Annotated in this window: 56 protein-coding genes (2 of these 56 only partly in view); 33 read left to right on the top strand and 23 right to left on the bottom strand. The window is 69.9% G+C overall.

The window, feature by feature from the left end; all coding sequences use genetic code 11:
• The 4 genes from dop to prcA all read left to right on the top strand — a co-directional run.
• Positions 1–1,415, top strand: the 3' portion of a protein-coding gene (gene dop / locus RM1_RS02700; RefSeq protein ID WP_072749924.1) for a depupylase/deamidase Dop. It extends 85 nt beyond the left edge of the window; only the last 1,415 of its 1,500 coding nucleotides appear in the window; the start codon falls outside the window, past its left edge; the stop codon is at positions 1,413–1,415.
• 128 nt (positions 1,416–1,543) lie between these two features.
• Positions 1,544–1,738, top strand: a complete 195-nt coding sequence (locus RM1_RS02695; protein WP_072749874.1) for a ubiquitin-like protein Pup — start codon at positions 1,544–1,546, stop codon at positions 1,736–1,738.
• Positions 1,735–2,613 carry a proteasome subunit beta gene (prcB, locus tag RM1_RS02690; RefSeq protein WP_072749873.1) on the top strand — a complete coding sequence of 293 codons (879 nt, stop codon included), beginning with the start codon at positions 1,735–1,737 and terminating at the stop codon, positions 2,611–2,613. The genes RM1_RS02695 and prcB overlap by 4 nt, the downstream gene beginning before the upstream one ends.
• Positions 2,610–3,422, top strand: coding sequence for a proteasome subunit alpha (gene prcA, locus RM1_RS02685; RefSeq protein WP_072749872.1), 813 nt, complete (start codon positions 2,610–2,612; stop codon positions 3,420–3,422). Before prcB ends, prcA begins: the two co-directional genes overlap by 4 nt.
• Positions 3,423–3,439: 17 nt before the next feature.
• Here the strand turns inward: prcA and RM1_RS02680 are convergent, their stop codons facing one another.
• A complete protein-coding gene (locus tag RM1_RS02680) occupies positions 3,440–4,861 on the bottom strand; it encodes a bifunctional phosphatase PAP2/diacylglycerol kinase family protein (RefSeq protein WP_072749871.1) in 1,422 nt (473 codons plus the stop codon).
• 87 nt (positions 4,862–4,948) lie between these two features.
• Between RM1_RS02680 and pafA the strand changes: the two genes are divergently transcribed.
• From pafA to RM1_RS02615, 13 genes are all read left to right on the top strand, one after another.
• The gene (pafA, locus tag RM1_RS02675; protein ID WP_027501390.1) at positions 4,949–6,307 is read left to right on the top strand and encodes a Pup--protein ligase; all 1,359 of its coding nucleotides are present in this window, start codon (positions 4,949–4,951) and stop codon (positions 6,305–6,307) included.
• Between the two features lie 40 nt (positions 6,308–6,347).
• Positions 6,348–7,349 carry a helix-turn-helix transcriptional regulator gene (locus RM1_RS02670; protein ID WP_174562896.1) on the top strand — a complete coding sequence of 334 codons (1,002 nt, stop codon included), beginning with the start codon at positions 6,348–6,350 and terminating at the stop codon, positions 7,347–7,349.
• Complete coding sequence (locus tag RM1_RS02665) at positions 7,346–8,320, top strand: helix-turn-helix transcriptional regulator (RefSeq protein ID WP_072749870.1); 975 nt, start codon at positions 7,346–7,348, stop codon at positions 8,318–8,320. Before RM1_RS02670 ends, RM1_RS02665 begins: the two co-directional genes overlap by 4 nt.
• A 72-nt stretch (positions 8,321–8,392) precedes the next feature.
• Positions 8,393–8,656 (top strand): Sec-independent protein translocase subunit TatA, encoded by a 264-nt coding sequence (tatA, locus tag RM1_RS02660; protein WP_072749869.1) that lies wholly within the window; start codon positions 8,393–8,395, stop codon positions 8,654–8,656.
• Positions 8,657–8,727: 71 nt separating this feature from the next.
• The gene (tatC, locus tag RM1_RS02655; protein WP_072749868.1) at positions 8,728–9,669 is read left to right on the top strand and encodes a twin-arginine translocase subunit TatC; all 942 of its coding nucleotides are present in this window, start codon (positions 8,728–8,730) and stop codon (positions 9,667–9,669) included.
• 112 nt (positions 9,670–9,781) lie between these two features.
• On the top strand, positions 9,782–12,481 hold the full coding sequence (locus RM1_RS02650; protein ID WP_072749867.1) for a DEAD/DEAH box helicase: 2,700 nt from the start codon (positions 9,782–9,784) through the stop codon (positions 12,479–12,481).
• 117 nt (positions 12,482–12,598) lie between these two features.
• Positions 12,599–13,618 carry a DUF4333 domain-containing protein gene (locus RM1_RS02645; RefSeq protein ID WP_083576476.1) on the top strand — a complete coding sequence of 340 codons (1,020 nt, stop codon included), beginning with the start codon at positions 12,599–12,601 and terminating at the stop codon, positions 13,616–13,618.
• A gap of 64 nt (positions 13,619–13,682) precedes the next feature.
• A complete protein-coding gene (locus RM1_RS02640; RefSeq protein WP_072749922.1) occupies positions 13,683–14,069 on the top strand; it encodes a hypothetical protein in 387 nt (128 codons plus the stop codon).
• A 2-nt stretch (positions 14,070–14,071) separates the two neighbouring features.
• Positions 14,072–15,187, top strand: a complete 1,116-nt coding sequence (locus RM1_RS02635) for a PEP/pyruvate-binding domain-containing protein (RefSeq protein WP_072749866.1) — start codon at positions 14,072–14,074, stop codon at positions 15,185–15,187.
• Positions 15,184–15,783, top strand: coding sequence for a hypothetical protein (locus RM1_RS02630; RefSeq protein WP_072749865.1), 600 nt, complete (start codon positions 15,184–15,186; stop codon positions 15,781–15,783). Before RM1_RS02635 ends, RM1_RS02630 begins: the two co-directional genes overlap by 4 nt.
• Positions 15,784–15,864: 81 nt before the next feature.
• Positions 15,865–16,680 carry an alpha/beta fold hydrolase gene (locus RM1_RS02625; RefSeq protein WP_072749864.1) on the top strand — a complete coding sequence of 272 codons (816 nt, stop codon included), beginning with the start codon at positions 15,865–15,867 and terminating at the stop codon, positions 16,678–16,680.
• Positions 16,681–16,684: 4 nt separating this feature from the next.
• Positions 16,685–17,470, top strand: coding sequence for a MerR family transcriptional regulator (locus RM1_RS02620; RefSeq protein WP_072749863.1), 786 nt, complete (start codon positions 16,685–16,687; stop codon positions 17,468–17,470).
• Positions 17,471–17,576: 106 nt separating this feature from the next.
• Positions 17,577–18,218, top strand: a complete 642-nt coding sequence (locus tag RM1_RS02615) for a DUF4097 family beta strand repeat-containing protein (RefSeq protein ID WP_072749862.1) — start codon at positions 17,577–17,579, stop codon at positions 18,216–18,218.
• 2 nt (positions 18,219–18,220) lie between these two features.
• Here RM1_RS02615 and RM1_RS02610 read toward each other — a convergent pair whose 3' ends face one another.
• Positions 18,221–19,183, bottom strand: a complete 963-nt coding sequence (locus RM1_RS02610) for a 5'-3' exonuclease (RefSeq protein ID WP_072749861.1) — start codon at positions 19,181–19,183, stop codon at positions 18,221–18,223.
• Positions 19,184–19,220: 37 nt separating this feature from the next.
• On the opposite strand from RM1_RS02610, the gene RM1_RS02605 reads away from it, so the two are divergent.
• Positions 19,221–20,396 (top strand): M24 family metallopeptidase, encoded by a 1,176-nt coding sequence (locus tag RM1_RS02605; RefSeq protein WP_072749860.1) that lies wholly within the window; start codon positions 19,221–19,223, stop codon positions 20,394–20,396.
• Between the two features lie 99 nt (positions 20,397–20,495).
• Here the strand turns inward: RM1_RS02605 and RM1_RS02600 are convergent, their stop codons facing one another.
• The 5 genes from RM1_RS02600 to RM1_RS02580 form a co-directional block, all read right to left on the bottom strand.
• Positions 20,496–21,863, bottom strand: coding sequence for a sensor histidine kinase (locus tag RM1_RS02600; RefSeq protein WP_072749859.1), 1,368 nt, complete (start codon positions 21,861–21,863; stop codon positions 20,496–20,498).
• Positions 21,860–22,555, bottom strand: coding sequence for a response regulator transcription factor (locus tag RM1_RS02595; protein WP_083576475.1), 696 nt, complete (start codon positions 22,553–22,555; stop codon positions 21,860–21,862). The genes RM1_RS02600 and RM1_RS02595 overlap by 4 nt, the downstream gene beginning before the upstream one ends.
• Before the next feature lie 45 nt (positions 22,556–22,600).
• Positions 22,601–22,828 (bottom strand): hypothetical protein, encoded by a 228-nt coding sequence (locus RM1_RS02590; RefSeq protein ID WP_027501375.1) that lies wholly within the window; start codon positions 22,826–22,828, stop codon positions 22,601–22,603.
• 275 nt (positions 22,829–23,103) lie between these two features.
• On the bottom strand, positions 23,104–24,249 hold the full coding sequence (locus tag RM1_RS02585; protein ID WP_245815956.1) for a site-specific integrase: 1,146 nt from the start codon (positions 24,247–24,249) through the stop codon (positions 23,104–23,106).
• 75 nt (positions 24,250–24,324) lie between these two features.
• Positions 24,325–24,726 (bottom strand): nitroreductase/quinone reductase family protein, encoded by a 402-nt coding sequence (locus tag RM1_RS02580; protein WP_369693528.1) that lies wholly within the window; start codon positions 24,724–24,726, stop codon positions 24,325–24,327.
• 513 nt (positions 24,727–25,239) lie between these two features.
• On the opposite strand from RM1_RS02580, the gene RM1_RS02575 reads away from it, so the two are divergent.
• Positions 25,240–26,295, top strand: a complete 1,056-nt coding sequence (locus RM1_RS02575) for a coiled-coil domain-containing protein (RefSeq protein WP_072749856.1) — start codon at positions 25,240–25,242, stop codon at positions 26,293–26,295.
• A gap of 144 nt (positions 26,296–26,439) precedes the next feature.
• Complete coding sequence (locus tag RM1_RS02570) at positions 26,440–27,396, top strand: R2-like ligand-binding oxidase (RefSeq protein ID WP_072749920.1); 957 nt, start codon at positions 26,440–26,442, stop codon at positions 27,394–27,396.
• 9 nt (positions 27,397–27,405) lie between these two features.
• Here the strand turns inward: RM1_RS02570 and RM1_RS02565 are convergent, their stop codons facing one another.
• Entirely contained in the window at positions 27,406–27,858 is a 453-nt protein-coding gene (locus RM1_RS02565; protein ID WP_072749855.1) for a hypothetical protein, read from the bottom strand.
• Positions 27,859–27,986: 128 nt separating this feature from the next.
• The gene (locus RM1_RS02560) at positions 27,987–28,400 is read right to left on the bottom strand and encodes a PPOX class F420-dependent oxidoreductase (RefSeq protein WP_072749919.1); all 414 of its coding nucleotides are present in this window, start codon (positions 28,398–28,400) and stop codon (positions 27,987–27,989) included.
• Positions 28,401–28,431: 31 nt separating this feature from the next.
• Between RM1_RS02560 and dprE2 the strand changes: the two genes are divergently transcribed.
• From dprE2 to RM1_RS02540, 4 genes are read left to right on the top strand one after another with little or no spacing between them, the layout of a single operon-like run.
• On the top strand, positions 28,432–29,169 hold the full coding sequence (dprE2, locus tag RM1_RS02555) for a decaprenylphospho-beta-D-erythro-pentofuranosid-2-ulose 2-reductase (RefSeq protein ID WP_072749854.1): 738 nt from the start codon (positions 28,432–28,434) through the stop codon (positions 29,167–29,169).
• Positions 29,166–30,386 (top strand): precorrin-6y C5,15-methyltransferase (decarboxylating) subunit CbiE, encoded by a 1,221-nt coding sequence (gene cbiE, locus RM1_RS02550; RefSeq protein ID WP_072749853.1) that lies wholly within the window; start codon positions 29,166–29,168, stop codon positions 30,384–30,386. Before dprE2 ends, cbiE begins: the two co-directional genes overlap by 4 nt.
• Positions 30,383–31,132, top strand: coding sequence for a precorrin-4 C(11)-methyltransferase (gene cobM / locus RM1_RS02545; RefSeq protein WP_072749852.1), 750 nt, complete (start codon positions 30,383–30,385; stop codon positions 31,130–31,132). The genes cbiE and cobM overlap by 4 nt, the downstream gene beginning before the upstream one ends.
• An 11-nt stretch (positions 31,133–31,143) precedes the next feature.
• A complete protein-coding gene (locus tag RM1_RS02540; protein WP_072749918.1) occupies positions 31,144–31,881 on the top strand; it encodes a cobalt-precorrin-6A reductase in 738 nt (245 codons plus the stop codon).
• On the opposite strand, the gene RM1_RS02535 is transcribed toward RM1_RS02540, so the two are convergent.
• From RM1_RS02535 to cobG, 4 genes are all read right to left on the bottom strand, one after another.
• Positions 31,861–32,535, bottom strand: a complete 675-nt coding sequence (locus RM1_RS02535; protein ID WP_072749851.1) for a TetR/AcrR family transcriptional regulator — start codon at positions 32,533–32,535, stop codon at positions 31,861–31,863. The two genes, RM1_RS02540 and RM1_RS02535, sit on opposite strands and share 21 nt — an antisense overlap.
• Before the next feature lie 113 nt (positions 32,536–32,648).
• Entirely contained in the window at positions 32,649–34,166 is a 1,518-nt protein-coding gene (gene cobJ / locus RM1_RS02530) for a precorrin-3B C(17)-methyltransferase (protein WP_072749850.1), read from the bottom strand.
• Complete coding sequence (locus RM1_RS02525; RefSeq protein ID WP_027501361.1) at positions 34,166–34,789, bottom strand: precorrin-8X methylmutase; 624 nt, start codon at positions 34,787–34,789, stop codon at positions 34,166–34,168. Before RM1_RS02525 ends, cobJ begins: the two co-directional genes overlap by 1 nt.
• An 18-nt stretch (positions 34,790–34,807) precedes the next feature.
• The gene (gene cobG, locus RM1_RS02520) at positions 34,808–35,962 is read right to left on the bottom strand and encodes a precorrin-3B synthase (protein ID WP_072749849.1); all 1,155 of its coding nucleotides are present in this window, start codon (positions 35,960–35,962) and stop codon (positions 34,808–34,810) included.
• 192 nt (positions 35,963–36,154) lie between these two features.
• Between cobG and cobN the strand changes: the two genes are divergently transcribed.
• On the top strand, positions 36,155–39,760 hold the full coding sequence (cobN, locus tag RM1_RS02515) for a cobaltochelatase subunit CobN (RefSeq protein ID WP_072749848.1): 3,606 nt from the start codon (positions 36,155–36,157) through the stop codon (positions 39,758–39,760).
• A gap of 28 nt (positions 39,761–39,788) precedes the next feature.
• Entirely contained in the window at positions 39,789–40,169 is a 381-nt protein-coding gene (locus RM1_RS02510; protein WP_072749847.1) for a PPOX class F420-dependent oxidoreductase, read from the top strand.
• 75 nt (positions 40,170–40,244) lie between these two features.
• Here RM1_RS02510 and RM1_RS02505 read toward each other — a convergent pair whose 3' ends face one another.
• From RM1_RS02505 to RM1_RS02470, 8 genes are all read right to left on the bottom strand, one after another.
• Positions 40,245–41,087 (bottom strand): hypothetical protein, encoded by an 843-nt coding sequence (locus RM1_RS02505; protein ID WP_143069406.1) that lies wholly within the window; start codon positions 41,085–41,087, stop codon positions 40,245–40,247.
• 121 nt (positions 41,088–41,208) lie between these two features.
• Positions 41,209–42,126, bottom strand: coding sequence for a hypothetical protein (locus RM1_RS26050; RefSeq protein WP_143069407.1), 918 nt, complete (start codon positions 42,124–42,126; stop codon positions 41,209–41,211).
• Positions 42,127–42,253: 127 nt separating this feature from the next.
• A complete protein-coding gene (locus RM1_RS02495) occupies positions 42,254–42,640 on the bottom strand; it encodes an RNA-binding S4 domain-containing protein (RefSeq protein WP_072749844.1) in 387 nt (128 codons plus the stop codon).
• A 27-nt stretch (positions 42,641–42,667) separates the two neighbouring features.
• Complete coding sequence (locus tag RM1_RS02490) at positions 42,668–44,125, bottom strand: lipase maturation factor family protein (protein WP_072749843.1); 1,458 nt, start codon at positions 44,123–44,125, stop codon at positions 42,668–42,670.
• Positions 44,126–44,222: 97 nt separating this feature from the next.
• Entirely contained in the window at positions 44,223–44,597 is a 375-nt protein-coding gene (locus RM1_RS02485; protein WP_072749842.1) for a YchJ family protein, read from the bottom strand.
• Positions 44,597–45,961, bottom strand: a complete 1,365-nt coding sequence (locus tag RM1_RS02480) for a metallopeptidase TldD-related protein (RefSeq protein WP_072749841.1) — start codon at positions 45,959–45,961, stop codon at positions 44,597–44,599. Before RM1_RS02480 ends, RM1_RS02485 begins: the two co-directional genes overlap by 1 nt.
• Positions 45,958–47,487: a TldD/PmbA family protein gene (locus tag RM1_RS02475; protein ID WP_072749840.1), complete on the bottom strand. Its 1,530-nt coding sequence runs from the start codon at positions 47,485–47,487 to the stop codon at positions 45,958–45,960. Before RM1_RS02475 ends, RM1_RS02480 begins: the two co-directional genes overlap by 4 nt.
• Positions 47,488–47,517: 30 nt before the next feature.
• Positions 47,518–48,285, bottom strand: a complete 768-nt coding sequence (locus RM1_RS02470) for a TSUP family transporter (protein WP_072749839.1) — start codon at positions 48,283–48,285, stop codon at positions 47,518–47,520.
• Between the two features lie 54 nt (positions 48,286–48,339).
• Between RM1_RS02470 and RM1_RS02465 the strand changes: the two genes are divergently transcribed.
• Together RM1_RS02465 and RM1_RS02460 are read left to right on the top strand one after the other, a co-directional pair.
• A complete protein-coding gene (locus tag RM1_RS02465) occupies positions 48,340–49,497 on the top strand; it encodes a sensor histidine kinase (RefSeq protein WP_072749838.1) in 1,158 nt (385 codons plus the stop codon).
• Positions 49,498–49,670: 173 nt separating this feature from the next.
• Positions 49,671–50,504, top strand: a complete 834-nt coding sequence (locus RM1_RS02460) for an SGNH/GDSL hydrolase family protein (protein ID WP_245815947.1) — start codon at positions 49,671–49,673, stop codon at positions 50,502–50,504.
• 13 nt (positions 50,505–50,517) lie between these two features.
• Here RM1_RS02460 and RM1_RS02455 read toward each other — a convergent pair whose 3' ends face one another.
• On the bottom strand, positions 50,518–51,225 hold the full coding sequence (locus RM1_RS02455; RefSeq protein ID WP_072749837.1) for a cutinase family protein: 708 nt from the start codon (positions 51,223–51,225) through the stop codon (positions 50,518–50,520).
• 105 nt (positions 51,226–51,330) lie between these two features.
• Here RM1_RS02455 and RM1_RS02450 point away from each other — a divergent pair, with 105 nt between their 5' ends.
• Together RM1_RS02450 and RM1_RS02445 are read left to right on the top strand one after the other, a co-directional pair.
• Positions 51,331–52,860 (top strand): HNH endonuclease signature motif containing protein, encoded by a 1,530-nt coding sequence (locus tag RM1_RS02450; RefSeq protein ID WP_072749836.1) that lies wholly within the window; start codon positions 51,331–51,333, stop codon positions 52,858–52,860.
• 114 nt (positions 52,861–52,974) lie between these two features.
• On the top strand, positions 52,975–53,634 hold the full coding sequence (locus RM1_RS02445; protein ID WP_072749835.1) for a response regulator: 660 nt from the start codon (positions 52,975–52,977) through the stop codon (positions 53,632–53,634).
• 9 nt (positions 53,635–53,643) lie between these two features.
• On the opposite strand, the gene RM1_RS02440 is transcribed toward RM1_RS02445, so the two are convergent.
• Complete coding sequence (locus RM1_RS02440) at positions 53,644–54,330, bottom strand: hypothetical protein (RefSeq protein ID WP_245815945.1); 687 nt, start codon at positions 54,328–54,330, stop codon at positions 53,644–53,646.
• A 169-nt stretch (positions 54,331–54,499) separates the two neighbouring features.
• Here RM1_RS02440 and RM1_RS02435 point away from each other — a divergent pair, with 169 nt between their 5' ends.
• The 3 genes in view from RM1_RS02435 to lnt are tightly spaced (at most 6 nt apart) and all read left to right on the top strand, a layout consistent with a single transcriptional unit that may run on beyond the window.
• Positions 54,500–55,078 (top strand): FxsA family protein, encoded by a 579-nt coding sequence (locus RM1_RS02435; RefSeq protein WP_072749834.1) that lies wholly within the window; start codon positions 54,500–54,502, stop codon positions 55,076–55,078.
• A 6-nt stretch (positions 55,079–55,084) separates the two neighbouring features.
• Complete coding sequence (locus tag RM1_RS02430) at positions 55,085–56,665, top strand: amidohydrolase (protein ID WP_072749833.1); 1,581 nt, start codon at positions 55,085–55,087, stop codon at positions 56,663–56,665.
• Positions 56,655–56,976, top strand: partial view of an apolipoprotein N-acyltransferase gene (lnt, locus tag RM1_RS02425; RefSeq protein ID WP_083576471.1) — the start only. It continues 1,304 nt past the right edge of the window; only the first 322 of its 1,626 coding nucleotides appear in the window; the start codon lies at positions 56,655–56,657; the stop codon falls past the right edge of the window. Before RM1_RS02430 ends, lnt begins: the two co-directional genes overlap by 11 nt.

Here is a 56,976-nt window from a genome sequence, read left to right as displayed (position 1 = left end):
AGGCGGTACTGGCCTACGCGGCGGCCGCCGGTGTGCCGCGCGCCAAGCGCACCCGCTGGGACTACGAGGTGGAATCGCCGCTGCGCGACGCAAGGGGATTCGATCTCGGCCGCTTCAGCGGCCCGGCTCCGGTGATCGATGCCGACGAGGTCGGCGCGGCGAACATGATCCTCACCAACGGCGCCCGGCTGTACGTCGATCACGCGCACCCCGAGTACTCCGCACCCGAATGCACCGACCCGCTGGACGCCGTCATCTGGGACAAGGCGGGGGAGCGTGTCATGGAGGCGGCCGCGCGGCACGCGTCAAGCGTTCCCGGCGCCCCGCGGCTCCAGCTGTACAAGAACAATGTCGACGGCAAGGGCGCCTCCTACGGGACCCACGAGAACTACCTCTGTTCCCGGGAGACCCCGTTCTCGGCGATCATCGCCGGACTGACGCCGTTCTTCGCCTCCCGGCAGGTGATCTGCGGTTCCGGGCGCGTCGGCCTCGGCCAGTCCGGTGACGAGTCCGGGTTCCAGCTCTCCCAGCGTGCTGACTACATCGAGGTCGAGGTCGGTCTCGAGACCACCCTCAAGCGCGGCATCATCAACACCCGCGACGAGCCACACGCCGACGCCGACAAGTACCGGCGCCTGCACGTGATCATCGGCGACGCGAACCTCGCGGAGTGGTCCACCTACCTCAAGGTCGGCACCACCGCGCTGGTCCTCGACCTGATCGAGGCGGGCGTTGACCTGTCCGACCTGCAGCTCGCCCGCCCGGTCACCGCCGTGCACCTGATCAGTCACGATCCGACCCTGCGACAGACCGTCGCGCTCGCCGACGGTCGTGAGCTGACCGGTCTTGCGCTGCAGCGGATCTACCACGAGCGGTGCGCGGCGTTCGCCGAGCGCCAGGGCAACGACGATCCGCGGGTGGCGGACCTGCTCGACAAGTGGGCCACCGTCCTCGACATGCTCGAGCGGGACCCGATGGAGTGCGCGCACCTGCTGGACTGGGTGGCGAAGCTCCGGCTGTTCGAGGGCTTCCGCCAGCGGGAGGGCCTGTCCTGGTCGGCACCCAAGCTGCACATGCTGGACCTGCAGTACTCGGACGTCCGTCTCGACAAGGGGCTGTACAACCGCCTGGTCGCCCGCGGTTCGATGGAACGGCTCGTCTCCGAGCAGCAGGTGCTGGACGCTATCCGGAACCCGCCAACGGACACCAGGGCGTACTTCCGGGGCGAGTGCCTGCGCAGGTTCGGGGCCGACATCGCCGCGGCCAGTTGGGACTCCGTCATCTTCGACCTGGGCGGCGACTCCCTCGTCCGGATTCCCACACTCGAGCCGTTGCGCGGCAGCAAGGCGCACGTCGGCAAACTGCTCGAGTCTGTGGATTCCGCCGCTGACCTGGTCGATCAGCTCACCAGCTGAGACGGCCACACGCGACACGCTCGTCCACCACCTCAGGGTGCGTCGCACTCGGTAGGGTAGGGGTCCGTGCACGAGCGCACACTGGTTGTGCCGGTAATTGTGCAAGAGCTAAGAGGAGGTCGGCGGCTATGGCGCAGGAGCAGACCAAGCGCAGTGGCGGTGGCGACGACGACGACGCCCAGATCGGCGACGGTGCCGCGGGGCAGGAACGTCGGGAGAAGCTCGCCGAGGACACCGACGACCTCCTCGACGAGATCGACGACGTTCTCGAGGAGAACGCCGAGGACTTCGTGCGCGCGTACGTGCAAAAGGGCGGCCAGTGACGGCGGATCATCAGCGGTCCGTGACCGGGGGCGAGCGGCTGCATTTCGGTTCGCAGCTGTCCTCGTTCTCCGACCACCTCCGCAAGCATGCGCCGGAACTGTTGCCGGAGAACCGGATCGACCTCGGTCGTCAGCGCGCCGGAAGGGGTGACTCGATGGATGCGGCGGACATCGCTCCGCACGGCACCACGATCGTCGCGCTGACCTTTGCCGGTGGCGTGCTGATCGCCGGTGATCGCCGGGCGACCATGGGGAACCTGATCGCCAGCCGGGACGTGGAGAAGGTGTACGTCACCGACGACTACTCGGCGGCCGGGATCGCGGGCACCGCGGGCGTGGCGATCGAGTTGGTGCGGTTGTTCGCCGTCGAACTCGAGCACTACGAGAAGATCGAGGGCGTTCCCCTGACCTTCGACGGCAAGGCCAACCGGCTCTCGTCGATGGTCCGTGGCAACCTCCCGGCGGCGATGCAGGGACTCGCCGTCGTGCCGCTGCTCGTCGGCTTCGACCTGGACTCGGCCACGCCCGAGAAGGCCGGCCGGATCGTGTCCTACGACGTGGTCGGCGGACGTTACGAGGAGCGGGCCGGATACCACGCGGTCGGTTCCGGATCGCTGTTCGCGAAGTCCGCCCTCAAGAAGCTGTTCGATCCGAAGGCGGACGAGGAGCACGCGCTGAGGGCCGCCATCGAATCGCTCTACGACGCCGCGGACGACGACTCGGCCACCGGCGGGCCCGACGTGAGCCGGGGCATCTACCCGACCGCCGTGGTGATCACCGCGGCAGGCGCCGTCACCGTTCCCCAGGAACGGACGTCCGCGCTCGCCAAAGCGGTCATCGCCGAGCGCACCGAGGAAGCGGGTGAGAACGCATGACGTTGCCGTATTACGCCTCCGCCGAGCAGATCATGCGGGATCGCTCGGAGTTGGCGCGCAAGGGAATCGCCAGGGGCCGCAGCGTCATCGTGCTGACCTACGCGCACGGTGTGCTGTTCGTGGCGGAGAACCCGTCGACCGCGCTGCACAAGGTGAGCGAGCTGTACGACCGGCTCGGGTTCGCCGCCGTCGGCAAGTACAACGAGTTCGAGAACCTGCGCCGGGCCGGCATCGTGCACGCCGACATGCGCGGCTACTCGTACGACCGCCGCGACGTGACGGGCCGCTCGCTGGCCAACGCGTACGCGCAGACCCTCGGCACCATCTTCACCGAGCAGCCCAAGCCGTACGAGGTGGAGATCTGCGTCGCCGAGGTCGGCCGCGTCGAGCAGCCGAAACACGCGCAGCTCTACCGCATCACCTACGACGGATCGATCGTCGACGAGCAGCAGTTCGTTGTGATGGGCGGCGCGACCGAACCGATCAGCACCGCCCTCAAGGCGTCGTACCAGCCGGACCTCGAGCTGGGGCCCGCGGTCGAGGTCGCGGTGAACGCGCTGCGGGTCGGCACGGCACTGCCAGGGAACGGTGAGGCCGAACCCCGCGCCATCGGCGTCGAGGCACTGGAGGTCGCGGTCCTCGACCAGACCCGCCCGCGCCGGGCGTTCAAGCGCATCACGGGAGCGGCGCTGGCCGGGTTCCTGCCTGCCAACATGGTCGGTGGGTCGGAGCAGGCTAAGGAGCCCGAGGCCACTCCCGACAGCGGCGAGGACACCGGTTCCGACGAGAACGGGTCCGACAAGGCCTGACCGGCTCTACCGGTACGTCACCGGTAGAGCCGCAACGCCAGCGGCCTACTGGTGAACCGGAATCGGTTGCCCCGCCCGACCACCTCGCCGTCGGTGGCGAGCGAGACGGCCTCACCGTGTACCCGGACCTCCAGGTCGGTGACCATGCTGCGTTCGTAGCCGGCCGAGCCGCCGAGGGTGCCGGTGGCGGCGGCCCACAGCAGCCGGGTCCGGGACCAGCGCCGGTCGGCCCGCAGCAGGCGGACGTCGAGAAGTCCGTTGTGCAGCTCCGGTCGCGACATCGGGACCTGATCGGCAGGCGAGTAGCGGCCGTTGCCGACAAAGAGCATCCACACCGCGATCCGGCGGTCGTCTACGGTCACCTCGAGGGGCTGTGCCCGCGCGAGGACCCGGACCATCGCGGCGGCGGCCGCAGGCCACTTGCCCATCCGGTGCTCCCAGCGCTCACGCAGCCGGACCGCGTCCGGATAGCCGCCGAGGCTCGAGGTGTTGACGAACAACCTCGGGCTCTGACCGTCAGCACTGACCTCCGCGACGTCCAGCCGGGTCGCGTGGCCGACCGCCACGGCCTCCCGTGTGGCTTCGATGTCCTGAACCCCTGCGTCCCTGGCGAAGTGGTTGAGCGTGCCACCAGGGAACACCGCCAGCGCGAGATCGTCGCGGATGGCGGCCGCGGCCGCGGTCACCACGGTGCCGTCGCCACCGCACACCCCGAGCGCCCTCGGCCGTTCTCGCGCGATCGCGTCGTCGAGCTGGGCCCCGAGGTCACCGTCAGGATCCGCCTCGACGAGCGTCGTCGCCTCCGGCAGGAACTCGGCCAGCTCGGCGGCCGGGTCATCGTCGGCCGTCCCCGATCCGGGGTTGATGAGGATGAGCAGTCCGGCGCCGTTCGGGATCTCCGGCGCCGCCACCGTCGGCCCCAAGGTGGCAGGCTCCTCGGTTCGCACGGCCCACCACCGACGGGTCAGCAGGGCCATGCCTGCGCCGACGGCGGCACCGACGACCACATCGGAGGGCCAGTGCACGCCGATGTGGACCCGGGAGTACGCGACCGCGGCGGCCACCGGCGCGAGCACCGCGGCAGTGGCGGGCGATTCGAGCGCCACACCGGTCACGTAGGCGGCGGCCGACGCCGAATGGCCGGACGGGAACGAGGAGGAGGTCGGCACCCGCCGCGCCTGCCGGTGCTGCGCCACCCATCCCACGGGCGGTCGCCTGCGGGGGAGTAACGGTTTGAGAACGGCGTTCGTGAGCGCGCTCGAACCTCCGAGCGAGAGCAGTCCGCGCACCGCCGCCCGCCTGGGGCGGCCGCCGATCGCGAAAAGTCCGGCGGTTATCCCGAACCACAGCACGCCGTGATCGGCCGCTCGACTGAGCGCCCTGAGGCCGCGGTCTGACGCGAGCGGCGCCATCGGCAAGACCCGCTCCGACGTGGTCATCAGTTCAGAGTAGACGGCGCGAAACACCGCGGAGGTATGTATGCGGTGAGCCGGTCCAGGGGCGCCTCGGCGCTGTACTGTCGAAGTGTGCAGCGACGAATCATGGGCATTGAGACCGAGTTCGGTGTGACGTGCACCTTTCACGGCCACAGGAGGCTGAGCCCCGACGAGGTGGCTCGCTACCTGTTCCGTCGCGTGGTGTCCTGGGGCCGCAGCTCCAACGTCTTCCTCCGCAACGGCGCGCGCCTCTATCTCGACGTGGGCTCCCACCCCGAGTACGCCACCGCCGAGTGCGACAGCCTGGCGCAGCTGGTCACCCACGACCGGGCGGGCGAGCGGGTGCTCGAGGACCTGCTGATCGACGCGGAGGAGCGGCTCGCCGAGGAGGGCATCGGCGGGGACATCTACCTGTTCAAGAACAACACCGACTCGGCGGGCAACTCGTACGGCTGCCACGAGAACTTCCTCGTTGTGCGGGCGGGCGAGTTCTCGCGGATCTCCGACGTGCTGCTTCCGTTCCTGGTCACCCGCCAGCTGATCTGCGGCGCGGGCAAGGTCCTGCAGACGCCAAAGGCGGCGACCTTCTGCCTCTCGCAGCGGGCGGAACACATCTGGGAGGGCGTCTCCTCCGCCACCACCCGCTCCCGGCCGATCATCAACACCCGCGACGAGCCGCACGCGGACGCGGAGAAGTACCGGCGTCTGCACGTGATCGTCGGTGACTCGAACATGTCGGAGACCACCACCATGCTCAAGGTGGGCACGGCGGCGCTGGTGCTGGAGATGATCGAGGCAGGCGTCTCGTTCCGCGACTTCGCGCTCGACAACCCGATCCGGGCGATCCGCGAGGTCAGCCACGACATGACCGGCAAGCGCCCGGTCCGGCTGGCCGGGGGACGCCAGGCCAGCGCCCTCGACATCCAGCGCGAGTACTACGCCCGCGCGGTCGAACACCTCAAGACCCGCGAGCACGACCCGCAGGTCGACCAGGTGGTCGAGTTGTGGGGGCGCACCCTCGATGCCGTCGAGTCCCAGGACTTCGCGAAGGTCGACACCGAGATCGACTGGGTGATCAAGCGCAAGCTGTTCCAGCGCTACCAGGACAAGCACAACCTCGAGTTGTCGGACCCGAAGATTGCCCAGCTCGACCTGGCGTACCACGACATCAAGCGCGGCCGCGGCGTCTTCGACCTGCTGCAGCGCAAGGGGCTCGCCAAGCGTGTCACCGAGGACGAGCAGATCGACGAGGCCGTCAACACGCCGCCACAGACGACAAGGGCGAAGCTGCGCGGCGAGTTCATCTCGGCGGCCCAGGACGCCGGCCGCGACTTCACCGTGGACTGGGTGCACCTCAAGCTCAACGATCAGGCGCAGCGCACGGTGCTCTGCAAGGACCCGTTCCGGTCGGTCGATGAGCGCGTCGAACGCCTCATCGCATCGATGTGAGTGCCGGGCGGTCAGTGATCTGGCACTAGGCTGCTGAGCCGTGGCGATCACCAAAGTCGAGCGGTTGATGAACCTGGTCATCTGTCTGCTCTCAACCCGGCAGTTCCTGACCGCCGAGAAGATCCGGCACAGCGTGGCGGGCTACGACGAATCGGCCAGCTACGAGGCCTTCAGCCGGATGTTCGAGCGTGACAAGAACGAACTCCGCGATCTCGGCGTGCCGCTCGAGACCGGCCAGGCCTCCCGCTTCGGCACGGTGGAGGGCTACCGGATCAACCGGGACGCATACGAGCTGCCAGACATCGATCTGAGCAGCGAGGAGGCCGCAGCCGTCGCGATCGCGGTGCAACTCTGGGAGTCGCCCGAACTGAGCTCCGCGGCCCAGGGGGCGCTGCTGAAGCTGCGGGCGGCCGGTGTGGTGGTCGACCAGGACTCCGCGTCGGCGATCATCACCGCCCTGCCTGCCCGGTCGAGGGGATCCGAGCCTGCGCTGGAGAAGCTGCTGGCCGCCGTCGACTCCGGACAGAGCGTCCGGTTCGAGCACCGATCGGCCCGCAACGAGCCCCTGCGCACCCGCACCGTGCAGCCGTGGGGTGTGGTGACCCACGCGGGCCGCTGGTACCTCGTCGGGCACGACACCGACCGAGACGCCACCCGTACGTTCCGGCTGTCCCGGATCGGCGACGACGTCACCGCGTTCGGCCCGGTGAACTCGGTGCACAAGCCCGACGGTGTCGACCTGCGCGAGATAGTGGACCGGATCGTCGGCTCGGGTGGGGTCACCGGCATCGCCACCGTCTGGGTCGCGGACGGTCGCGCTCAGGAACTGCGGCGGCTCGGCCGCGCGGCGGCGGACCGGACCGTCAGGGGAAGGCCGGGCACGATGCTCGAGGTCCCGGTGCGGTCCTGGGACTGGGTCGCCAGGCTGATCGCGGGCTATGGGGAGGATGCGCTGGTGTTCGAGCCCGCGGAACTGAAGGAGGACGTCCTGGACAAGCTGCGCTCGGCGCTGTCGACGTCCGCGAGCGAGGGGGGCCGATGAGTCAGAAGCTCTCGTCCCGGCTGGCCCGGTTGCTGAACATGGTCCCGTACTTCATCGCCAATCCCGGGATGAGCGCCGCGGAGGCGGCGGCGGAACTGGGAGTGAGCACAGCCCAGCTGATGGACGATCTGAACCAGCTGTGGATGTGTGGGCTGCCCGGGTACGGTCCCGGCGACCTCATCGACCTCTCGTTCTCGGAGGAGAGCATCGAGGTGACGTTCTCGGCAGGCATCGACCGGCCGCTGCGGCTGACCTCGACGGAAGCGACCGCGCTCCTGGTGGCGCTGCGCTCGCTGGTGGAGATGCCGGGCACCGCGGACCCCTCGGCCGTGCAGGGTGCCATCGCCAAGATCGAATCCGCGGCCGGCGTCGCCGCGGGCGGGTCCGTCGCCGGGGTGGCGGACCAGCGCGAGCAGGCGGAGGACCCGGTGGCGGCGACCGTGCGCTCCGCGGTGCGCCGGGGCATGGCACTGGAGCTGACCTACTTCTCCGCGTCGCGGGACGCGGTGTCGCAACGGGTCGTGGACCCGGTGCGCATCGTGCTCGTCGACAACCACAGCTACCTGCAGGCGTGGTGCAGGCAGGCCGGCGGGGTCCGGCTGTTCCGGTTCGACCGGATCGACGCGGCATCGGAGCTCGACGAGCCCGCCGCCGCGCCCGAGGCCGCGCTCGAGGACGGCCGCGCGATGGACCTGTTCCACGACAACCCGACGCTGCCGCAGGCCCGGCTGCTGATCGGGCCGGAACACGCCTGGGTGATGGACTACTACCCGATGACTGACGTCACCGTCGCGGCGGACGGCTCGATCGAGGCGTCGATGCGATACGGCTCGCGGGACTGGATGACCCGGCTGATGGTGGGGTTCGGTCCCGGCGTGCGGGTGCTCGGCCCCGACGATCTGGCGGCGTCCGTGCGAAACCGTGCACAGGCCGCTCTTGCCGCCTATGGTGAGGCCTCGACTGCTGACTGACCCGCACTCTCCGCGGGGGGCCTGACCGCTCTGGTCCGGTAGCATCGAATCATCTGATACCTGGAGGTAAAAATGGGAGCCATGAGCCCCTGGCACTGGGCCATTGTGGCGCTGGTCGTCGTCATCCTGTTCGGTTCGAAGAAGCTGCCCGACGCCGCGCGCGGCCTGGGACGGTCGCTGCGGATCTTCAAGAGCGAGGTCAAGGAGATGCAGAACGACGGTGCCACCACCGCCGCTCCGGCACCCGCCGCCCCGCCCGCCGAGCTGCCCTCCCCGGCGCCGGCCGCCGATCCGACGCAGTCCGCGGTCACTCACACCGAGCCCCGGACTTCCTAGTCCCGATTCCGACGGTCCCGGGGCTGCACATCGCGCCCCGGGCCGACTGCTGACCAGAACCAGGGCCCACTGTGCGCATCCCATTCGACCCGCGGCGGAGCAAACGCAGGGTCAATCCAGACGGCAGCATGTCGCTGACCGACCACCTGTACGAGCTGCGGACCAGGTTGCTCCTGTCGATTCTCGCGGTGCTGATCACGACCGCGTTCGGCTTCTTCTGGTACTCGCACGAGATCTTCGGCATCCAGAGCCTCGGCGACCTGATGCTGGGGCCGTACTGCTCATTGCCCCAGGCGAACCGCGCCGAGCTCACCAGTGACGGCGCCTGCAGGCTGCTGGCCACCGGGCCGTTCGAACAGTTCATGCTCCGGTTCAAGGTGGCATTCACGGCGGGCATCGTGCTCGCCTGCCCGGTCTGGCTGTACCAGCTCTGGGCGTTCATCACGCCCGGGCTGTACGCGAAGGAACGCCGGTACGCGATCGGGTTCGTCGCGGGCGGCGCGGCGCTGTTCGTTTCGGGCGCGGTCCTCGCCTATGTGGTGGTCTCGAAGGCGCTGCACTTCCTGCTCACCATCGGCGGCGATGTCCAGGTGACCGCGCTGAGCGGCTCCGAGTACTTCGGCTTCGTGATCAATCTGATCATCATCTTCGGCGTCAGCTTCGAGATCCCGCTCCTGATCGTCGCGCTCAACGCCGTCGGTGTGCTCAGCTACGACAAGCTCAAGGCCTGGCGCCGCGGCATCATCATGGGCCTGTTCGTGTTCGCCGCGATCGCGACGCCCGGCCAGGACCCGTTCTCGATGCTCGCGCTCGCGGCCGCGCTGACCGTGCTCGTCGAGTTCTCCATCCAGATCGCGCGCCTGAACGACAAGCGCAAGGCCCGCAAGCAGGAGGAGGGCTGGGGCGCGCTCGACGACGACGAGGCCTCGAGCATCACCGCGGCGACGCCGCTCGACGACGCGTCGACGATCTCCGGTGCGACGCCGCTCAAGGACCTGTCAGACACCCTCTGACGTAACCGCCACGACGCACGGGCTGCCCCCGCGACCGCCATTCGGTTGTCGGTTCGAGGGCAGCCCGTCGTCGTTGGACGGACCCGGCCGTCCCGTTGGCTAACCTGGCTGTGTGGAACTCGAGACCTTCGCGGCGCAGCTGAGCTTTCCGCTCGATCCCTTCCAGAAGGAGGCCTGCCGGGCGCTGGAGGCGGGGCACGGGGTGCTGGTGTGTGCGCCGACGGGCGCGGGCAAGACGGTGATCGGTGAGTTCGCGGTGCATCTCGCCCTCACCTCGGGGCGAAAGTGCTTCTACACCACCCCGATCAAGGCGCTGAGCAACCAGAAGTACGCCGATCTGGTCGACAGGTACGGCAAGTCGTCCGTCGGGCTGCTCACCGGCGACCTGAGCATCAACCCCGAGGCGCCGGTGGTCGTCATGACGACCGAGGTGCTGCGAAACATGCTGTACGCGGACTCACCGGTGCTGCGCGGGCTCTCACACGTGGTGATGGACGAGGTCCACTACCTCGCGGACCGGTTCCGCGGCGCCGTGTGGGAGGAGGTCATCCTGCACCTGCCCGAGGAGGTCCGCCTGGTGAGCCTCTCCGCGACCGTCAGCAACGCCGAGGAGTTCGGCGCCTGGATGGAGACCGTGCGCGGAGACACCGAGATCATCGTCGACGAGGTCCGGCCTGTGCCGCTGTGGCAGCACATCATGGTGGGCCGCAGGCTCTTCGACCTGTTCGATCACGATGCGCAGGTGGCGGACAGCAACGCCAAGCTGATCGTCGACCGCGAGCTGGTGCGGCACCTCAAGCAACGCCAGGCGCTGGACCGGGCCGACTCGTGGCAGCCGCGCGGCCGTGGTCGCGGTGACCGGGGCGGCTCGAGCAGCAACTTTCGGCCGCTGGCGCGCCCCGAGGTGATCGCGCGCCTCGACGAGGAGGGCCTGCTGCCCGCGATCACGTTCATCTTCAGCCGGGCGGGCTGCGATGCGGCGGTCGCCCAGTGCCTGCGGTCGCGGCTGCGGCTGACCACCGAGGAGCAGGTCGAGGCGATCACCGCGATCATCGACAAGCACACCGGTGAGCTGCCGCGCGCCGACCTGGAGGTGCTCGGCTACTGGGAATGGCGGGAGGCCCTCGAACGGGGCATCGCCGCACACCACGCCGGGATGCTGCCCGCCTTCCGGCACACCGTCGAGGAGCTGTTCGTCAACGGGCTGGTCCGGGCCGTGTTCGCGACCGAGACGCTGGCGCTCGGCATCAACATGCCCGCCAGGACCGTCGTGCTCGAGCGTCTGGTCAAGTACAACGGCGAGACCCACGCCGAGCTCACCCCCGGCGAGTACACCCAGCTCACCGGCCGTGCGGGCAGGCGAGGCATCGACGTCGAGGGCCACGCGGTCGTGCTGTGGCAGCCCGGGATCGAGACAACGGAGGTGGCCGGGCTGGCCTCGACGCGTACCTTCCCGCTGCGGAGTTCGTTCCGGCCCGCGTACAACATGTCGATCAACCTCATCGACCGGATGGGAGCGGCGGAGTCGCGCTCGCTGCTGGAGCGGTCCTTCGCGCAGTTCCAGGCGGATCGGTCGGTGGTCGGGATCGTCCGCACGATCGAACGCAACCGGGTGGTGCTGGCGGAGCTGAGCGATCAACTCGGCGGCGCCGACGGCGAGTTCTTCGAGTACGCGCAGCTGCGGGAGCGAGTTCGCGCCCGCGAACGCCAGCTGGAGAAGCAGGGCCGCACGGACCGCAGGCAGGACGCGGTGAGCTCCCTGACGGCACTGCGTCGCGGTGACGTCATCGCGATCCCGGTCGGCCGCCGGTCCGGGCTGGCGGTGGTACTCGAGACCGATTCCGATCCGAACGATCCGCGTCCGCTGGTGCTCACCGAGGACAAGTGGGCCGGGCGGATCTCCGCGGCCGACTTCCCGGCACCCGCCAAGTCGCTGGGCAGCATGCGGCTACCCCGCCACGTCGACCACCGCACCGCCCGCAGCCGACGGGATCTCGCCTCGGCGTTGCGCAGTACCGGGATCGTGCCGCCGGGCCGATACAGCAAGCGGAAGTCGCCCGCGGCCAGTGATCGCGAGCTGGCGACGCTGCGGCGGGCATTGCGTTCGCACCCGTGCCACACCGCGCCGGACCGAGAGCAGCTCAGTCGGATCGGGGAACGGTACAACTCGCTGGCCCGCGAGACGGAGACCCTGCGGCAGAAGGTCGCGGCGACGACGAACTCGCTGGCCCGCACCTTCGACCGCATCGTCGCGCTGCTGGCCGAGCGCGAGTACATCGAGGAGGAGGGACACGGGATCACCGAGAACGGGCAGCGACTGAGCCGGATCTATTCCGAGAGCGACCTGCTCGTCGCGGAATGTCTGCGAGGCGGTCTGTGGAAGGGCCTCGGACCGGCCGAGCTGGCGGGTGTGGTGTCGACGATGGTCTACGAGTCGCGGCAGGACGGCGACACCGGTGACCGCGGCCCGACCGGACCGTCGCGGCACGCGCTCACCCGGACCTTGCAGGTGTGGAGCGAGCTTCGCGCAGACGAGGTTCGGCACAAGCTGCCGCTCACAAGGGAACCGGATTTCGGCTTCGTCTCGGCGATCTACAAGTGGGCGCGAGGGGAACCGCTGGTGGACGCGCTGCTGGCGGCGGGTGATCGCGGACAGGCGCTCTCAGCAGGCGATTTCGTCCGGTGGTGCAGGCAGGTGATCGATCTCCTCGACCAGGTGCAGTCGACCGCGCCCGACCGCGAGGTGCGCGCCGCCGCGACCAAGGCGGTACACGCCATCCGGCGGGGTGTTGTAGCGATCGACGCGGCCTGAGCGGGCCGATGGTGATCGGATTCGACGGCTTCTCGGACAGCCACGCCGCTTGACCCCGGGGTGACGAGCCGCGGGGGACTACGGTGTACCTCAACACAACCTTCAGGGGAGGCAACGATGAGTGGCCCGGTCGGACCCAGCCAGCCAGACGAGCACGGGGCGCCAAGCGAGGACCAGCCCGGTGCCGGTGAGCAGTCACCCGCCGAGGCCGCGGCCACCGGAGCCGAAACTCCGGAGGCGGCAGGCGAACCGTCGCAGCCGGGGAGCGAGCCGACGCCGCAGCAAGGTGGCGACCAGACGCAGCAGTTCCAGTGGCCGCAGCAGGCCGGTGCGGAACCGACCCAGGCGTATCCGTCTGCGCAGCAGCCGTATCCGGGTGTCGAGCACCCGCAGGCGCCGCAGCAGTACCCCGGCCAGCAGTACCCGCAGCAGCAGTGGGGCCAACAGGCTTGGGGCGCACAGCAGCCCGCCCAGCCCCAGGCCGGCGCCCAGCCGCAGTATCCGGCGTACTCCGCTCCGCAGCAGCCGTATCAAGGTCAGCCGCAATACCCCGGCCAGCAGTACCCGGGGCAGCAGCAGTACCCCGCCCAGCCCCCGAGCGACCAGCAGCAGTGGAGCCAACAGGCCTGGGGCGCACAGCAGCCCGGTCAGCCGCAGACCGGCGCCCAGCCGCAGTTCCAGGCGTACAACGCGCAGCAGCAGCAGCAGCAGTACCCCGGCCAGCCTGGCCAGTATCAGCAGGGCGGATATGCCCAGCCTGGCCAGCCCGGTCAGCCGCAGTGGGGCGCACCGGTCCCGGGTCAGCCGGGAGGCGGTTCGTCGAAGCTCCCGCTGTGGATCGCGCTCGGCGTCGGCGCAGTCGTGGTGCTCGGCGCCATCGCCGCGATCGTCGGCATGACGCTGGTCGGTGGTGACACGTTGGACCGGGCCGCGGCCGAGCGGGGCGTCGAGCAGGTGCTCACGGGCTCCTACGGCATCAAGGACGTCGACGACGTGACCTGCCCCGCCGACCAGAAAGTCGAGAAGGGCGAGAGCTTCACCTGCGAGCTGACCGTCGATGGCGAGCAGCAGCAGGTGACCGTGACCTTCACCGACGACTCCGGCACCTATGAGGTGAGTCGGCCGACCAGCAAGTAGGACGAACTCCCTTGCGCATCAACATTCTGTTGACAACAGAATGTTGATGCGCTGAGGTGGGGTGGTGTCGTTCAATGATCACGATGATGCCGCCGACCTCGGCCGCGCCCGCGTTGTCGTCGACGAGGCCGGTGCCGCCGGCCTAGCCAGGCGCCCGTGGCAGCATCCCGGCCAGCCGGCGTCCGACGGTGACCTGGTGCGGTTTACCGCCTGGACCGCTCGCGATGCGCGGACCACCGATCCCGCGGTCGTGGGCGCGGGGTTGCGCCTGTTGGCGTCCGCGCGAGCGGAGCTCGACCAATCCGAGGCCGGATTGCTGTTCGCCGCACGTGGAGCCGGGATGACGTGGACGCAGATCGCAGACGCACTCGGGCTGAGTTCGGCGCAGGCCGCCCAGCAGCGGCTCAACCGAGTGCTCACGCGAGTGACCGGCCCGGACACGGAGTCCTGACCGTGCTGGTTCCGCTGAGCCGAGCCGATGAGCGGTCCGGCGCCAAGGCCGCCACCCTCGCCCGGCTGGCGCGCGAGGGATTTCGGGTGCCTGCCGGGTTCGTGATCGACGACGCGCTCGGTGACGACAGCTGGGTCGGGGAACTCGAGACCGCCCTGCGCGGGCTGGGGAGCGGAGCGTTCGCGGTGCGCTCCTCCGCGCTCGTGGAGGACGGTGTCCGTGCGTCGTTCGCCGGCCAGTTGGACACCAGCCTCGGCGCTACCACCGCAGTGCGGGTGGCCGAGGAGGTGCGGCGCATCGCCGCCTCGGGCACCAGCTCTCGCACCGTCGCGTACGCCGCTCGGACAGGTCGGTCACCGCGGCCGGTGGAGCCGGTGATCGTGCAGGCGCTGGTCCGCCCCCAAGTAGCCGGGGTGTTGTTCACACGGAACCCCGTCACCGGCACCGGCCAGGTGGTGATCGAAGCGCATCCCGGGCTGGGCGAGCCGGTCGTCGGCGGCAGTGTCACCCCGCAGCGATGGATCGTCGACGGCCACAGGGTCGCCCCCGCTTCGAACGCCGTCGCCCAACCCGTCCTGACGGTGACGCAGGTGCTCGCGCTCGCCGAGACCGGTCGCCGGATCGAGGCGTCGTTCGGGTGTCCACAAGATGTCGAGTGGGCCATCGCCCACGGCACGGTGTGGGTGCTGCAAGCACGTCCCGTCACCACATCGGGGGCCGAACCTGTCGCACCGTCACCTAACATCGCCGGAGCGGCGTTGCTCGCAGGCACGCCTGCCGGCCCCGGCATCGCGGCCGGGCCGGTTCGGGTGATCGGCGGGCTCGATGACTTCGCCCGCTTCCGCGGCGGCGACGTGCTGGTCTGTCGCACCACCTCACCGGCGTGGACCCCGCTGCTGGCCCGCGCTGCTGCGGTCGTCACCGAGATCGGCGGCGTTCTCGCCCACGCCGCGATCGTGGCGCGCGAGTTCGGCATCCCGGCCGTCACGGCGGCCGCCGACGCGACGGCCGTGCTCGCCGACGGGGTGCGCGTCATCGTCGACGGCACCAACGGCACGGTCACCACCGAACGGTCCGGACACAGTGGACATCCCGAGCACACCGCGGAGAACACATGAGTAGCGCCACACCGACCGACGTCCTGGTGCTGCACGCCGTCCGGACTCTCGGTTACGCCGATGCCGCACGCATCGCCGCCCGCCTGACCCTGCCCGAGGACGAGGTGAGTGAGCACCTGCTCGACGCTCAGGCCAGCGGCCGGATCACCCTCTCCGCCTTTGCCGGCGACGAGGGCTGGTCGCTGACCGAAGTCGGCAAGACTCACGGGGAACGCCTTCTGGCGGCCGAACTCGATGCAGCAGGAGCCCGCGCCGCTCTCGAGGCGGTCTACCGGGACTTCCTGCCGCACAACGACGCGATGACCGCGGCCTGCACCGCCTGGCAGTTGGCCGAGATGGGCATCAGTACGCACACCGTGACCATCGCCCAGACGATCGCGGCACTCGAAGGTCCCGCGGCCGCACTGGCCGGACTCGAGGATCGCCTGACGGCCCACCTCGAACGGTTCTCCGGCTATCACCGGCGTTTCAGCGACGCCCTGGCCAACGCGCGTACCGAGGCCTCCTGGATCACCGGTACCGACCGCGACTCCTGCCATGCGGTGTGGTTCGAGCTGCACGAGGACCTCGTCGCCACCCTCGGCCTGACCCGCTGAAGGCCCCGGACAGCCCGCAAAACAGCCCTCGGGAACTCATGGCTTGACCTTGACCCGAGGTCAAGGTGCACCCTTCATCGCATGACGACTTCGAACGCGAGCAACTCGGCCACTTCCACCTGGACCGGCATGGTGCCGGTCGACGACACGGCACTGGCCGTGACCGACACCGGCGGCACCGGCCGTCCCGTCATCTACCTGAACGGGTCCTACGCCGACACCAAGCACTGGCGGTCGGTGATCGCCGAACTCGGTGACGAGTTCCGGCACATCACCTTCGACGAGCGGGCCCGCGGCAAGTCGGAGCGGTCCGCGGACTACTCCTTCGAGGCGTGCCTGCGCGACATCGACGCCGTCCTCGAGGCGACCGGGGCGCAGCAGCCGATCGTGGTGGGCTGGTCGTACGGCGCACTGCTCGCGGTGCACTGGGCCGAGCGCAATCCCGGCCGCGCCATGGGCGTGGTGTCGGTGGACGGCGCGATGCCGTACGGCATCACCGGCGAGCAGGCTCGGGAGCGTATCCGGAAGCTGTTCCGTCGCATGCGATTCCTGATGCCGGTGGCGCGCCCGCTCGGCTTGGCCGCGCGAATGACCGCCGACCAGCACGCGGACGTCAACATCGAGGCCAACGAGCTGCACGCCGCCCTCGCGCCGGTGCTGGACCGGGTGAGCTGCCCGATACGGTACGTCCTGGCCACGGGTGCCAACCTGGGCGGCGGTGAGGAAGAGATGGCAGCGGTGCGCGCTTCGCTCGATCCGGTGCTCGCCAGCAACTCGAACATCGAGGTGAGCGCGCGCGTCGCCAGCAATCACTCCCACATCCTGCGCAAGGACTTCCTGGCCGTCGCGGACGCGGTACGCGAGGTCGCCGCCCTCGACGATCACCAGGCAAGCTGAGCAGATGATCAACGGAGTCACCATCGGGCAGGCGGCGGTATTCGCAGGCGTGACGATCAAGACAGTGCGGCACTACCACAAGCAGGGGCTGGTCGAGGAACCGGAACGCGACAGCTCCGGCTACCGGCGGTACGGATCGGGCGACCTGTTGCGGCTGGTCCAGGTGCGGACCCTGGCCGGAGCCGGCGTGCCACTGGCCGAGATCGGGCCCCTGCTCGACGCCGACGCCACGCTGTTCGCCGCCGCGCTCGCCGACGTCGAGCGGAACCTCACCGAACGCATCCAGGAGCTGATCGCCCGGCGCGACACGCTGCACCGGCTCGCCGACGGTGACCGGGCCATGCTGCCCGACCGCGCCGTGGCGCTGCTGGACCGGATGCCCGGCCTGGGTCTGACCACGGACGACGTGGCGGCCTCCCGAGAGGGCCTGGTCCTGGCCAAGGCACTGGTCCCCGAGGGTTTCGACGACTACCTCACCCATGTCGAGCACGCGCTCGAAGACACCCAGTTCGTCGCCCTCAACAAACGCGCCTTGGAAGCCGCGGCCTGGGAACCGAACGATCCCCGCATCGAGGAGCTCGCCACAGCCATGGCCGACCACTACCTCGCCAACCCCGCACTGCTGAAGATCGTGACCGGCCTGCAAGCCCGCACCGAGGCCGCGGCCCGGTACAAGCTGATCCGCGACTACGGCGAGGAGCAGGCATCGGCCTCGGCACGGCTGACCACGCTCTTCGAGGCCAAGCTCCGCTCCGCAGGCATCGACATCCCCGGACCGAACTCCCACTGACCGAGCGCTGCTCGGTCTTTCAGCCCGGCGCATTTCGGCCGCAGGCACTTCACCGGCCGGGTCCGCCGACCCCGCCGCCCATTTCACCCGTCAAAGGAGTACAGCCATGCCCACATTCCAGACCCAGGAACCGATCGCCGTCACCGTCGACGTGCTCTGCGGTGGCGTCACGGTGATCGCCTCGGACCGTACCGACACCGTCGTCGAGGTCCGGCCAACCGATGAGTCCAGCACCGAGGACGTGCGCGCCACCAAGCAGACCCAGGTCGATTTCGCCGCGGGCACCCTGACCGTGAAGGCGCCGAGAGGGTGGCGGGCCCACGCCCCGTTCGGCGGCAACCCCTCGATCGAGGTGACCGTCGAGGTGCCCACCGGTTCGCGTCTCGATGCCACCGCCGGGGTGGGTAGATTGCTGGGCATCGGCGAACTCGGCCAGTGCGACCTGGAGACTGCCGCCGGCGACATCACCGTCGAACGCCCGCGCGGTTCGGTGACCGCGAGAACCGCCAAGGGCGACATCCGCATCGGCGAAGCAACCCGCGGCGAGCTACGACTGGAGACGTCCGCAGGCGAGCTGGAGGTGGCCATCCGCCCCGGCAGCGCGGTGCGGCTGGAGACCAGCGCTCAGTACGGCACCGTGCAGAACCTGATGGGACCGGTCGACCGGATGCAGACGAACGGGGACACCGTGCAGGTGTACGCGCGTAACGCTTTCGGCAACATCATCATCCGGCACGGCGCCGCCTAGGGCTACGCGCCGTACCCGTTCCGCGGCGCGGCCATCGCCTTGGTCAGCCGGCCGATCGACGCCCCGATGGCCAGTTCGTCCGCGAGCGCCTCGAGCCGGTCCGGGTCCACAGGAGCGACGGGCAACGGGTCAGGGCGCGACATCTCGACCGCAGCGTCGGTGGCCACCCGGACCACCGGCAGCGCGGCGTCGAGATAGTCGGAGGCGGCGGTGAGCTTGGCCCGGATCCCCTTGGCCAGACCGGACTCCGGATCGCCGACGGCCGCGCGCAGCGCCTCGACCGACCCGTACTCGAGCAACAGGGACGAGGCGGTCTTCTCACCGACTCCCTTGACGCCGGGCAATCCGTCGGAGGGGTCGCCGCGAAGCAGGGCCAACTCCGCATACCCGATGCCAGGGCGATGCGCGGGCACGCCGTACTTCTCGGCCACCTCGACGGGACCGAAGAGTTCGGCCTTCGACAGTCCACGCCCGACGTACAGCACCCGCACCGGCACCGGATCGTCGGCGACGACCTGCAGCAGATCCCGGTCACCACTCACCACCACGACGGTGTCGGCGCGTTCGCGGGCGGCGAGGGTGCCCAGCACGTCGTCCGCCTCGAAGCCCTCGGCACCGGCGGTCGCGATACCGGCCGCGGCCAGCACATCGAGGATCATGTCGACCTGTGGCGTCAGCGTGTCCGGCACCTCCTCGACGTCGGGACCCACCTCGGTCTCGATCGCGACGCGATGGGTCTTGTACGAGGGCACGGCGTCGACTCGGAACTGCGGGCGCCAGTCCAGATCGAGGCACACCGCCAGCCGCTCGGGCTGATGCCTGGTGATCAGCGAGGCGACCATGTCGGTGAATCCGCGGACCGCATTGACCGGTCGCCCGTCGCGGGAGGTGAACGATTCGGGCAGCGCGTAGTACGCGCGGAACCACAGGCTCGCGCCATCGAGCAGGAGCAGGGGGCCAGTCATGGCCCTCATCCTGCCAAACCGAACTAACCTGAGTGGCATGAGTTCCCACGGCGGTTCCGCGAGCACCCCATCCGACGGTCCAGAAGCGCAGGCGCCAGCGCGTTTCCCCACCGCGATCTACGCGGAACGCCTGCGCCGGGCGGCCGAACTCACCGCGGCGGCGGGGCTCAACGCTCTGCTCATCACCCCTGGCCCGGACCTTCGGTACCTGCTCGGTTCGCGGGCGGATTCCTTCGAGCGGCTCACCTGCCTCGTCATTCCCGCCGACGGATCCACGGCCTCGGTGGTGGTTCCACGACTGGAGTTGGCGGCGCTGGGCGATTCCGCGACGGCGGAACTGGGCCTGACGGTGCGGGACTGGGTGGACGGTGTCGACCCGTACGCCCTGGTGGCGTCGGGGTTGCCCTCGCCCGCACGCACGGCCGTCGCCGACGCGATGCCCGCGCTGCACGTCATCCCGCTCACCGCGGCCTTCGGCGCACCGCCCGTCCTGGCCACGGACGTGCTCCGCGAACTCCGGATGATCAAGGACCCCGCCGAGATCGATGCGCTGCGGCGCGCGGGCGCGGCCATCGACCGGGTGCACGCCCGGATGGCGGAGTGGCTCCGGCCCGGCCGCACCGAGGCGGAGGTCGCGGCGGACATCGGGGCCGCGATCGTCGAGGAGGGCCACACGGCGGCGGAGTTCATCATCGTCGGCTCCGGCCCGCACGGGGCGGACCCGCATCACGAGGTCTCGGATCGGACAATCGAATCGGGCGACGTCGTCGTCGTCGACATCGGCGGTCCGGTCGAGCCCGGCTACAACTCCGACTCGACCCGCACCTACTGCCTCGGTGAACCCACTGCCGAGGTGGCCGCCCGGTTCGCCGTGCTGGAACGGGCGCAGCGCGCCGCCGTCGACGCGGTTCGCCCCGGCGTCACGGCCGAGTCCGTGGACGCCGCCGCCCGCGACGTGCTGGCCGCGGAGGGCCTCGCGGACGTGTTCGTGCACCGCACCGGTCACGGGATCGGCCTCTCGGTCCACGAGGAGCCCTACATCGTGGCGGGCAATCGCATCGAGCTCGCCGAGGGCATGGCCTTCAGCATCGAACCGGGTATCTACTTCCGCGGCGCCTGGGGTGCCCGGATCGAGGACATCGTGGTCGTCACCGCCGACGGCTGCGAGCCGATGAACTCCCGTCCGCACGGACTGACGGTGCTCGGGGACTGACCCCGCGGTTCCCCGCGGTAGGTCCCGGCCGAGGGGACCATGCTGAATGGGTTGCGCGACACGCACCCCGACCGCGGGAGCATCGTCATGCCTGCTTCCTCACCGACGAGGAATGGACCCGGATCGATCCGTGCGGGTGGACTGGAGCGGCAGCCCGAACACCAGCCGAACCCCGCCGAGCGGGCTGTCCTCGAACCGGGCCGCGCCACCGTGCAGCTCGGCCTGCTGACGGATCAGCGCCAAACCCAGGCCCGATCCGTCCAGCGCCGCACCCGTGCCGCGACGGAATCGTTCGAACACGGCGTCACGCTCACCCAGAGGTATGCCGGTGCCGTCGTCCGTCACGGTGACGACCACCTCGTCCGCATCGGCGAGTGCCGCGATCTCGATCATCCGGGCGCCGCCGTGCCGAATCGCATTGGAGACGGCGTTGTCCACAGCCAGCCGGAGGCCTGCGGGGAGCCCCATGACCGTGAGGACCGGCGGAACATCGAGTCGAATGTCCACACCAGGATGGGTTCGGATCGCATCCTGGGCCGCCCGGTCCAGCAGTTCGGCCAGGTCGACCTGCTCGAAATCCGCTTCAGATGACAGCTCGCCCGCCGCAAGCCGCTCGAGCGCACGCAGGGTGGCCTCCACCCGCCGCTCGGTGCGTAGCGCGTCATCGAGGATCTCCTGCCGCGTGGCGGCGGACAGATCCAGCGTCGTGGCCACCTCGAGGTTTGTACGCATCGCCGTCAGCGGTGTGCGCAGCTCGTGGGCGGCGGCGGCAGCAAAGTCGCGTGCGGTCGCAAGCGCCGACGCGGTGCGAGCGCGCTCGGCCGCGTTCGAGTCGAGCAGCGACCGCAGCGCCGACGCGAGCTCCTCGGCTTCCCTCGCCCCCGACACCCTCGGCGACGGTGCTTCCGGGTCGACGCCCAACCGACGTGTCTGTTCGGCCAGACGGCGTAGTGGCCGTATCGCGACCCCCGCGAACAACCAACCCAGCGCGGCCGCCACCACCACCGCGCCGCAGCCGATGATCAGCATCCACCCGTGCAAGCCGTCGATCGTGGCCCGGACCGGGGCAGTCGGTGCGCCGATCGAGATCGTGGCTCCGAGCCCGCTGAGCACCTCGGCCGTCCGCACCCGGTACTGCACCCCGTCGGCCGTCGCATCGTGCCAGCCGACCTGGGATTCGGGCAGCTGCGTGTCGGTCGAGGAGAGCACCAGGTCGCCGGCACGCAGCGTGCCCGCGTACCCAGGGGGCAGCGACGGCAACGGCCCCTGCAGGACCCTCAGGCTGGTCAGGTTGGCCGCGGCCACCTCGGTGACCGATTCCAGTTTGCTGTCGAGCTGGGACGCGACCTGTCGGTCGATACCGAACCACGCGACCCCGCCGAGCAGCAGCACGACCAGCGCCGTGCCGAGGGCCGCCGCAGCGGTGACCCGCAGCCGGAGCGAGACCGGCCCATGTCGCGCGGTCATCGGTCCCGCAGAACGAATCCGATGCCGCGTACGGTGTGCAGCACCCGGGGAGCGCCGTCCGATTCGAGCTTGCGGCGCAGATAGCTGACGAACACGTCCACCACGTTGGTCTCGGTGTCGAAGTCGTATCCCCACACCGACCGCAACAGCGTCTCGCGGCTGTGCACGATCCCGCGGTTCTCGGCCAGCGTCGCGAGCAGATCGAACTCACGCTTGGTCAGGTGCACCTCCCTGCCTTCGACGTGGGCCCGACGGCCGAGCAGATCGATCGCGACCGGGCCGATCGTCACAGTCCCGTCGCCGGTCGCCTGCTCCGATACCGGTCGACGTCTCAGCAGGGCACGAATCCGCGCGACCAGCTCGCCGAACTCGAAGGGTTTGATCATGTAGTCGTCGGCCCCGGCCTCGAGGCCCGCGATCCGGTCGTCGACCGCACTGCGGGCGCTGAGGACACACACAGGAACGTCGTTGTGCACGGCGCGCAGCGCCTTCACCACCCCCACCCCGTCGAGAATCGGCAGGTTGAGGTCCAACACGACCAGGTCCGGGTCGTGTTCGTCCACGGCGCGTAGGGCGGCCGCCCCGTCCGCGGCCGTGACCACCATGAAGTCCGAAAGTTCCAGGCCGCGCCGGAGCGCGGTCTGGACATCGGCATCGTCCTCGACGATCAGTACCTTCTGAACCGCCACCACTCCTTCATCTTGCAGCGTCCGGACGGCTGTCGCCGTCCAATGCGCTCAGGCCGCGACACGTCGAGCGCTCAACAGATTCTCGACCGAGTCGGCCCACCGGAGGTAGTCCTCGGTCCACTGCAGCGCCGGTTCGGTGGCGAAGAGGAGGACGTCGACCTCGTCGTTCGGTGTGGCACCGGGGAACACGGACGCCAGCCACCCCCGGCCCGGCTCGGTGACGATTACCTCCCGGCAGTTCTCGTCGGACGCGAGAATCGCGTCCAGCCCGCGCATTCGCAGCTCCGCGGTCGTTGCGGTGACACAACGCCGTTCCCGGCCCAACCTCCGAATACCCGACATGACGCCTCCTGGTCGCTCAGAACTTCTTGCTCTCCAGGTGAATTCGATTCTCCGAAGAGCTCGTATCGATAGCCTAGGGAGGCGAAATTGTGGTTCAGTTGCGAGAGATTAAGGACTCTGTGAGAGTCCGCGACCACGTCGAGCCGCGTACCGTGCCACGCATCAGCCGTTCCGCCGTCGGCGCTGGTGGTCCCCGGCGCCGACGCAAGTCAGAGGCCGAGCGCGGTCACGGCGTTGCCGTGCAGGCCCGCGTGCTGGCGGGAGTAGATCGCGATCATCCGCTGATCGGTGTGTCCGCTCTGGGTCATGATCTGCTCGGCGCTCGCATCGTTGCGGACCGCCTGGGTGACGAATCCGGCCCGGAGGCTGTGCCCGCCGAGCAGGGCCACGAATTCCTCGGCGTACCCGGCCCCGACCGCGCGGCGTTGGATCATCGACGCGATCGCCTGTCCGGACAGCGCGTTCGCGCCAAGTGCTCCGGTGCGGTGCACGGGACGAAACAGTGACCGGACCGCCGCCTCGGGGCGACCACGGACGCCGCGGCAGCAGTGGTCGAGGGGTTCGGTGTCGGGCTCCGCGAGCAACGCGCTGACCGCGGGTTTGCCGTCCCGGTCCCACGCGTCCAGCACCGCTCGCCACCGCCAGTATGCGCACACCGGGCAGGTGATCTCGGCTTGGCCGTAGGGGAGCGTGACCGTGCGACCGGCCGCGGCCTGGTCGGTCTTCGACCGGCGGATCGTCACGTACAGTCCGTCCGCCCGGTGCGGGACGACGTCGCCCACCGCGAGCCCCGACAGTTCCGAACGCCGCATCGCGCCGGTCAGTCCGAGCATCAGCAACGCGGTGTCACGCCGCTCGGCCGCCCGGTCGGCCCACGAGCCGTGTGCCGACCGGGCACGCATGGACTCGACGATGCTGCGGATGTCGGCGGTGAGCAGCGGCTCGCGCCGAAGCGGCGGCGTGGCCCTGGTGCGGGCGATACCACGCAGGATCTCGCGCACGGCGGAGGACTGCCCCGGCTTGGGATGGCCTGCGAGCGAATGGATCTTGTTGATCGAGGCGACCCAGCGCGTCATCGTCGACGACGCGTAGGCAGGCCGGCCGTCCTGGCGGACCTCAGAGGACTTCTCTGTCAGGAACCAGCCGACCAGGTCGGGGGAGGCGGGCAGCGGTGCCCGCCCGACGCGGTCGCACCACCGGGTGAAGCACGTCCAGTCGCTCAGTTGCGCGGCGCGGGTGTTGGGGGAGACGGACTCGACGCGCAGTCGGTGCATCGCCGCGGCCGCATCGGCGGGGACCGCGAGGACGCCGCGCGCGGCGTCGCCGGCGATGAGGGGTTCGAGTTCGGCCGCCACACAACAGAAGATACGTCAGCGATCCGGGTGTCGGTGCGGGCGTCGTGGCGGATCAGCAGCGCCGCTCCAGACGTGTCATTGCCGGAGTGTGAGGCGGATGATCGGGAGTTGCCGGTCGGTCTTGCGCTGGTAGTCGGCGAATCGTGGTGCGGCGGTCTCGATCTGCTTCCAGGCCCGGTCGCGTTGTTCGCCGTGGAGTTGTTCGGCGGTGACGTCGTGGGTTTCCCCGGCCAGTTCGATGCGGACCTTGTCGGGGTTGGCGGCGACGTTGTGGTACCAGGCGGGATTCTTCGGTGCGCCTGCGGCGGAAGCGACGATCAACCGGCTGCCGTCCTCGCCGGGGAACCAGCCGACGGGGGTGCGGCGTTCGATGCCGGACTTGCGGCCGACGGTGATCAGCACGAGAGCATTCATGCCGCCGAAGGCGTTTCCTCCCTTACGGATTCGTTTCTCGGCGAAGCGATTCAGCCATCGCATCACAGGTCCGGCTCTGGGCTGGCGGGCGCCGGTGGTGCCGTTGGGGGTGTCGAAAGTCATCGTGGCCTCTCGATCAAGGGTGGGGGTGTGGGTTCGTGCAGGACGGGATCGGGCCGGTCTGCTCCGGGATACGGCCCAGCCACTTCTTCATCGGTCGCGCCCCAACGCATGAGCCGAGGGCACACCCAGGCTCGATAGACGACGGCTACCGCCCCGGCCATACATGCCATCTTGCGCCCGAAGGCCACACGACAAGCATCTGTGCGCCCACACCGCCCCGCAAGGGACCGACGTGACGGACGCCGTGGCGTCCGCCCCCAAGGCCTCGTTTTTTTCACACCCCATCCGGAGGCGGTTTCGCGCGCGATTCAGACACGAATTCTCCCCGGTCGGTAACTCACCATAAGTGGGGATTATGACGATCAAGAATCATCGTTTCATTACAGCCACTGTAACGTAACCTGACACGTAACGTAACTAAAGGGATCCAGAGCGACGAACAGGGGAGCACCCGTGAACACCGAGGCCGCGAAGGTCGTAGACGCCGCCGAGGAGCCGAAGGCTCGACCGGGCCGGCCCCGTCAGTACGCCAGCGACGCGGACCGTGTCCGGGCCTTCCGCTCGCGCCGGAAGGCCCGCGAACAGCAGGGCGAACTCGACGCACTCACAGACGCGACACCGAGCGAGGCGGTCGGAGTCCTCGAACGGACGCTCGAGGACCTCAGGACCGTCACGACCACCTCGATCGAGCAGTTCAACGTGTTCGCCCGGCAGATCACCGCCGCCGTGGACAAGCTCAGCGACCCGGACGCGCTCGACGTGGCACTGCACCGCGCCACCGTCGAACTCGCCCAGACGAAGGCGAAGTACGAGGCGGACCTGGCCGACCTGCGGACACGGCACGAGGCCGCAGTGGAGGATCGGGCGAACGCAGAGGCCGCCGTCGACGCGGTCGACGCCGAGCTCGCCGCCGCTGTCTCGGATCACCGGCTCGAACTCGAACGACTCTCCGCGGAGCACCAGGCCGAGCTCAGGACCCTGGAGCAGACGCAGGAGGGGGCGCTGCGAGTCGCGACCGAGCGGGTGGCGGCCGTCGAGGCGGATCGCGACACCCGCCTGTCTGCCGCAGAATCCGACCTCGACGATCTGCGCAGCAGGTTGCGCGAGGCGCAGTCCGTGGCGGAGTCGGCCGAACGAAGGGCAGCGGCCGCCGAACAGTCCTCGGCCGCCGCCGAACAGCGAGCCGAGCAGGCGGGCGTGGCGGCCGAACAACGCCTCGCGCAGGTCGTCGCGTCGGCCGAGCAACGCATCGCCGACATGCGTGCCGCGGCCGAACTCGCCGCGACCACTGCGGCGGCGACCATCGCGCGGCTCGAGAAGGCCGTCGACCACGAGCGGTCGGCGGCCGCCACCGCCCGTGAACGCGCCGACACCCTCAGGGACGACCTCGAGCGGGCCCGCCTCGACACCCGCGAGGCGCGCACCGCCGAGGCCGCACTGCGCGAGAAGTTGGACGAGCTACACCCCCGTACTCGCGAAGGTGAGCCGGCGGAGAACGCGACCACCTGACGCGAGTCGCAGGTGAGATCCGCAACCCGAATCGCTGTGGCGACGAGGAACTGCCGTCCCTGCGATTCCTTGACAGGTCCTCGCCGCGTGGAACCATGGTGAATGGATATTCGCGACACGCACCGCGACCACAGGAGCGCCGTCATGACTGTTTCCTCACCGACCAGGCAGGGATTCGGATCGATCCGTGCAGGCGGACTGAACTGGGATTCCTTCCCGCTGCGACTCTTCGCCAAGGGGAACTCACTGTTCTGGGATCCGGCGAACATCGACTTCCGACGCGACGCCCAGGACTGGCGCGAGCTCAACAGCGAACAGCAGCGCAGCGCGACCTATCTGTGCACCCAGTTCATCGCGGGCGAAGAGGCCGTCACCGAGGACATCCAGCCGTTCATGAAGGCGATGTCCGCGGAGGGGCGTCTCGGCGACGAGATGTACCTGACGCAGTTCTGCTTCGAGGAGGCCAAGCACACGCAGGTGTTCCGGCTGTGGATGGACGCCGTCGGCCTCACCGGCGACCTGCATCCCTTTGTCGCGGAGAACCCCTACTACCGCACGCTCTTCTACGAGGAGCTGCCCGGCGCGCTCGGCGTGCTCGAGACCGACCCGAGTCCGGCGAACCAGGTGCGGGCCAGCGTGACCTACAACCATGTCATCGAGGGCAGCCTCGCCCTGACGGGGTATTTCGCGTGGCAGAAGGTGTGCACGAAAGAGGGGATCCTGCCCGGGATGCAGGAGCTGATCCGCCGGATCGGCGTCGACGAGCGCAGGCACATGGCGTGGGGCACCTTCACCTGCAGGCGTCACGTCGCCGCCGACGACTCGAACTGGGGTGTGGTTCAGCAGCGGATGGGCGAGCTGATGCCGCTCGCGCTCGGCATGATCGACTGGGTCAACAAGCAGTTCGAGGTGCAGCCGTTCGGGCTCGACGAACAGGAATTCGTCGACTATGCGGCCGACCGCGCGCAACGCCGACTCGTCGCCATCGAGTCGGCCCGTGGCCGCCCGCTCGAGGAGATCGACATCGACTACTCGCCGGAGGCACTCGAGGACCAGTTCGGCCAGGAGGACGCCGCGGTGTTCGTCGAGGCCAGCGAGTGATCGCAACGGCTACACGATGAAGGTCCCGACCGTCGGACTGTTCTGACAGATCACTGCGGGGCCAAGGGTGATCGAGGCGAACGCGGCGGCGGTCACCTCGCCGTGCCCGGTGTATACGGTCTTGGACTGGTACGGGTACGCGCCCTCGAGATTCACCACGCCGGACTGACCGGTGGTGGTGTTCGCCCACGCCACCGTGACCTGTCCGGCCGCTGGGATCGGCGGCGCGGCAGGGAATGACTGGAACCTGATCTCTCCCGGAGCGATTCCCGGTTCGGGTCCCGACTGGCCGGTCGCGGCCGTCAGCGACATCGGGCTGGCCTGGTTGGGACACCCGATGGTCAGCGCGGGCAGCCCGAACGGGTGCGGCGGCAGCGCGGCGGCCGGCCCCGCGATCAGGACCGCGGCGGCCGCGGGGGCGGCGAGCGTGAGGATCAACTGGGTGGTGTGTAGAGCGCGCATCGCTGCTCCCTGGGTCCGAACGTCATTGCCGGACCGGTCGCGTCGAGGCACACGGCGAGCCCCCCGACGAGCAATGTATGACCTAGATCACATTAGTCGCCCCGGTGGGGTGCGTCGAGCGCCCACCGTCAGCGGCCCAGCAGGGTGCCAAGGCCCATGACCCGCTGCACCGCGATCTCGACGACGACCCTGGTCGGGTTCTCCCGCGGCTGGCGGTACCGGGCGGCGTAGCGGGCGACCGCGTCCGCGACCGCATCGGGGTCGGAGCGCACCGTCGCCGGACCCTCGAGGGTCAGCCACCGCGCGCCCTCGATCTGGGTGACGGCGGCGTACCCGCGTCGCTCTGCGTTGATCGCCTTCTGCGAACCGCCGTTCGTGATCACCCGGGCGAGCTGGTTCTCCTGGTCCCAGGTGAACCCGACCGCCACCACGTGCGGGGTGCCGTCCCGGCGCAGCGTCGAGAGGGTGGCCAGGTGCCGATCGGCGAGGAAGGCGAGCGCCTCGGCGGACAGATCTGCTGGGTTGAAGGGGGTGCGGGCCATGCGCCGACCGTAGTCCAGCACACTTGACGGCATGAGTGTCGGATCAATCGTCATCCTCGGCGGCCGCAGCGAGATCGGTCTCGAAGTCGCCACCCGACTCGCCCCCGGCCGGACCGTCGTCCTGGCCGCGCGGCGCAGCGGGGACCTCGAAGACGAGCGCCGGGCGGTGCTGGCAGCCGGAGCCGCCTCGGTCGAGACCGTGGAGTTCGACGCCGACCACCTCGCCGACCACGGGCGGGTGCTGTCGGAGATCGTCGAGCTCGGCCCGATCGACGTGGTGGTTCTCGCCTTCGGCATCCTCGGCGACCAGGCCCGCGCCGAGACGGACGCCCAGCACGCGGTCAACGTCATCCACACCGACTTCGTCGCGCAGGTCGGCGTGCTCACGCACCTCGCGCAGCTGTTGCGCGCGCAGGGATCGGGGCGGATCGTGGTGTTCTCCTCGATCGCGGGCGCCCGGGTGCGGCGGGCGAACTACGTGTACGGCTCGGCCAAGGCCGGGCTCGACGGCTTCGCCAGCGGCCTCGGTGACGCCCTCGCGGGCAGCGGCGTGAGTCTGCTGCTGGTCCGGCCCGGCTTCGTCATCGGCCAGATGACCGAAGGGATGACCCCGGCGCCGATGGCGAGCACCCCCGGGCAGGTCGCGGATGCGGTGGTCAAGGCGCTGCGCCGGGGCCGCGAGCGCGTGTGGGTCCCCGGCATGCTGCGGCTCGCCATCGTCGTGATGCGGCTCCTGCCGCAACGCATCTGGCGACGGATGCCGCGATGACCGAATCGCTGACGGTCGTCGGCATCGGCGCGGACGGGTGGCCCGGGCTGTCCCCGAACGCGCAACGCGCGATCACCGGCGCCGAGGTGTTGATGGGGTCGCCGCGCCAGTTGGACCTGGTCCCAGACGGTTCGGACGCCGTGCGGGTGCCCTGGCCGTCGCCCCTCGTGCCCGCGCTGCCCGGACTGCTCGCCGAGCACGACGGCAGGCGGGTGTGCGTGCTCGCCAGCGGCGACCCGATGTTCCACGGCATCGGGGTGACCCTGACGAACCTCGTCGGCCCCGAGCGGGTGCGGGTGATCGCGCACCCCTCCTCCGCCTCGCTCGCGTGCGCCCGGCTCGGCTGGGCGCTGCACGAGACCCCTGTCGTGAGCGTCGTGAACAGGCCCGTCGAGGTGATCGCCCCTGAGTTGGCCGACCATCGGCGGTTCCTGGTGCTCAGTCGCGACGCGGGCACCCCGGCGGCACTGGCCGCGCTGCTCCGCGAGAACGGCTACGGCGGTAGTGAACTCGCCGTGCTCGAGCAGCTCGGCGGCGATCGAGAGCGGATCCTGCGGGGCCGGGCGGACGGCTGGGATCATCCGACGGGCGACCCCCTCAACATCGTCGCGGTCCGCTGCGCGCGGGGCGTCGCGGCACCGCGACTGACCCGCGTCCCCGGCCTTCCCGACGAGGCGTACGAGTCCGACGGCCAGTTGACCAAGCAGGAGATCCGGGCCCTGACCCTGTCCGCGCTCGCGCCTGCCCCCGGCGAGCTGCTCTGGGATGTCGGCGGGGGAGCTGGCAGCATCGGAATCGAGTGGATGCGCGCCGATGCCAGCTGCCGTGCAATCGGTTTCGAGCGCGACGCCGATCGCGCGGCCCGGATGGAGGCCAACGCCCGCCGGCTCGGCGTGCCCGGGCTCGAGGTCCGCGGCGCCGCACCCGCCGCGCTCGCGGACGCACCGGCCCCGGACGCGATCTTCCTCGGCGGCGGCGTGACCGCGGAAGGGGTCTTCGAGACCTGTTGGGACCGACTGCCGTCCGGCGGCCGGATGGTGGTGAACGCGGTGACCGCGGAATCCGAGGCCCTGGTGCTGCGGTGGCACGGACTGCACGGCGGGACGCTGCGCAAGTTCCAGGTCTACCGGGGCGGGCCGCTCGGCGGGTTCACCGCCTGGCGGCCACAGCTGCCCGTTGCCCAGTGGATCGCGACAAAGAAGGAACAAGCCCAGTGACCGTCCATTTCATCGGGGCAGGCCCCGGCGCCGCCGATCTCATCACGGTGCGCGGCCAGCGGATCATCGGCCGGAGCCCGGTGTGCCTGTACGCGGGCAGCCTGGTCCCCGCCGAGCTCCTCGCGATGTGCCCCGAGGGGGCGGAGATCGTCGACACCGCGCGACTGAGCCTCGACGAGATCACCGACCGCCTGATCGCTGCCGACCGGGCCGGGCTCGACGTGGCGCGGCTGCACTCGGGGGACCCGTCCATCTACAGTGCGGTCGCCGAACAGGCCCGCCGCCTCGACGCGGCGGGCGTCGGCTACGAGATCGTGCCGGGAGTACCGGCATTCACAGCGGCCGCGGCCGCACTGGGGCGCGAACTGACGGTCCCTGGCGTGTCCCAGTCGATCGTCCTCACCCGGGTCTCCACACTGTCCACCGCGATGCCCCCCGGTGAGGACCTGGCGACCCTGGGGGCGAGCGGGGCCACGCTGGTGATCCACCTGGCCGCGCACCGCATCGACCAGGTCGCCGAGGAGCTGCGCGGCCCCTACGGCGGGGACTGCCCGGTCGCGGTGGTCGCATTCGCCAGCCGACCGGACGAGATCATCCTGCGGGGGACCGTCGATTCGATCGCCGCCCAGGTGCACGCGGCCGGGGTGACCAAGACCGCGGTGATCATCGTCGGCAGGGTACTGAGCGCCGAGGGATTCCCGGACAGCTACCTGTACTCGGCCTCGCGGCGGCGAACCGACCACTGATGGCGCCGACGATGCGCGTGCTGATCCTCGGCGGGACCTCCGAGGCCCGATCCCTGGCGGCCCGGCTGTCGGGCGCACCGGACGTCGAGGTCGTCTCGTCGCTCGCCGGCCGGGTCCGCGACCCCAGGCTGCCGGAGGGCGAGGTGCGGATCGGCGGGTTCGGGGGAGCGACCGGACTGCGGGACTGGCTTCGCGACAACGCCATCCGCGCCGTGATCGACGCCACCCATCCGTTCGCGGCCCGCATCTCGGGCAACGCCGCCGCGGCCACGACCGAGGCGGCACTCCCGTTCGCCGTGGTGCAACGGCCACCGTGGTCGCCCCGCCCGGGGGACAACTGGGTGGAGGTGGACTCGCTCGAGGCCGCAGCGACCGCGCTGCCGGGGCTGGGCCGCCGGGTGTTCCTCACCATCGGCAGGCAGGGCGTGGACCGATTCGCCACAGTGGACGTTGACTTCCTGGTCCGGGCGATCGATCCGCCGGAGGGCCCGACACCGGCCCGGATGACGCTCCTGCTCGACCGCGGACCCTTCGAGGTCGGCCGTGAGTCCGCGCTGCTGCGTGAGCATCGCATCGACGTGCTGGTCTCCAAGAACAGCGGGGGAGACCTGACGGTCGCGAAACTCACCGCGGCGCGAGACCTCGGCGTCCCGGTCGTGATGATCGGTCGTCCGCCGAATCCGCTCGGCGCCACGGTGTTCGACGGTGTCGACGAAGTGGAGCGCTGGCTACTCGCCGTCCTCGGCTGAATCGTCATCGGCGGGCACCTCGACCGCCTTGGCCGCCACCGCCTGCGCCAAAGCGTCCAGGTGCCGTTTCGTCACCTCGGTGTCGCGATCGACCAGCCACCGCAGCACCAACCCGTCCAGGCTGGCGAGTCCGAATCGAGCGATCGCGGAAACCGGCTCGGTCCACGCGGTCCCGGTACCGCGCGAGCATTCCTCGAGGAAGGCCGCGACCTCTGCGGTCATGTGCTCGCGCTGGGCGACGGCGATCGCACCCGCGCGGGGGAAACCGGCATCGCGGTGGCGGAGCGACTGGGTCATGATCTCGTAGGTCAGCAGCCGCCGCTCCGGGTTGGCCTCGATCACCGGCCAGCCCCACTCGAGCCCCGTTCGGATCAGCCTGTACAGGCCTTGCCTGCCACGCAACTCCGACCAATCGATGAGGGTGTCGAATGTGATGCGGGCCGAGCCACTGAGTTCGAGGACGAGTTGCTCGGCCATCGCGACCACGAGCTCTTCCTTGTTCTCGAAGCAGTACTGGACCATGCCGATCGACACGCCCGTGTGCGCGGCGACCGCCCTGATGGTGACGGCTTCCATCCCGCCACGTTTGGCCAGTTCCAGCGCGCTCATCACCAAGGTGACGCGCCGCTCATCCCCAGTGAGCCTACTTCCCATTCAGCGATCCTAGCGCTTGACAGGCCCTATGTTGGACAATCGTCCAACATAGGGCGCGTGTCGTCTGTCCGTCTGGGATCTCAACCGCGTCAAGCGCGTTCAGCGCAGGAAACTCACGCCGGGTAGCGCCGGGGCGTGAATACCAGCGCGCCCTCGGCGCCGTCGACCACGGTGGTCAGCGAGGAGCCGACGATCAGGAGGCAGCGCATGTCGATCTCGGCGGGGTCGAGCTCACCGAGGGTGACGATCCGAACGCTCTCCTGCGGACCCGCGACGTCACGGCCGATGATGACCGGGGTCGCGGGATCGCGATGCTCGAGCAGCAGGTCCCGCATCGCTCCCACCTGCCAGGTGCGCGAACGCGACGCGGGGTTGTAGACGGCGATCGCCATGTCCGCCGCGGCCACCGCGGAGATCCGCTTGGCGACGATGTCCCACGGCTTGAGTCGATCGGAGAGCGAGATCACCGCATAGTCGTGGCCGAGCGGGGCGCCCGCCCGGCTCGCGACGGCGTTGGCCGCGGTCATGCCGGGCAACACCCGCACCGGGACGCCGGACCACTGGTCGTCGGCGGCCATCTCGATCACCGCGGCCGCCATCGCGAACACGCCGGGGTCACCTGAGGACACCACGACCACCCGCGCGCCGCGCTTGGCCAGGTCCAATGCCATTGCCGCACGCTCGGATTCGACCTTGTTGTCGCTCGCGTGCCGGTTCTGGCCCTCGATCACGGGCACCCGGTTGACGTAGGTGGTGTACCCGACGACGTCGGTCGCGCGAGTCAGCTCCGCGCGCACCTCTGGGGTGGTCCATGCCTCGTCGCCGGGCCCGAGCCCGACCACGGTGACGTATCCCGTCGCCTGCCCCGTGGACGCTGCCCGATCCGCCGCGGCACCGTTGTTCGACGGACTCGGCACCAGCGCGATCGAGAAGTACGGCACCTGCGACTCGTCCACATCGGCGGCCGCGATCACCCGCTGCTTGGGGGTGCTGGCCCGCTCCACGTAGCTGGCCTCGGCGAGGCGGCCGGAATCGGTGAGCGCCTGCCGCACGGCGGGGAAGGTGCGGCCGAGCTTGAGGATCGCCGCCGAATCCGTCTCCCGCAGCCGCCTGGTCAGTTCCTCGACCGGGAGGGTGCCCGGCAGCACGGTGAGGATCTCGTCGCGCTCGACGAGGGGGGTGCCGAGCGCCGCCGAGGCCGCACTGATGGACGTGACGCCCGGGATCACCTCCGCCTCGAACCGGTCCTGCAACCGCTTGTGCATGTGCATGTAGGAGCTGTAGAAGAGCGGGTCGCCCGCCGCGAGCAGTGCCACCGTCCGGCCCGCCTCGAGATGCTCGGCCAGCCGCTGCGCGGCCGCCGCATAGAACTCGTCGATCGCGCCCTGATAGCCGCCGGGGTGATCCACTGTCTCGGTGGTCACCGGGTACACCAGGTGCTCCTCGATCTGGCCCTCTCGCATGTAGGGCTGCGCGACGGCGCGCGAGATGCTGCGACCGTGCCTGGCGCTGTGGAACGCGATGACGTCGGCCTCGGCGATGATCCGGGCCGCCTTCACCGTCACCAGTTCCGGATCGCCCGGGCCGAGCCCGATGCCCCAGAGCTTGCCGGGGGTCACCTGGTCCACCATCACTCCACCTCGCTGGCGATGGCGTTGAGCGCGGCCGCGGTGATCGCGCTGCCGCCGCGGCGACCGCGGACGACCAGGTACTCCGAGCTTCCGCGGGCGATCAGATCGTCCTTGGACTCGGCGGCGCCGATGAAGCCGACCGGTCCACCCACGATCGCCGCCGGGCGCGGTGCACCCTGATCGATCATGTCGAGCAGGTGGAACAGCGCGGTCGGGGCGTTTCCGATCGCGACAACCGCGCCGTCCAGCTTGTCGCCCCACAGCTCGAGTGCGGCGGCGGATCGGGTGTTGCCCAGCTGCTCGGCGATCACGGGGACACGGGGATCGGCAAGGGCGCACAGCACCTCGTTGTTCGCCGGCAGCCGCTTGCGGGTGACCCCCGCCGCGACCATGGTCGCGTCACACAGGATCGGAGCGCCCGCCCGCAGCGCGGCACGGGCGGACTCGACGACGCCGGGCGTGAACGCGATGTCGTCGACCAGGTCGACCTGTCCCGACGCGTGGATCATCCGCACCACCACCTGCGATACGTCCGCCGGGAACCGGCCGAGGTCAGCCTCGGCCCTGATGGTGGCGAAGGACTGACGGTAGATCTCGGCGCCGTCGCGGATGTAGTCGGTCATGCGCCACACGATATGGGGTCAGCGCGGCCGTCGGTCCACCCGGTAGCCGTCGCCGGTGGCCACCACGTCGACGACCTCCCCCTTGGGCCTGCCGCATTTGCGGTCGCAGCCCACCCAGTGCTGCCTGCCCTCCACCGGCAGCTCCCCGGCCGCAACCGCCGCACCGAGGTCGCCGCGGACATCGGCAAGGGACTTGGCGCAACCGGGGCTTCCCGTGCAGGCACTGACCTGCAGCCAGGGCGAGCCTGCGTCGAAGATCAGGCCCATCGGCGCGAGCACCCGCACCACCTGCTCCGCGGTCCACTCGTCGAGGTCGCACAGCAGGACCGAACGCCACGGCGTCACGACAAGGGGCTTGTCGACGGCGGCCAGGAACTCGGCGGTGCGCGCGGGGATCGTCCCAAGCGCGAGGCCGGCGGCAAGGGTGACGCTGCCGTCGCCGTGATCGAGCCAGCCGATCGGCCCGGCCTCGTCGGCCGCCAGGTCGGCCGGCTCCGCCCCGGCCCGCAGGCCGAGACCGGCGAGGATCCGCTCCGGACCGTCCTCGATCTCGTGCAGCCGCCACTCGTCCCCGCGGATCGCGAGCAGGTGCCGGGCGGCCTCGAGCAGTACCGGCACCCCGTCGACCGAGGGGATCCGGGCGCCGGAGTCGCGGCCGGCCAGGACCAGGGTCACCTCGTCGGGGCCGACGGCGTGCAGACCGAGATCCGCGGACAGCCCCGAGACGTCGCCGCGACCGTCGTCGAGGGAGAACATCACCCGACCCGGCAGTCGCGCCAGCATCGGGTCGGCGCACAGGCCGTGGTCGAGCTCGCGCACCAAGTCTCGCACGTCGACGAGCCCACCGATCCGCCCGGACAGGGGACTGGCGAGGATGTTGCGCACCCGTTCGTGGGTGGCCGAGGGCAGCAGGCCGATCTCGGCCAGCAACTCGGCGAAGCGGGAGGGGTCGGTGACCGCGCGCAGCTGCAGATTGCCGCGCGAGGTGAGCTCCAGCTCGCCCGCCGCGAGTTCGCGCGAGGCCTCGGCCAGCGCCTGGAGCTGGCCGGGTTCGAGGTACCCGCCGGGCAGCCGCACCCGGGCCAGCGCACCGTCAGCTGCCTGGTGCACCTGGAGGGCTCCTGGGCAGGCGTCGGGGCGGGAACGGTCGGGGGTGTTCGGTTCAGCGGACATCGTCTCCAGGCTACGTCCCGGCACCGGTAGCATCAGCGGCGCTTGCGGCAGCTCGAGAGGAAACCGGTGGGAATCCGGTGCGGTCGCGCCACTGTCACCCGTCCACCCGCTGCCCGCGGGCACCGGGGAGCCAGACCCTCCGCCGCTGCCGTTCCGTACCGATGGGGCGCGAAACCCCGAGGAGGCCTCACCGTGATCCTGCTGCTGTCGACGTCCGACACCGACCTGCTCAGCGCCCGCGCCAGCGGCGCCGAGTACCGCTGGGCGAACCCGTCCCGGCTCCTTGTGGACGACCTGCCCGGCCTGCTCGAGGGGGTCGAGCTGGTGGTGGTGCGCATCCTCGGCGGCCGCCGCGCCTGGGAGGACGGGCTCGATGCCGTCCTCGCCGCGGGCCTGCCGACGATTGTGCTCGGCGGCGAGCTCGCCCCGGATGCCGAGCTGATGGAGCACTCGACGGTGCCGGGCGGCGTGTCCGCGGAGGCGCATTCGTACCTGGCCGAGGGCGGCCCGCAGAACCTGCTCCAGTTGCACCACTTCCTCACCGACACCGTGTTGCTCACCGGGTACGGATTCGAGCCGCCGGTGCACACCCCGACCTGGGGTCACCTGGATCGGGGCGCGGCAGCGGAGATCGACGGCCCCACCATCGCGGTGCTCTACTACCGCGCCCAGCACCTGGCAGGCAACACCGAGTACGTCGAGGCCCTGTGCCGCGCGATCGAGGCCGCGGGTGCCAACGCACTGCCCATCTTCTGCGCCTCGCTGCGCACGGCCGAGCCCGAGCTGCTCGCGACCCTCGGCACGGTCGACGCGATGGTCGTGACCGTCCTCGCGGCGGGCGGCACCAAGCCCGCGGGCGCATCGGCAGGCGAGGACGACGAAGCCTGGGATGTCACCGAACTGGCCGCGCTCGACGTGCCCATCCTGCAGGGCCTGTGCCTGACCAGCAGCCGCGAGGCATGGGAGTCCAACGACGACGGCCTCTCGCCGATGGACGTCGCGACGCAGGTCGCGGTGCCCGAGTTCGACGGCCGGCTGATCACGGTTCCGTTCTCGTTCAAGGAGATCGACGCCGACGGCCTCACCGCGTATGTGCCCGACCCCGAGCGGGCGGCCCGGGTCGCGGGCATCGCGGTGCGGCACGCTCGGCTGCGGCACATCCCGCTCGCGGAGAAGCGGATCGCGCTGATGCTCTCCGCCTATCCGACCAAGCACGCCCGCATCGGCAACGCCGTCGGCCTCGACACCCCGGCCAGCGCGATCGCGTTGCTCACCGAGATGCGCGCGGCCGGCTACGACCTCGGGCCGCTCGACGGGGAGGAAGCACTGCCCGGCCTGGCGGCAGGGGACGGCGACGCCCTGATCCATGCGCTCATCGCGGCGGGCGGGCAGGACCCGGACTGGCTGACTGCGGAGCAGCTCGAGGGCAACCCGATCCGCATCTCCGCGGCGCGGTACCGCCAGTGGTTCGCCACGCTGCCGCAGGACCTGCGCGAGGGCGTCGAGAAGCACTGGGGCGCCGCGCCCGGCGAGCTGTACGTGGACCGGTCGTCGGACCCCGACGGCGAGATCGTCATCGCCGCGATGCAGGTCGGCAACGTGGTCCTGATGGTGCAGCCGCCCCGCGGGTTCGGCGAGAATCCCGTTGCCATCTACCACGATCCGGATCTGCCGCCGAGCCATCACTACCTGGCCGCCTACCGCTGGCTGGCGGCCCGCCAGGACGAGGGCGGTTTCGGCGCCGACGCCGTGGTGCACCTGGGCAAGCACGGGAACCTGGAGTGGCTGCCGGGCAAGACGCTCGGCATGTCCGCGTCCTGCGGTACCGACGCGGCGCTCGGTGAGCTGCCGCTGATCTACCCGTTCCTGGTGAACGATCCGGGTGAGGGCACCCAGGCCAAGCGCCGCGCCCACGCCACCCTGGTCGACCACCTGATCCCACCGATGGCCCGGGCCGAGAGCTACGGCGACATCTCGCGTCTCGAGCAGCTGCTCGACGAGCACTCCAACATCTCGGCGCTCGATCCGGCGAAACTGCCCGCGATCCGCCAGCAGATCTGGACGCTGATGCGCGCGGCGAAGATGGACCACGATCTGGGCCTGGCGGAGCGCCCCGACGAGGACGTCTTCGACGACATGCTGCTGCACGTCGACGGCTGGTTGTGCGAGATCAAGGACGTGCAGATCCGCGACGGGCTGCACATTCTCGGCCAGGCCCCAGAGGGTGACGCGGAGGTCGAGCTGGTGCTCGCGATCCTGCGGGCCCGGCAGATGTGGGGCGGCGAACGCACTGTGCCCGGCCTGCGAGAGGCGCTGGGGCTCAGCGAGGACGGCGACGAGGCCCGCACCCGGGTCGACGCGATCGAGGAGATCGCGCACCGACTGGTCGCGGACCTGCAGGCCACCGACTGGGACCCGGCCGCCGCGGCGACGTTGGGCGCCGAGCACGGCGAGCAGGTGGTGGCCGTGCTGGAGTTCGCGGCGGCGGAGGTGGTCCCTCGGCTGCGGCAGACGGCAGGCGAGATCGCGCAGGTGCTGCGCGCCCTCGACGGTCGGTTCATCGCCGCCGGTCCGAGCGGGTCGCCGCTGCGCGGTCTGGTCAACGTGCTGCCCACCGGTCGCAACTTCTACTCGGTGGATCCGAAGGCGGTGCCGTCGCGACTGGCATGGGAGACCGGTCAGGCGATGGCGGAATCGCTGCTGGCCCGCTACCTGGCCGATCACGGCGAGTACCCGCGGTCCGTCGGACTCTCCGTCTGGGGCACCTCTGCGATGCGCACCTCCGGCGACGACATCGCGGAAGTCTTTGCCCTGCTGGGTGTCCGGCCGGTGTGGGACGAGGCCTCGCGGCGCGTCACCAGCCTGGAGGTCATCTCGCTGGAGGAGCTGGGCAGGCCCCGCGTCGACGTGACCGTCCGGATCAGTGGCTTCTTCCGGGACGCGTTCCCGCACGTGCTTGCGCTGCTCGACGACGCGGTCCGGCTGGTCGCGGCGCTGGACGAGCCCGCCGAGAGCAACTACATCCGTGCGCACGCCCAGGCGGACCTGGCCGAGCACGGCGACGACCGCCGTGCCACCACCCGCATCTTCGGGTCCAAGCCGGGCACCTACGGCGCAGGACTGCTGCAGCTGATCGACTCGAAGAGCTGGCGTAACGACGCCGACCTCGCCGAGGTGTACACGACCTGGGGCGGCTACGCCTACGGCCGAGGCCTCGACGGCGCGCCCGCATCCGACGACATGCGCACCGCCTACCGCCGAATCGCGGTGGCCGCCAAGAACACCGACACCCGCGAACACGACATCGCCGACTCCGACGACTACTTCCAGTACCACGGCGGCATGGTCGCCACCGTCCGCGCGCTGACGGGGAAGTCGCCGGAGGCCTACATCGGCGACAGCACCCGCCCCGACGCCGTCCGCACCCGCACGCTGTCGGAGGAGACCGCCCGGGTGTTCCGCGCGCGGGTGGTCAACCCGCGCTGGCTCGAGGCCATGCGCAGGCACGGCTACAAGGGCGCCTTCGAGATGGCCGCGACCGTCGACTACCTGTTCGGGTACGACGCCACCACCAACGTCGTCGCGGACTGGATGTACGAGAAGCTCGCCGAGACCTATGTGCTGGACGAGCAGAACCGCAAGTTCATGACCGAGTCCAATCCCTGGGCGCTGCACGGGATCGCGGAGCGGCTGCTCGAGGCCGCCGAGCGCGACATGTGGGAGCAGCCCGAGCAGCAGACGCTCGACGGGCTGCGACAGGTCTACCTCGAGACCGAGGGCGAGCTCGAGGGGGAGTAGTGGGTCCGATGCCCCTAGGCTGATCGGCATGAGCCCAACGCTGAGCGAGATCGGTGCCGCCAAGTACGTCCTGCTGACCACCTTCCGCAAGGACGGCTCGGCGGTCCCGACCCCACTGTGGGCGGCGCTCGACGGCGACCGCCTGCTGTTGTGGACGGTCACCGACTCCTGGAAGGTCAAGCGGATCCGCCGCAACTCGCGGGTGACGGTCGCGGCCTGCGATGTGCGTGGGAATCAGAAGGGCGACGCGATCGAGGCGACCGCGGTGGTGCTCGACGACGCCGGGACCGAGCACGCCCGCGAGGTCATCACCCGTAAGTACGGGATCCTCGGCTGGCTCACGATCAAGGGCAGCCTGCTGCGCCGCGGCAAGTCGGGCACGATCGGCGTCGCCGTCACCGCACCCTGACAGCCGGCCGATACAGAACGAGGCCCGCACCGGCAGATCTGCCGGTGCGGGCCTCGTCGACTCCTTGGTGACCTGTCAGCTGCCGAAGGACGAGCTCAGCTGGCTGAGATCGGGGAGACCCGGGATCGGGATGATCGGGTTCAGCGAGTTGAACTGGATCAGCACCATCGCCTGGTCGTCCGCGGCGGCGAGACGCTTGGTCCCGCCCTGGGGGACGAGGAAGGACCCGCCACCGCCACCGCCTGCGACTGCGCCGCCGCCACCACCGAAGTTGCCGGCGCCGCCGCCACCACCGGTGCCCGCACCCGAGCCACCCCTACCGAGCTCACCCGCACCGCCTGCCGGGGAGCCGGAGCCGCCCGCGCCGCCCGCAGTCGCGGTGCCCGCCTTGCCGCCTGCACCACCCGCTGCGTCGGCGCCCGCGTCACCACCTGCCCCGAGGCTGCCGCCGCCACCACCGGGAGCGACCAGCAGACGCGACTTCATGCCCTTCTCGCGGTCCGCCTTGATCGACTCGGTGCCGACTCCGGAGAAGCCGCCGCCCTGCGTGACGCCGGTGCCGCCGCCCTCGCCGACGAACATGTAGAGCTTCGATCCGGACTTGACGGGAACGTCGGCCTTGACCAGACCGCCGAGGCCACCGGGCCCGACGCCGGACTGGCCGCGCTCACCGAATGCCGTCACGCTGACCGAGGTCACACCGCCAGGGATGTCGATGGCGAACTCGCCCTTGACGTTGAGCATGCAGTTGACCATGATCCCGGCCTGGGTACAGCCCGCAACCTGATTTGCCGCAGACGCGACCCCGGAACCGCCGGTCACAGCGGCCGCGACAGCCGCCGTCATGCCCACGGTCGCGGCCAATCCCACGGTGCGCCGCATCCGTGTCGAGCCCGCCGACCTCGTACGCCCTTGCATCAAACAACCTCGCAGAGTCTCAAACAATCCGGGGCGGACGCCTCCGGCCGCTGGAAGCATGCCATGTTCCCCGCGTCGATACAGCTACATTTGGATACCTGTATCGACGCGGGTTCACATTTCAGGACGCAGGCCCACCGATGCTGCCGTTGCCGCCCGAGCTTCCCGCGCTGCCGCTGCCGCCGGAACTGCCCGCGCTGCCGCTGCCCGAGCTTCCTGCGCTGCCGTTGCCGTCCGAGCTGCCCGACACTGCCAATCCCGAGTCCATGTCGATCTGCACGCTCGCGCCCGCTCCTCTGGGTGCCAGGTCGGTGGCGCCGCCTGCGGGAACCAGGAAGGACCCACCGCCACCACCGGCGTTCCCTCCGCCGCCACCGAAGTATCCGCCGCCACCGCCGGTTCCCAGCGGACCACCGGACCCGCCTGCTCCAAGGGTGCCGTCGGTGCCCCCGATGCCTGCGACGCCGCCGGCGACCTGCGTACCCGCCTGTCCGCCGCCGGGGCCGGGTGCCGAGGTCCCGGCATCGCCGCCGGCCCCCGCGAGGCCGCCTGCTCCGCCGCCCGGCGCGACGACCACCCGTGAGAGCAGGGCAGCCTGGCGGTCGTTCTTGATCGATTGGGTTGCGATGGAGGAGAACCCACCACCCGAGGCGAGGCCGCCGCCCCTACCACTGTCGACCACGATGTACAGCTCCTGGCCGGGCGTGACGGGGATCTCGGTCACGACCAATCCGCCGCGGCCACCCTGCATTCCACCCCCGGTTCCTCCGAGCGCGGTCACCGTCACTGTCTGCACCCCGCCGGGTACGACGAGGACGTACTCCTGTTCGCCGCCGAAGCCGCTGTCATACCGGCATGTCGAATGACCGTCCGTGGTGGAACACGACACTCCCGTGACCACTCCGTCCGCGGCCACTTCGTCCGCCGCTGCTGTGCCCGGTCCCATCGCGAGCGCCGATGCGACGGCAATCCCGACCGCGGTCGCAATGCCCATCGACCGCTGAACCCGCTCCGCACCGCGCAGCGCTACCCGACTCACAATCAACCCAACCTCACAGACTCGCTCCGAATCCGGGGCGGGCGCCGCCGGATTTCGGGGAACTATGGCACGAGATTTCGCACCGCATACGGAGAATGAGTGAGATGATTCCGCGGGCGCCTGAAAGTCAGTCGTCGTTGAAGCCGCGCAGCCTATTCAGCTCGCGCCGTTCATGTTTCGTGGGTCGCCCGGATCCGCGATCCCGACGGGGCAGGGCGATCAGTGCCTCGCGCGGCGGCGGAGGAGGTGTTCTGTCGATCACGCACAGCGCGGCCTCGGGAGCCCCGACCCGCTTGCGGATGATCCTTGCCACCACGACTATCCGTTCGGTGCCGGCGACACGCACCCGCACCTCGTCATCCACCTGCACCGGCTGCGCAGGTTTGGCCGACACCCCGTTCACTCGCACGTGGCCTGCGCGGCACGCGGCGGCCGCCGCGGAGCGGGTCTTGAACAGGCGCACGGACCACGCCCAGCTGTCCACCCGCACGCTGGTGGCTTCCCCGCTCGACATGACGTCCAGGGTACCGAGCGGACCGGTTCATCCCTCGTTCGCTCCGCCACCTGCAGGCCTCACCGCGAGCCGGATGGGAGGCAGATAGTCCGAGACCGGGGTCCGGTGCCACCACACGCCACTGTCGTGGTGCTCCTGTCGGGTGCTGAACCGGTAGCGGAACAAGCGGGCCCGCACAAAGGTGGGCGGCGACTGCGCGAACGGATTGTGCCGGAGCAGCGCCAGCGTCGCGGCGTCGTTCTGGAGCAGCTTCTCGGCGAACGCGACGAACCACCCCCTGGCGTAGCCGGGCGAGATCGCGGCGAACCACATCAGCCAGTCGAGGCGTAGGTGATACGGAGCGAACTGGCGGGGCCGCCGCCTGATGTCGCCCGGCTTGCCCTTGAACTCGTATTCCCGCCACACCGCGTCCGGCGTGATGCGCGTCGCCTCGGTGCCCTCCACGACCACCTCGTACCGGATCCTGGTGACGTGGCCGAAGGCGCCATACGTGTTGACCAGGTGCCAGGAGTTGAACGAGGCATTCATCAGCTGGCTGTGCGAGGCCAGGTTGCGGGCAGGCCAGTAGCTGAGCACGAGGACGAGGGCGGTCACCGCGATCACCACGGCCACGAATGCGGGCGGGGTGGGCCCGGACTCGGCCGGTGGGCCGATGGGCAGGACCGCGCCGAGCACGCTGTCCGGCAACACCGACACCGCCAGCACCAGCGCGAGCCAGTTCAGCCACGCGAAGTTGCCGCTGGCGACCAGCCACAGCTGCGTCACGATCATCACCCCCGCCGCGATCGCGGCGACCGGCTGCGGGGCGAACAGACCGAAGGGCATCACCAGCTGCGCCAGGTGATTGCCTGCAACCTCCGCCCGGTGCAGCGGCCGGGGGAGCCCGTGGAAGTACCAGCTCAGCGGTCCTGGCATCGGCTGGGTCTCGTGGTGGTAGTACAGGCAGGTCAGATCTCGCCAGCAGGAGTCCCCGCGGATCTTGATCATCCCGGCGCCGAATTCGAGCCGGAACAGCAACCATCGCAGCAGCAGCAGAACCGCCACCGGTGGCGCGGTGTCGGCATTGCCGAGAAAGACCGCGAGGAACCCGACCTCGAGCAGCAGAGACTCCCAGCCGAACCCGTACCAGACCTGGCCGACGTTGACGATCGACAGGTAGAACAGCCACATCGCGAACCAGACCAGCATGGTCGCCGGCAGCGGCAGCCGGGCGGTGACGCCGAGCACGGTGAGGGCCGCCAGGCCGGCCCCGGTCCACGCCACGGCGGCGAAGAACCGGTCGGAGTAGTGCAGGTGGAACAGGCTCGGCGAACGCCGGAACGACGCCGCGGCCAGGTAGTCGGGGATCGGGAGCATCCCATTGCTGCCGATCAGAGCCCGGAACTGGTTGACTGCCACCAGAAACGCAGTCAGGTAGATGGCGGCGAGGCCTTCCGTGAAGAGCAGCCGCCCGAGCCAATAGCCGTCCGCGTTGAACCAGTCCACCGTCGCCGCCTCAGGCGAGCACCGCGGTTTCCCGCCTGTGCCGGACGTTACTCCTCGACGCCATCGATGGCGCGCGGGCGAATCCCCGCGGCCACCCTCAGTCGAGGGCGTCCAGGTACAGCCAGCGGCCGTCCTCACGCACGAATCGGCTGTGCTCGCGCAGCGAATCCCGCTGTCCGGAGTGCACGTAGTGCGCCTCGAACTCGACCGTGCCCTCGTTCTCGAACAGACCTCCGCCCGTGTGACCGAGAATGTCGAGCCGTGTCCAGCGCTGATCGGGGTCGAGCGTCAGCCGGGCCGGTCGGGTACTCGGGTGCCAGGTCCGCAGAAGGTAGTCGGCGTCGCCGACCGCGAACGCGCTGTACCTGGACCGCATCAGCTGCTCCGCGGTCGCGGCCTCCGCGGCACGGGAGTGGAACCGCCCGCAGCACCGCTCGTAGGCCTCACCGCTCAGGCAGGGGCAGCGGGTCATCACTGCGCCTGGCTCACGGACGACATGTGGAAGTCCGGGATCCGCAGCGGTGGCATTGCGGTGCGGGTGAACCAGTCCTTCCACTCACGCGGGAGCGTGGTCTCGGTTGCCCCCACCTCGGAGACCCGCCGCAGCAGGTCGAGCGGGCTCTCGTTGAAACGGAAGTTGTTGACGGCGCCGGCGACCTCCCCGTCCTCGACCAGGTACACCCCGTCCCTGGTGAGGCCGGTCAGCAGCAACGTGGCCGGATCGACCTCACGGATGTACCAGAGCGTGGTCAGCAGCAGCCCGCGCTCGGTCCGGGCGACCATATCGTCGATGGTCGCCGCACCGGCACCGGTGAGCAACAGGTTGTCGCCGGGCACGGCCACCGAGGCGCCGAACTCCCGCGCGGCATGGCGGGGGTAGGCGAGTGCGTTGACGGTTCCGTCGCGGACCCAGTCGACCCGATCCACGCCCATGCCGTTGTCGAAGAGGGAGAGTGAGTCGCTCGAGGTCGTGGTCGCCACGAAGGGCGTGTACTCGAGTCCGGGCGCCATGGGGTCCGAGCGCAGGGTCAGCGGGAAGTCGGTGAGCCGCTCACCGACCCGGGTGCCGCCTGCCTTCGACAGCGCGGTGTGCCCCTCTTCCGCGCCGCGGCCTTCCATCGTCCACATCAGGTAGATCATCAGGTCGGCCACCGCGGACGGTGGCAGCAAGGTCTCGTAGCGGCCCGCGGGCAGGTCGACGGTGCGCTTCGCCCAGTCCAGCCTGGTTGCCAGCTGCGCGAGCAGGCTCGGCACCGAGACGTCCGTGAAGTCGGCGGTGCCGGCACCCACCCATGCGCTGGCGTCACCGCGCTTGCCGTTGATCTCCACCGAGCCGGTCGGCTGGGTGAAACGCCTGCGCACCCCCGTGGAGGTGCCCAGCCAGGTGCTGTGGAGTTGATGGTGCGCAAACCCGTACAGCCGGTCGGCGCCGTCGAACCCGTCGGCGAGGTCACCCGCCAATCGGCCGAACACATCGATACCGGTGGACGCCGCCGCCTCTGACCAGCCGGGATCGGTGACGTCCGAACCCGGGATGAGGTCCATCGCGTCCTCGGCGGGCGGGGCGGTCCGCGCTGCCTCCTCGCTTGCCCGCACGACGTCCGGGATCTGCTGTGGGTCAACGGTGCTGGAGCTCACCGTGCCCACATGCGCACCTTCGGCGTCGCGGACGATCGAGATGACGGTCCAGTTCCGCGAGGTCGACACGCCGTTCGTGGTCATGGAATTGCCAGCCCAACGCAGCGAGGCCTCGCTGGCATCGGTGACCAGCACCATCGACTCGTCCACCGTGCGCAGCGCGAGGGCCCGCTCGATCAACTCCTGCGCCTGGATCATCGCCCACCCTCCACCTGCGTGTTGAGCACGTTCACCCCGCGAAAGAGCGCGGAGGGACAACCGTGGCTGACGGCCGCCACCTGACCCGGTTGGGCCTTGCCGCAGTTGAATGCGCCCCCCAGCTGCCAGGTGGAGGCGCCACCGAGGGCCTCCATCGAACCCCAGAAGTCGGTCGTGGTGGCCTGGTACGCCACATCCCGGAGCTGTCCGGCGAGGACGCCGTTCCGGATCCGGAAGAACCTCTGACCGGTGAACTGGAAGTTGTACCGCTGCATGTCTATCGACCAACTCTTGTCGCCGACCACGTAGATCCCGTCCTCGACCCGGCTTATCAGTTCCTCGGTGGAGGTGTCGTGCTCGGGGTCCGGCTGCAGTGACACGTTCGCCATCCGCTGGATCGGAACGTGGTGGGGGGAGTCCGCATAGGAGCATCCGTTGGAACGCTCCAGGCCGAGGCGCGGGGCGAACACCCGGTCGAGCTGGTAGCCGACAAGAGTGCCGCCGCGCACCAGGTCCCAGCGCTGCGAACCGACGCCGTCGTCGTCGTACCCGATGCTGGCGAGCCCATGGTCCTCGGTCCGGTCGGCGGTCACATGCATGATCTCGGTCCCGTATCGCAGCGTGCCGAGCTGGTCCGGGGTCGCGAACGAGGTACCGGCATAGGCCGCCTCATAGCCGATGGCGCGGTCGTACTCGGTTGCGTGGCCAATGGATTCGTGAATGGTCAGCCACAGGTTGGTCGGGTCGATGACCAGGTCCGTCGGGCCCGCCGTCACCGACGGGGCCTTGACCTTCTCGGCCAGCCATTCCGGGATCCGCGCGAGTTCCGTTGCCCAGTCCCAGGAAGCAGGGCCGACCACGTCGCCCAGGTACTCCCACCCGCGCCCGACCGGGGGTGCGAGGGTGCGCATGGTCTCGAAGCTGCCGGCCGACTGGTCGACGGCGGTCGCCTCCAATTGCGGATGCAGACGGACCCGCTGCTGGGTGATGCTCGACCCCGCCAGGTCCGCGTAGAAGGTCTGTTCCTTGACCTGCATCACGCTCGCCGTGACGTGGTCGACTCCGTCGGCGGACGAGAGCCGGGACGAGTAATCGGTGAGCAGCTCGATCTTCTCGGCCGTCGGGACCTCGAACGGGTCGACCTCGTAGCCGGAAACCCAGACCGCATCCGGGTACACGGGCTCCGGGGCCAACTCCACCCGCTCCCGGTTCAGCTCCCGCAGCGCCCTGGCCACCTCGACCGCCTGCGCGGCGGTGCGGGCCGCGGCGTCGGGGGTCAGCTCCGCATGCGAGGCGAACCCCCAGGTCCCGTCGACCACGACGCGCACCGCCACGCCGAGCTCCGCGCCGTCGACCGCGGACTGCACGGCGCCGTCCCGTAGTCGGATCGACTGGGTCAGCAGGCGGTGCACCCGCAGGTCGGCGTGGGTGGCGCCCGCGGCCCTGGCCGTGGACAGCGCGGCGTCCGCGAGGGCGCGCAGCGGCAGGGCGAGAAAGTCGGGGTCGACGTCGCGAGTGGCGGTCACGGGTCACACGCTACCGATGTCCGCACCGGATCAGGCGAACTGCTGCCAGCCCAACCGGATCACCATCACCACGACCACCACAAGGAGCACGATCCGAATGAAACCCGCGCCCTTGGCAAGTGCCATCCGTGCGCCGAGCACCGCACCGACCACGTTGCACGCCGCCATCGCGAGGCCAAGGGTCCACCACACGTTCCCGCTCGCCGCGAAGAAGGCGAGGGCGCCGATATTGGAACCGAGATTGATCACCTTGGCCATCGCGGCGCTGCGCACGAACTCCGTCCCCAGCATCACCGCGAACGTGATGATCAGGAAGGTGCCGGTACCCGGGCCGAACAGTCCGTCGTAGAACCCGATCACGCCGCCCGCGACGAGCACCGTGGTCCACACCCGCAGCCGGCTGGGCTGGTGATGGATGAGGGTGGTGCCCAGCGTGGGGCGCATCGTGACGAACACCGCGACAGCGACGAGCAGCACCATGATGATCGGGATGAACAGCGCCTTGTCGATCAGCGACACGGCGGCCGCCCCCAGCCCGGCGAACACCGCGGCCAGCACGGCGGCCGGGACCATCAGCCGCCACTGCATGGCGACCTTCCTGCTGAAGGTGAACACCGCGGCGGCGGTGCCGTTCACGGCCGTCAGCTTGTTCGTCGCCAACGCCATCTGCGGGCTCAGCTGGGGCATGGTGATGAGGATCGCGGGGAGCAGGATCAGGCCGCCCCCGCCGACCACCGCGTCGACCCAGCCGGCCGCGGTTGCCGCGACCATCAACACGCCCCAGTCGAACCATGCCATGGCTCAGACCCAATCACAGGACCCGGCGCGGCCCGCAACTCCTAGGCTGTGAACATGCGGAGGTTCAGCCTGTGGCTACGGGGAAAGCCGTTCGTCGCCGACTCCATGCTCGCCACGATCCTGTTCGTGCTCGAAGGCCTGTCGGCACCGAACAGCCAGGCCCCGTGGCTGTTCGTGCTGCTGGGCCTGGCGCTGTGCGTACCGATCGCCTTTCGGCGTCGCCATCCCGTTCTTGCCGCGGCCACCATCCTCGGTCTCTCGATCATGACCACCGTGATCAGCAGCTGGATCGGTGACGACACCGTCACCCATCCGGGCCAGCTCGGCCTTGCCGTGATGCTCTACACGCTCGTCGCCTACGTGGGTAGAAAACCCGCGGCCTTCTACCTCGTCGGGCTCGCGGTCGACTCTGCCCTGGCGATCTGGCTCCTGCACCAGGACATCGGGACCACCGCGGCCTTCATCACGCTGTTCTACGCGCTGTCCTGGATCACCGCCGAGTTCCTCGGCGCGCGACGGCTGTACGACGAGGAGGTCGCCGCGCGACTGGCCGTCGCCGAATACGACCGGGATCGGAGGGCGGAGGAGGCGGTGGCGGGGGAGAGGACACGCATCGCGCGCGAGCTGCACGACGTCGTCGCACACGCGGTGAGCGTAATGGTGGTGCAGGCGGACGGCGCCTCGTATGCCGTGCGGCGCAACCCGGACGGCGCCGAGCGTGCGCTGGGCAACATCGCGAGCACCGGCAGGCAGGCGCTCGCCGAGCTGCGCAGGACGGTGGCACTGCTGCGCACCGAACAGACCCCCGCAGAGATGCCGCAGCACGGGACGGCCGGAGTGGCGAAGGTCGTCGACATGATGCGCGACGCGGGCCTGCGCGTCGAGCTCGAGATGACCGGGGAACTCGACGACATCAGGCCCGCGCTCAGCCTCGGCATCCACCGCGTCGTGCAGGAGTCGCTGACGAACGTGCTCAGGCACGCGGGCACATCGCCACGGGCACGGGTCCGGGTGCGGCGGCGCGACGAGGACGTGCTGGTGGAGATCACCGACAACGGTCGGGGGTCGAGTCAGTTCACCCAGGGATCGGGAAACGGGCTGGTGGGGATGAGGGAGAGGGTGGCGGTCCTCCAGGGCAACCTCGAGACGGGCAGGGAGCCGGACGGGAGTTGGCGGGTTCGGGCGGAATTGCCACTGCACCCCGACGACTAGACGAATGCCCCCTCGCACCGAAAGTTTCGAGAATGGGATTGTCATGAACTGAACAAGCGTCTATGTTTCCCGACGGCAGAAAGAGACCCGGCTCTCATCGGAAGTCTCTTTGAGGGGTGGCGCACCATGCAACCGAGGGAGATCCAGTGGCCGTGACAAACGGGCGTAGGCGCTTGATTCTGGCAGCGTGCACGCTCGCCGCCGCGGTGGGACTGGTGTCGCCGGCGGCAGCAGCTCCGCAGCCACTCGAGTACGTGAACCTCGGCGACAGCTTCAGCGCGGGTTCCGGCGTGTATCCCGTTGTCCCGACCGCCGTCTCACAGTGCATGCAATCCGAGCGGAACTTCTCTCACATCGTCGCGCAGCAGCTCGGCCATCGCTTGACCGACGTGAGCTGTGGCGGCGCGAAGACAGGGGATTTCTATGCGCCTCAGTACCCGGGCACGCGTGCGCAGCTCGACGCGTTGACGCCGACGACTGAGCTGGTCACCCTGATGATCGGCGGCAACAACAACAACACCTTCGCCGGCGCCATGGCGACGTGCATCGGCGCGATGGTCTCCAGTCCGGTTGCCCAGGCGCCGTGCCAGGCACAGCACGGGGCGAAGCTCGCCGAACCGATCGAAACCCAGACGTATCCGGCGCTCGTGAAGGCGCTCAGCGACATTCACGACAGGTCCCCGCAGGCCCGCGTCTTCATCGCCGGCTACCCGTGGCTGCTGCCCGCAAGCGGGAGCTGCTACCCGCAGATGCCCGTGGCCGCGGGCGATGTCCCGTACCTCCGGGCGCTCCAGGCCAAGCTCAACGACGCCGTCCGGCGCGCGGCCAAGGAGACGGGCGCGACGTTCGTCGACATGTCCCAGGTGTCCGAGGGACGCGACGGCTGCAAGCCGGTCGGGGAGCGGTGGATCGAGCCCATGCTCTTTGCGACGCAGCCGGTCCCGGTGCACCCGAACGCGGACGGCGAGCGTGCCATCGCGGCCGAGATGCTCAAGGCGATCGGCTGAGAGGCGCGCAGACCTAGAGGCGCCCGGCGACGACCTGTGCGGCCCCGAAGGTCGTCCCGTTCACGGGATACAACGCGTGAAGGATGTTGGGGCGGCCGAGGGGGGAGCCGTCGCAGATGTTGTCGCCGGCAGCACACACATCGATGGTCTTGGGAGCGAAGAGCGGCCCGACAACGATCGGCGGATTTCCCGCGTCGCTCATGAACCGGTCCGACGGCCTTCCGAAAAAGACGACCGCGGCAACGTGGCCGGCCACCTCCGGCGACAACGGTCCTGGTAGGGCCAGATCGCTGGGCAATCCGGCGGGATTTCCGGCTTCGGTGACAAATCCGGCAACGGCCGCTCCCTGCGAGTAACCTCCGACCACGATCCTCGTCCCGGCGCAGCGTTCCGCCACGAACTGGATCCGGGAATGCATGTCCCGCACCCCTTCGACGAAGGTGTGGGCGAACGCCCGTCGGTCGTCGAAATTGCTGCCGGCACGGTAATTGACGGCGTACGCCCCGATCGACCGCGCGCCCGCGACCACGCGAAGCGATTCGATGAACGAGAGCCCTGTGGCACCGACGCCACTCTGTTCGTCCGTACCCCGGGCGAACATCACCTCGACGTCGGGACACGGCTGGGCGGATGCGGTCGGGGGCTCGACGGACACGCAGAGCGACGCCGCAAACATCGCCATCGCGGTGCACATGAATCGAGTGGACGTATGCGTCCCCATAGGTCAACGCTACATTCAGCGACGACGCATCCGCATGGTTCCTCAACACTCTCGACCGGCGGCCCGTCGAGACCACATGTCGGACCCCGGCGGTAGAATTCGCACATGAGTTCGATCGATGGTATCGGGGTCTCGGATCAGGTGCACGTTCACCTGTCCGCGATCGCCGACGCCGTCGATGGACTGTGCGCGACCGATCTGACCGCGCTCCCCGACGGCGAGCTGACCGACACCCTGCGCCGGCTGGAAAGATCACTGCGCAGGGCGTCGGCGGTCGGCCACAACCTGATTGTCGAAACCGTCGAGCGCTCCCTGCCTGGCAAGCTCGGCCACAAGACCGTCAACAAGCTGCTCGTCGGGGTGCTGCGGATCTCCGCGGCCGACGCCTCCGCCCGGGTCACCGCGGCCAAGTCGTTGGGCACCTGGCATGCGCTCTCCGGTCAGCCATTGCCTGCGGATCTGCCCGAAACCGCTGCCGCGCAACGCGACGGCGCGATTGGCCCGGATCACGCCCGCGCGGTACGTGAGGTCATCCGCAAGATCCCGCACGCGGTCAGCAGTTCCGACGTCGCCGTGGCGGAGGAAATCCTGGCGGACCTGGCGCGTTCCGCGACGCCGGAGGATGTGGAGAAGGCCGGACACGACCTGCTCGCGTACCTGAACCCCGACGGCGACCTCACCGACGGGAAGGACCGCAAGCGACTGCGCGGAATCCGGCTCGGCCGCCAAGACCAGAACCTCATGACCCCGATCTCCGGTCACCTCGACCCCGAGACCCGAGCCATGCTCGAACCGATCCTGGCGAAGTGGGCGCGGCCGGGAATGAACAACCCCGACGACCCCGAATCACCCACCGGCGACGCCGAACACCCACACGTCGACCGCGACAAGCTCGCCGCAGCGGCGGGCCGTGACACCCGCACCGCCGCGCAACGTAACCACGACGCCATCAAAGAGGCATTGCGTGCGCTCCTCGGATCGGGCGTTCTGGGTTCGCATCGCGGGCTGCCTGTCACGGCGATCATCACCATGACCCTCGACCAACTCGAGCACGCCACCGGCGTCGCCACGACCGCGTCCGGCGGGATCCTCCCGATACGGGACGCACTGAAGATGGCGGAGCGATCGCACCCCGTTCTGGTGTTGTTCGACCACAACGGCAGGCCCCTGCACCTCGGGCGCTCGAAGCGTCTCGCCACCGCCGATCAACGACTGGCCCTGATCGCCGCTGATCGAGGATGCACCAGACCCGGCTGCGACGCCCCCGCCACGATGACCGCCGTCCATCACGTCCGAGACTGGTCCAAAGGCGGCGCCACCGACATCGGCGGACTTGCCCTCGGCTGCGACGCCTGCCATGCGCTGATCCACGACGGACCCGGCGGCTGGCACACCCGCACCGCACCCAAGGGCACCGAATACGCCGGACGCACCGAGTGGATCCCGCCGCCGCACATCGACCCCGTCCAGAGACCCCGCATCAACCACCGCCACCACCCCAAGGAACTACTTGACCGCGCCAGGCGAAAGGCGCAGGCACGTCGAGAGACAGACGCAGGCCAACGACGCGACCAATCGAAGCAGCACCACGCGCGGGCGTCCGCAGGAAGCAATGGACGGGAAGAGATTCCGTAGAGGCGATCGCGCACGGATGATCTGCGGACCGAATGACACTGGCCGATGCCGTCGCGCTCGCAATCGGGAATTCCCGCTCAACCGGTGGCGACAGCTCGGATATAGGGTGGCGCCATGCCCATCACCGTGTTGCTCGTCGACGATCAAGAGCTGATGCGCATGGGGCTGAAGATGGTGCTCGAGGCACACGAGGACATCGTGGTGCTCGGGGAGGCGGGGGACGGGGCCGCCGCGGTGAACGCCACGCGCGACCTCGAGCCCGACGTGGTGCTCATGGACGTGCGGATGCCGATCGTCGACGGCGTGACGGCCACCACGCAGATCGTCGAATCCGGCTGCTCCAGCAAGGTATTGGTGATGACGACCTTCGATCTGGACGAGCACGCCCTCGGCGCGCTGCGGGCGGGAGCGAGCGGATTCCTGCTCAAGGACACCCCGCCCGAGGACCTGGTCTCGGCGATCAGGAGCGTCGCGGCGGGTGACGCGGTTGTCTCACCCAAGGTGACCCGGCGGCTGTTGTCCCGGTTCATCGGCGACGACCCCGCCCCGACGCGGACGCCCGAGATCCTCGACGACCTGACGGAACGCGAGCTCGAGGTGCTCCGCCACCTCGCGACCGGGCTGTCGAACGCGGAGATCGCGCAGCAGCTGTATCTCTCCGAGGCCACCATCAAGACCCACGTCGGCAAGATCCTGACCAAGCTCGGCCTCCGCGACCGCGTGCAGGCGGTGGTGCTGGCCTACGAGACCGGGCTGGTCACGCCCGGCTCGTAGGGCCCCGGTTCAGGCCGTGAAGGTACCCACCGTCGGCAAAGCGAAGCAGGTCTTCCCCGACTGGTAGGTGACATCCCCGTAGAGCGCCGCGAGCACGGTCCCTGCGCCGGTCGCCACGGTCTTCGACATCGTCGGCACCCCGAGCAGGACGTCGTTCAACGGCTCCATCCCGCCCTTGAAGGTGGTCGTGTTGAACCAGATCACACTGAGCCCGGACTGCTTCGGGAAGTCGACGTGGGCGGGCAACGCCTGGAATCGCAACTGACCGCGCTCGATGAAGGGCGGTAGGGGGAAGTTGGGTCCGGCCTGCGCGGAGGCGACCGTGACGGTCACCGGAGTCTCGCCGACCCCACAGCCGAGAGTCGGTGCGGGATACATGAAGTCCTGCGGCCTGGTCACGCCGAACTCGGGGAGGCCGAGAGGGCCGAGCGCCGCCGCGCCGAGAATCGTCTGGAGCACCGCCAACGCCTCGGGCGACTGCATGCCGGACTCCGCGACCAGGGCGGCGGGCGCCGAGCCGGGCGGCTCAACGGCCGTGGGGGATGCGCCCGCCTGCCCGGCGAAGGTGAGGGTGAGGACCGCGGCGGAGGCCACGGCCACGGATATCCTGCGAAGGATCAGGGAGAGACGCATGTTGCTCCTCGGCTGGTGCGTGAACTCGACGAACAGGAACCCGACCGGTGTGAACTGCATCATGCGCAATGTCTAAATGTCAACTAGAGGGTTTGGGTTGACCTCGACTAGAGGTTTCGCATGCACGTCAACCAGAGGGTTCTGGTTTACGCCGGAAACCCGGGAGAATTTCCGGGCCTCCGCACGTTGATCGGGCAGAGGGCCCGACAGGGGACCGAGGAAAGGCAGGCCGATGATTCCGGCGTTGTTCGTGCTCTACGTCGTCATCGAGGTCGCTGCGGTGATCTGGGTGGGCAGCGCCATCGGTGTGCTGTGGACGATTGCGCTGTTCCTGCTCGGCTGGGCGGTCGGCCTGGTCCTGGTCCGCTCGCAAGGCCGCAAGGTGATCGAGGGGTTCCGTCGCGCAGGCCGCGGCACCGGGTCGGCGAGCGGCGCCGTCGCGGATGGGGCGGTGGTCGCCGCGGGCACGGTCCTGCTGGTGATCCCCGGCCTCGTCACCTCCGCGCTCGGACTGCTCCTGCTGATCCCACCGACCCGATGGGTGCTCCGGCCACTCGTCTTGATCCTCGGCGGTCGCCGCCTCGGCATGGTGACCGCCGCAGGCGGGGTCGGCGCCGACGTGTACTCGCGCACCCGTCGCCGCACGGTGGTGGACGGCGTCATCGTCGAGGACACCATCGTCGAGGACGTCACGTACGCGACCGAGACCCCCACCTCACCCTCGGGCACCGCCGAACCGCTCGCGATCGAGGGGGAGATCATCATTCCGGATCCCGGTGGCACGGCGCAGGGTCCACGGCGGGCAGACTGAACCCCCGTGGGTACCCAATTGTTGGTCGGCGGTCGCATCTACAGCCCCGCCGCACCTGATGCGACATCGATGGCCGTGACCGATGGCACCGTGGTGTGGGTCGGCGAGGACCGCCCAGGACGCGCGCTCCATCCCGACGCCGAGATCATCGAGCTCGACGGCGCGTTCGTGACACCGGCCTTCGTGGACACCCACGTTCACGTGACGGCCCTCGGACTGATGCTCACCGGCCTCGACCTGACCGGTGCCCGATCTCGGCGCGAGTGCCTCGACCTGGTTCGCCGGTACGCCGAGGAGCAGGACGACGCGGTGATCTGGGGACACGGCTGGGACGAGACCACCTGGACCGACGACCCCGGCGCCCCGACCACCACCGAACTCGACGCCGCCGCACCGGGCCGGATGGTGTACCTGGCCAGGATCGACGTCCACTCCGCCGCCGCCTCGTCGCTGCTGCGGCGTGCGGGCGGCGTCGACGACGCCGAGACCCCGGTCACCGCGGAGGATCACCACCGGGTCCGCGCTGCCGCAAGGGAGCTGCTCACCGCGGCCCAGCGGGCGAGGTCAAGGACCGCTGCGCTCGACAGCGCCGCAGCCAACGGGATCGTCGCGGTGCACGAATGCGCAGGCCCCGACATCTCCGGCCGCGAAGACCTGCGCGAACTGCTGGCGCACCCGCACGGTGTCGAGGTGCGCGCCTACTGGGGACAGCCGGTGACGACCGCGGCGGAGGCGAAGGCACTCCTCGCCGAGACCGGGGCGGCAGGCCTCGGCGGTGACCTCTTCGTCGACGGCGCGATCGGATCCCGTACGGCCTGGTTGCACGAGCCGTACGCCGACCGCCCCGATACAGGCAATGCCTACCTCGACGTCGACACGATCGCGGCGCACCTGCGCGCCTGCACCGAGGCCCGCATCCAGGCCGGCTTCCACGTGATCGGCGACGCCTCGGTCGCGGCCGTGGTCGAGGCGTTCGAGCGCGTGGCAGGCGAGCTCGGTGGTCCCGCGGTAGCGGCGTGCGGTCACCGTCTCGAGCACGTCGAGATGATCACCGCCGAGCAGGCGGCGACCCTCGGCGGACTCGGCGTGGTCGCCAGCGTCCAGCCGGTCTTCGACGAGCTCTGGGGCGGCGACCACGGTCTCTACGCCCAGGCCCTCGGGCGGGATCGCGCGGCGACCCTCAACCCGTTCGCCGCGATGGCGGCGGCGGGTGTGTCGCTGGCCTTCGGGTCCGACGCACCGGTCACGCCCGTCGAGCCGTGGGCGATGCTCAGGGCCGCGGTCAACCATCGCACCGAGGGCAGCGGTGTCTCGCCGCGTGCGGCCTTCTCCGCCGCCACCCGCGGGGCCTGGCGGGCCGGTGGCGTCCGCGACGGACTGGCGGGCACGCTGGTCCCGGGTGCACCCGCTTCGTACGCAGTCTGGGAGGCCGGTGAGCTGGTGGTCACCGCGGCCAAGGACTCCGTCCAGCGCTGGTCGACCGATCCACGGTCCCGGGTGCCCGCGCTGCCGCACCTCGATCCCGAGTCCCCGAGCCCGGTGTGCCTGCGAACCGTGCACCGCGGGGAGACCATCTATGAGCGTTGAGGTGACCGCCTCGACCAAGACCCGATCCCGCAAGCCCCGATTGTCGACCCTCCGCGACTGCGTCCTGGCGTTCGGGTCCGGTGCGCTGCTGTTCGCGAGCTTCCCGCCACGACCGCTGTGGTTCCTCGCCCCCTTCGCCGTCGCGCTGCTCGTGCTGGTGCTGACGCGGTTCGGCGCGGGCGATCGCGCCGGGGCCGCCGAGGACCGGCCGCCGCTGCGCTGGAGGGGAGCGTTCGGGTACGGATTCCTCGCCGGGCTCGGGTTCCTGCTGCCGCTGCTGCCCTGGGTGGGGGAGTACGTCGGTCCGGCGC

The sequence above is a fragment of the Rhodococcus maanshanensis NBRC 100610 genome (assembly GCF_001894865.1).
Classification (GTDB): Bacteria; Actinomycetota; Actinomycetes; order Mycobacteriales; family Mycobacteriaceae; genus Rhodococcus_G; species Rhodococcus_G maanshanensis.
Note: the sequence above shows the minus strand (reverse complement) of the source record. Positions and strands in the feature narration are given on the sequence as shown.

Bases quoted from the DNA above. Each gene is read 5' to 3' on its own strand.
- RM1_RS02695 (WP_072749874.1), top strand. From the start codon at position 1,544: ATGGCGCAGGAGCAGACCAAGCGCAGTGGCGGTGGCGACGACGACGAC.
- prcA (WP_072749872.1), top strand. From the start codon at position 2,610: ATGACGTTGCCGTATTACGCCTCCGCCGAGCAGATCATGCGGGATCGC.
- RM1_RS02680 (WP_072749871.1), bottom strand. From the start codon at position 4,861: ATGACCACGTCGGAGCGGGTCTTGCCGATGGCGCCGCTCGCGTCAGAC.
- RM1_RS02665 (WP_072749870.1), top strand. From the start codon at position 7,346: ATGAGTCAGAAGCTCTCGTCCCGGCTGGCCCGGTTGCTGAACATGGTC.
- tatA (WP_072749869.1), top strand. From the start codon at position 8,393: ATGGGAGCCATGAGCCCCTGGCACTGGGCCATTGTGGCGCTGGTCGTC.
- RM1_RS02645 (WP_083576476.1), top strand. From the start codon at position 12,599: ATGAGTGGCCCGGTCGGACCCAGCCAGCCAGACGAGCACGGGGCGCCA.
- RM1_RS02630 (WP_072749865.1), top strand. From the start codon at position 15,184: ATGAGTAGCGCCACACCGACCGACGTCCTGGTGCTGCACGCCGTCCGG.
- RM1_RS02625 (WP_072749864.1), top strand. From the start codon at position 15,865: ATGACGACTTCGAACGCGAGCAACTCGGCCACTTCCACCTGGACCGGC.
- RM1_RS02620 (WP_072749863.1), top strand. From the start codon at position 16,685: ATGATCAACGGAGTCACCATCGGGCAGGCGGCGGTATTCGCAGGCGTG.
- RM1_RS02615 (WP_072749862.1), top strand. From the start codon at position 17,577: ATGCCCACATTCCAGACCCAGGAACCGATCGCCGTCACCGTCGACGTG.
- RM1_RS02610 (WP_072749861.1), bottom strand. From the start codon at position 19,183: ATGACTGGCCCCCTGCTCCTGCTCGATGGCGCGAGCCTGTGGTTCCGC.
- RM1_RS02605 (WP_072749860.1), top strand. From the start codon at position 19,221: ATGAGTTCCCACGGCGGTTCCGCGAGCACCCCATCCGACGGTCCAGAA.
- RM1_RS02600 (WP_072749859.1), bottom strand. From the start codon at position 21,863: ATGACCGCGCGACATGGGCCGGTCTCGCTCCGGCTGCGGGTCACCGCT.
- RM1_RS02590 (WP_027501375.1), bottom strand. From the start codon at position 22,828: ATGCGCGGGCTGGACGCGATTCTCGCGTCCGACGAGAACTGCCGGGAG.
- RM1_RS02580 (WP_369693528.1), bottom strand. From the start codon at position 24,726: ATGCGATGGCTGAATCGCTTCGCCGAGAAACGAATCCGTAAGGGAGGA.
- RM1_RS02570 (WP_072749920.1), top strand. From the start codon at position 26,440: ATGACTGTTTCCTCACCGACCAGGCAGGGATTCGGATCGATCCGTGCA.
- RM1_RS02565 (WP_072749855.1), bottom strand. From the start codon at position 27,858: ATGCGCGCTCTACACACCACCCAGTTGATCCTCACGCTCGCCGCCCCC.
- RM1_RS02560 (WP_072749919.1), bottom strand. From the start codon at position 28,400: ATGGCCCGCACCCCCTTCAACCCAGCAGATCTGTCCGCCGAGGCGCTC.
- dprE2 (WP_072749854.1), top strand. From the start codon at position 28,432: ATGAGTGTCGGATCAATCGTCATCCTCGGCGGCCGCAGCGAGATCGGT.
- cbiE (WP_072749853.1), top strand. From the start codon at position 29,166: ATGACCGAATCGCTGACGGTCGTCGGCATCGGCGCGGACGGGTGGCCC.
- RM1_RS02540 (WP_072749918.1), top strand. From the start codon at position 31,144: ATGCGCGTGCTGATCCTCGGCGGGACCTCCGAGGCCCGATCCCTGGCG.
- RM1_RS02535 (WP_072749851.1), bottom strand. From the start codon at position 32,535: ATGGGAAGTAGGCTCACTGGGGATGAGCGGCGCGTCACCTTGGTGATG.
- cobJ (WP_072749850.1), bottom strand. From the start codon at position 34,166: ATGGTGGACCAGGTGACCCCCGGCAAGCTCTGGGGCATCGGGCTCGGC.
- RM1_RS02525 (WP_027501361.1), bottom strand. From the start codon at position 34,789: ATGACCGACTACATCCGCGACGGCGCCGAGATCTACCGTCAGTCCTTC.
- cobG (WP_072749849.1), bottom strand. From the start codon at position 35,962: ATGTCCGCTGAACCGAACACCCCCGACCGTTCCCGCCCCGACGCCTGC.
- RM1_RS02510 (WP_072749847.1), top strand. From the start codon at position 39,789: ATGAGCCCAACGCTGAGCGAGATCGGTGCCGCCAAGTACGTCCTGCTG.
- RM1_RS02505 (WP_143069406.1), bottom strand. From the start codon at position 41,087: ATGCAAGGGCGTACGAGGTCGGCGGGCTCGACACGGATGCGGCGCACC.
- RM1_RS02495 (WP_072749844.1), bottom strand. From the start codon at position 42,640: ATGTCGAGCGGGGAAGCCACCAGCGTGCGGGTGGACAGCTGGGCGTGG.
- RM1_RS02485 (WP_072749842.1), bottom strand. From the start codon at position 44,597: ATGACCCGCTGCCCCTGCCTGAGCGGTGAGGCCTACGAGCGGTGCTGC.
- RM1_RS02480 (WP_072749841.1), bottom strand. From the start codon at position 45,961: ATGATCCAGGCGCAGGAGTTGATCGAGCGGGCCCTCGCGCTGCGCACG.
- RM1_RS02470 (WP_072749839.1), bottom strand. From the start codon at position 48,285: ATGGCATGGTTCGACTGGGGCGTGTTGATGGTCGCGGCAACCGCGGCC.
- RM1_RS02465 (WP_072749838.1), top strand. From the start codon at position 48,340: ATGCGGAGGTTCAGCCTGTGGCTACGGGGAAAGCCGTTCGTCGCCGAC.
- RM1_RS02455 (WP_072749837.1), bottom strand. From the start codon at position 51,225: ATGGGGACGCATACGTCCACTCGATTCATGTGCACCGCGATGGCGATG.
- RM1_RS02450 (WP_072749836.1), top strand. From the start codon at position 51,331: ATGAGTTCGATCGATGGTATCGGGGTCTCGGATCAGGTGCACGTTCAC.
- RM1_RS02445 (WP_072749835.1), top strand. From the start codon at position 52,975: ATGCCCATCACCGTGTTGCTCGTCGACGATCAAGAGCTGATGCGCATG.
- RM1_RS02440 (WP_245815945.1), bottom strand. From the start codon at position 54,330: ATGATGCAGTTCACACCGGTCGGGTTCCTGTTCGTCGAGTTCACGCAC.
- RM1_RS02435 (WP_072749834.1), top strand. From the start codon at position 54,500: ATGATTCCGGCGTTGTTCGTGCTCTACGTCGTCATCGAGGTCGCTGCG.